This is a genomic window from Amycolatopsis sp. NPDC051061 (assembly GCF_040682935.1).
GTDB lineage: Bacteria > Actinomycetota > Actinomycetes > Mycobacteriales > Pseudonocardiaceae > Amycolatopsis.
The window spans coordinates 255,991-311,870 of the sequence record NZ_JBFBBZ010000005.1 but is presented as its reverse complement, the minus strand read 5'-3'; the positions used below and the strand labels follow the sequence as shown (position 1 = coordinate 311,870).

Annotated in this window: 55 protein-coding genes and 1 pseudogene (1 of these 56 running past the window's edge); 22 read left to right on the top strand and 34 right to left on the bottom strand. The window is 70.4% G+C overall.

Going from position 1 to position 55,880, the window contains the following annotated elements; translation table 11 throughout:
- The 3 genes in view from AB0N03_RS09645 to AB0N03_RS09635 are tightly spaced (at most 59 nt apart) and all read right to left on the bottom strand, a layout consistent with a single transcriptional unit that may run on beyond the window.
- Nucleotides 1-380 carry the 5' portion of a VOC family protein gene (locus tag AB0N03_RS09645; RefSeq protein ID WP_364368024.1) on the bottom strand. Its footprint begins 76 nt before the window's first position, so only the first 380 of its 456 coding nucleotides appear in the window; the start codon lies at nt 378-380; its stop codon lies off the left edge, out of view.
- A 5-nt stretch (nt 381-385) separates the two neighbouring features.
- Nucleotides 386-1,585 carry a cytochrome P450 gene (locus AB0N03_RS09640; protein ID WP_364368021.1) on the bottom strand — a complete coding sequence of 400 codons (1,200 nt, stop codon included), beginning with the start codon at nt 1,583-1,585 and terminating at the stop codon, nt 386-388.
- 59 nt (nt 1,586-1,644) lie between these two features.
- Nucleotides 1,645-2,409 (bottom strand): crotonase/enoyl-CoA hydratase family protein, encoded by a 765-nt coding sequence (locus AB0N03_RS09635; protein ID WP_364368018.1) that lies wholly within the window; start codon nt 2,407-2,409, stop codon nt 1,645-1,647.
- Nucleotides 2,410-2,523: 114 nt separating this feature from the next.
- Here AB0N03_RS09635 and AB0N03_RS09630 point away from each other — a divergent pair, with 114 nt between their 5' ends.
- Genes AB0N03_RS09630 through AB0N03_RS09620 form a run of 3 tightly spaced genes read left to right on the top strand, consistent with a single transcriptional unit; the run spans nt 2,524 to nt 5,599 of the window.
- A complete protein-coding gene (locus AB0N03_RS09630) occupies nt 2,524-3,534 on the top strand; it encodes a phosphotransferase family protein (protein WP_364368015.1) in 1,011 nt (336 codons plus the stop codon).
- Between the two features lie 8 nt (nt 3,535-3,542).
- Entirely contained in the window at nt 3,543-4,862 is a 1,320-nt protein-coding gene (locus AB0N03_RS09625; protein ID WP_364368012.1) for an acyl-CoA dehydrogenase family protein, read from the top strand.
- Nucleotides 4,859-5,599: a glucose 1-dehydrogenase gene (locus AB0N03_RS09620; protein ID WP_364368009.1), complete on the top strand. Its 741-nt coding sequence runs from the start codon at nt 4,859-4,861 to the stop codon at nt 5,597-5,599. The genes AB0N03_RS09625 and AB0N03_RS09620 overlap by 4 nt, the downstream gene beginning before the upstream one ends.
- 270 nt (nt 5,600-5,869) lie before the next feature.
- Here the strand turns inward: AB0N03_RS09620 and AB0N03_RS09615 are convergent, their stop codons facing one another.
- Entirely contained in the window at nt 5,870-6,202 is a 333-nt protein-coding gene (locus tag AB0N03_RS09615; RefSeq protein ID WP_364368005.1) for a hypothetical protein, read from the bottom strand.
- Nucleotides 6,203-6,268: 66 nt separating this feature from the next.
- Here AB0N03_RS09615 and AB0N03_RS09610 point away from each other — a divergent pair.
- Nucleotides 6,269-6,664: pseudogene (locus AB0N03_RS09610) on the top strand (pentapeptide repeat-containing protein); the annotation flags it as partial.
- A 23-nt stretch (nt 6,665-6,687) separates the two neighbouring features.
- Here AB0N03_RS09610 and AB0N03_RS09605 read toward each other — a convergent pair.
- The 6 genes from AB0N03_RS09605 to AB0N03_RS09580 are packed head-to-tail and all read right to left on the bottom strand — an operon-like array spanning nt 6,688 to nt 11,114.
- Entirely contained in the window at nt 6,688-7,920 is a 1,233-nt protein-coding gene (locus AB0N03_RS09605; RefSeq protein WP_364368002.1) for a CoA transferase, read from the bottom strand.
- Between the two features lie 11 nt (nt 7,921-7,931).
- On the bottom strand, nt 7,932-8,120 hold the full coding sequence (locus tag AB0N03_RS09600; protein WP_364367999.1) for a ferredoxin: 189 nt from the start codon (nt 8,118-8,120) through the stop codon (nt 7,932-7,934).
- Nucleotides 8,117-8,929 carry an NAD(P)-binding domain-containing protein gene (locus AB0N03_RS09595; protein ID WP_364367996.1) on the bottom strand — a complete coding sequence of 271 codons (813 nt, stop codon included), beginning with the start codon at nt 8,927-8,929 and terminating at the stop codon, nt 8,117-8,119. The genes AB0N03_RS09600 and AB0N03_RS09595 overlap by 4 nt, the downstream gene beginning before the upstream one ends.
- Nucleotides 8,930-8,956: 27 nt before the next feature.
- Nucleotides 8,957-9,775, bottom strand: coding sequence for a mycofactocin-coupled SDR family oxidoreductase (locus tag AB0N03_RS09590; protein ID WP_364367993.1), 819 nt, complete (start codon nt 9,773-9,775; stop codon nt 8,957-8,959).
- Nucleotides 9,772-9,972, bottom strand: coding sequence for a hypothetical protein (locus AB0N03_RS09585; protein WP_364367990.1), 201 nt, complete (start codon nt 9,970-9,972; stop codon nt 9,772-9,774). Before AB0N03_RS09585 ends, AB0N03_RS09590 begins: the two co-directional genes overlap by 4 nt.
- Complete coding sequence (locus AB0N03_RS09580; protein ID WP_364367987.1) at nt 9,969-11,114, bottom strand: amidohydrolase family protein; 1,146 nt, start codon at nt 11,112-11,114, stop codon at nt 9,969-9,971. The genes AB0N03_RS09585 and AB0N03_RS09580 overlap by 4 nt, the downstream gene beginning before the upstream one ends.
- A 179-nt stretch (nt 11,115-11,293) precedes the next feature.
- Here AB0N03_RS09580 and AB0N03_RS09575 point away from each other — a divergent pair, with 179 nt between their 5' ends.
- Nucleotides 11,294-12,934, top strand: coding sequence for an OB-fold domain-containing protein (locus AB0N03_RS09575; protein WP_364367984.1), 1,641 nt, complete (start codon nt 11,294-11,296; stop codon nt 12,932-12,934).
- A gap of 64 nt (nt 12,935-12,998) precedes the next feature.
- Here AB0N03_RS09575 and AB0N03_RS09570 read toward each other — a convergent pair whose 3' ends face one another.
- Both AB0N03_RS09570 and AB0N03_RS09565 read right to left on the bottom strand, forming a co-directional pair.
- On the bottom strand, nt 12,999-13,733 hold the full coding sequence (locus AB0N03_RS09570; protein ID WP_364367981.1) for a hypothetical protein: 735 nt from the start codon (nt 13,731-13,733) through the stop codon (nt 12,999-13,001).
- A gap of 31 nt (nt 13,734-13,764) precedes the next feature.
- A complete protein-coding gene (locus tag AB0N03_RS09565) occupies nt 13,765-15,369 on the bottom strand; it encodes an FAD-dependent oxidoreductase (protein ID WP_364367978.1) in 1,605 nt (534 codons plus the stop codon).
- A gap of 260 nt (nt 15,370-15,629) precedes the next feature.
- Between AB0N03_RS09565 and AB0N03_RS09560 the strand changes: the two genes are divergently transcribed.
- From AB0N03_RS09560 to AB0N03_RS09535, 6 genes are all read left to right on the top strand, one after another.
- Nucleotides 15,630-16,388, top strand: coding sequence for an IclR family transcriptional regulator (locus AB0N03_RS09560; RefSeq protein ID WP_364367975.1), 759 nt, complete (start codon nt 15,630-15,632; stop codon nt 16,386-16,388).
- Between the two features lie 85 nt (nt 16,389-16,473).
- Nucleotides 16,474-17,469, top strand: a complete 996-nt coding sequence (locus tag AB0N03_RS09555) for a VOC family protein (protein ID WP_364367972.1) — start codon at nt 16,474-16,476, stop codon at nt 17,467-17,469.
- Nucleotides 17,466-18,362: an alpha/beta fold hydrolase gene (locus AB0N03_RS09550; protein ID WP_364367969.1), complete on the top strand. Its 897-nt coding sequence runs from the start codon at nt 17,466-17,468 to the stop codon at nt 18,360-18,362. The genes AB0N03_RS09555 and AB0N03_RS09550 overlap by 4 nt, the downstream gene beginning before the upstream one ends.
- On the top strand, nt 18,352-19,533 hold the full coding sequence (locus tag AB0N03_RS09545; RefSeq protein WP_364367967.1) for a hydroxylase: 1,182 nt from the start codon (nt 18,352-18,354) through the stop codon (nt 19,531-19,533). The genes AB0N03_RS09550 and AB0N03_RS09545 overlap by 11 nt, the downstream gene beginning before the upstream one ends.
- Nucleotides 19,534-19,546: 13 nt before the next feature.
- Nucleotides 19,547-20,065 carry a flavin reductase family protein gene (locus tag AB0N03_RS09540; RefSeq protein ID WP_364367964.1) on the top strand — a complete coding sequence of 173 codons (519 nt, stop codon included), beginning with the start codon at nt 19,547-19,549 and terminating at the stop codon, nt 20,063-20,065.
- Between the two features lie 20 nt (nt 20,066-20,085).
- Entirely contained in the window at nt 20,086-20,943 is an 858-nt protein-coding gene (locus AB0N03_RS09535) for a mycofactocin-coupled SDR family oxidoreductase (protein WP_364367961.1), read from the top strand.
- A gap of 87 nt (nt 20,944-21,030) precedes the next feature.
- Here the strand turns inward: AB0N03_RS09535 and AB0N03_RS09530 are convergent, their stop codons facing one another.
- The 3 genes from AB0N03_RS09530 to AB0N03_RS09520 are packed head-to-tail and all read right to left on the bottom strand — an operon-like array spanning nt 21,031 to nt 24,104.
- Entirely contained in the window at nt 21,031-22,176 is a 1,146-nt protein-coding gene (locus AB0N03_RS09530) for an acetyl-CoA C-acyltransferase (protein WP_364367958.1), read from the bottom strand.
- Entirely contained in the window at nt 22,173-23,288 is a 1,116-nt protein-coding gene (locus AB0N03_RS09525) for a CaiB/BaiF CoA-transferase family protein (protein WP_364367955.1), read from the bottom strand. The genes AB0N03_RS09530 and AB0N03_RS09525 overlap by 4 nt, the downstream gene beginning before the upstream one ends.
- A 51-nt stretch (nt 23,289-23,339) precedes the next feature.
- Entirely contained in the window at nt 23,340-24,104 is a 765-nt protein-coding gene (locus AB0N03_RS09520) for a crotonase/enoyl-CoA hydratase family protein (RefSeq protein ID WP_364367952.1), read from the bottom strand.
- Nucleotides 24,105-24,175: 71 nt separating this feature from the next.
- Between AB0N03_RS09520 and AB0N03_RS09515 the strand changes: the two genes are divergently transcribed.
- From AB0N03_RS09515 to AB0N03_RS09495, 5 genes are all read left to right on the top strand, one after another.
- A complete protein-coding gene (locus tag AB0N03_RS09515) occupies nt 24,176-25,324 on the top strand; it encodes an acyl-CoA dehydrogenase family protein (protein WP_364367949.1) in 1,149 nt (382 codons plus the stop codon).
- A gap of 10 nt (nt 25,325-25,334) precedes the next feature.
- Nucleotides 25,335-26,096: an SDR family NAD(P)-dependent oxidoreductase gene (locus tag AB0N03_RS09510; RefSeq protein ID WP_364367946.1), complete on the top strand. Its 762-nt coding sequence runs from the start codon at nt 25,335-25,337 to the stop codon at nt 26,094-26,096.
- Entirely contained in the window at nt 26,096-26,764 is a 669-nt protein-coding gene (locus tag AB0N03_RS09505; RefSeq protein WP_364367943.1) for a TetR/AcrR family transcriptional regulator, read from the top strand. Before AB0N03_RS09510 ends, AB0N03_RS09505 begins: the two co-directional genes overlap by 1 nt.
- Nucleotides 26,765-26,976: 212 nt before the next feature.
- Nucleotides 26,977-28,434, top strand: coding sequence for an alpha/beta hydrolase domain-containing protein (locus AB0N03_RS09500; RefSeq protein ID WP_364367941.1), 1,458 nt, complete (start codon nt 26,977-26,979; stop codon nt 28,432-28,434).
- 53 nt (nt 28,435-28,487) lie between these two features.
- Nucleotides 28,488-30,116 carry a GMC oxidoreductase gene (locus AB0N03_RS09495; RefSeq protein ID WP_364367938.1) on the top strand — a complete coding sequence of 543 codons (1,629 nt, stop codon included), beginning with the start codon at nt 28,488-28,490 and terminating at the stop codon, nt 30,114-30,116.
- A gap of 27 nt (nt 30,117-30,143) precedes the next feature.
- Here AB0N03_RS09495 and AB0N03_RS09490 read toward each other — a convergent pair whose 3' ends face one another.
- The 6 genes from AB0N03_RS09490 to AB0N03_RS09465 all read right to left on the bottom strand — a co-directional run bounded on the left by AB0N03_RS09490 (nt 30,144) and on the right by AB0N03_RS09465 (nt 36,103).
- Nucleotides 30,144-31,655 carry an AMP-binding protein gene (locus AB0N03_RS09490; RefSeq protein WP_364367935.1) on the bottom strand — a complete coding sequence of 504 codons (1,512 nt, stop codon included), beginning with the start codon at nt 31,653-31,655 and terminating at the stop codon, nt 30,144-30,146.
- Nucleotides 31,656-31,719: 64 nt separating this feature from the next.
- Nucleotides 31,720-33,213, bottom strand: a complete 1,494-nt coding sequence (locus tag AB0N03_RS09485) for a fatty acid--CoA ligase family protein (RefSeq protein ID WP_364367932.1) — start codon at nt 33,211-33,213, stop codon at nt 31,720-31,722.
- Nucleotides 33,214-33,217: 4 nt separating this feature from the next.
- The gene (locus AB0N03_RS09480; protein WP_364367929.1) at nt 33,218-33,529 is read right to left on the bottom strand and encodes a hypothetical protein; all 312 of its coding nucleotides are present in this window, start codon (nt 33,527-33,529) and stop codon (nt 33,218-33,220) included.
- Nucleotides 33,530-33,625: 96 nt separating this feature from the next.
- A complete protein-coding gene (locus AB0N03_RS09475) occupies nt 33,626-34,123 on the bottom strand; it encodes a DoxX family protein (protein ID WP_364367926.1) in 498 nt (165 codons plus the stop codon).
- 31 nt (nt 34,124-34,154) lie between these two features.
- Nucleotides 34,155-34,934 (bottom strand): enoyl-CoA hydratase-related protein, encoded by a 780-nt coding sequence (locus AB0N03_RS09470; RefSeq protein WP_364367923.1) that lies wholly within the window; start codon nt 34,932-34,934, stop codon nt 34,155-34,157.
- A complete protein-coding gene (locus tag AB0N03_RS09465) occupies nt 34,931-36,103 on the bottom strand; it encodes a thiolase family protein (protein WP_364367920.1) in 1,173 nt (390 codons plus the stop codon). The genes AB0N03_RS09470 and AB0N03_RS09465 overlap by 4 nt, the downstream gene beginning before the upstream one ends.
- A 46-nt stretch (nt 36,104-36,149) precedes the next feature.
- Between AB0N03_RS09465 and AB0N03_RS09460 the strand changes: the two genes are divergently transcribed.
- Both AB0N03_RS09460 and AB0N03_RS09455 read left to right on the top strand, forming a co-directional pair.
- Nucleotides 36,150-36,917 carry an enoyl-CoA hydratase/isomerase family protein gene (locus AB0N03_RS09460; RefSeq protein ID WP_364367917.1) on the top strand — a complete coding sequence of 256 codons (768 nt, stop codon included), beginning with the start codon at nt 36,150-36,152 and terminating at the stop codon, nt 36,915-36,917.
- Between the two features lie 41 nt (nt 36,918-36,958).
- The gene (locus AB0N03_RS09455; RefSeq protein ID WP_364367914.1) at nt 36,959-37,954 is read left to right on the top strand and encodes an LLM class flavin-dependent oxidoreductase; all 996 of its coding nucleotides are present in this window, start codon (nt 36,959-36,961) and stop codon (nt 37,952-37,954) included.
- Here AB0N03_RS09455 and AB0N03_RS09450 read toward each other — a convergent pair.
- Both AB0N03_RS09450 and AB0N03_RS09445 read right to left on the bottom strand, forming a co-directional pair.
- Complete coding sequence (locus AB0N03_RS09450) at nt 37,903-39,312, bottom strand: amidohydrolase family protein (RefSeq protein ID WP_364367911.1); 1,410 nt, start codon at nt 39,310-39,312, stop codon at nt 37,903-37,905. The genes AB0N03_RS09455 and AB0N03_RS09450 overlap by 52 nt on opposite strands.
- Entirely contained in the window at nt 39,309-40,475 is a 1,167-nt protein-coding gene (locus AB0N03_RS09445) for a CoA transferase (RefSeq protein ID WP_364367908.1), read from the bottom strand. The genes AB0N03_RS09450 and AB0N03_RS09445 overlap by 4 nt, the downstream gene beginning before the upstream one ends.
- Before the next feature lie 27 nt (nt 40,476-40,502).
- Here AB0N03_RS09445 and AB0N03_RS09440 point away from each other — a divergent pair, with 27 nt between their 5' ends.
- Complete coding sequence (locus AB0N03_RS09440) at nt 40,503-41,591, top strand: enoyl-CoA hydratase/isomerase family protein (RefSeq protein ID WP_364367905.1); 1,089 nt, start codon at nt 40,503-40,505, stop codon at nt 41,589-41,591.
- On the opposite strand, the gene AB0N03_RS09435 is transcribed toward AB0N03_RS09440, so the two are convergent.
- The 3 genes from AB0N03_RS09435 to AB0N03_RS09425 are packed head-to-tail and all read right to left on the bottom strand — an operon-like array spanning nt 41,534 to nt 44,370.
- Nucleotides 41,534-42,205 (bottom strand): hypothetical protein, encoded by a 672-nt coding sequence (locus tag AB0N03_RS09435; RefSeq protein ID WP_364367903.1) that lies wholly within the window; start codon nt 42,203-42,205, stop codon nt 41,534-41,536. The two genes, AB0N03_RS09440 and AB0N03_RS09435, sit on opposite strands and share 58 nt — an antisense overlap.
- Nucleotides 42,202-43,038, bottom strand: a complete 837-nt coding sequence (gene folP, locus AB0N03_RS09430) for a dihydropteroate synthase (RefSeq protein WP_364368118.1) — start codon at nt 43,036-43,038, stop codon at nt 42,202-42,204. Before folP ends, AB0N03_RS09435 begins: the two co-directional genes overlap by 4 nt.
- Nucleotides 43,039-43,095: 57 nt before the next feature.
- Nucleotides 43,096-44,370 carry an amidohydrolase family protein gene (locus tag AB0N03_RS09425; RefSeq protein ID WP_364367900.1) on the bottom strand — a complete coding sequence of 425 codons (1,275 nt, stop codon included), beginning with the start codon at nt 44,368-44,370 and terminating at the stop codon, nt 43,096-43,098.
- Nucleotides 44,371-44,558: 188 nt separating this feature from the next.
- Here AB0N03_RS09425 and AB0N03_RS09420 point away from each other — a divergent pair, with 188 nt between their 5' ends.
- Nucleotides 44,559-46,037 (top strand): aldehyde dehydrogenase family protein, encoded by a 1,479-nt coding sequence (locus tag AB0N03_RS09420; RefSeq protein ID WP_364367897.1) that lies wholly within the window; start codon nt 44,559-44,561, stop codon nt 46,035-46,037.
- Here the strand turns inward: AB0N03_RS09420 and AB0N03_RS09415 are convergent.
- The 6 genes from AB0N03_RS09415 to AB0N03_RS09390 form a co-directional block, all read right to left on the bottom strand.
- On the bottom strand, nt 46,018-47,649 hold the full coding sequence (locus AB0N03_RS09415) for a CocE/NonD family hydrolase (protein ID WP_364367894.1): 1,632 nt from the start codon (nt 47,647-47,649) through the stop codon (nt 46,018-46,020). The genes AB0N03_RS09420 and AB0N03_RS09415 overlap by 20 nt on opposite strands.
- A gap of 180 nt (nt 47,650-47,829) precedes the next feature.
- Nucleotides 47,830-49,050 (bottom strand): cytochrome P450, encoded by a 1,221-nt coding sequence (locus tag AB0N03_RS09410; RefSeq protein WP_364367891.1) that lies wholly within the window; start codon nt 49,048-49,050, stop codon nt 47,830-47,832.
- 32 nt (nt 49,051-49,082) lie between these two features.
- Nucleotides 49,083-49,277, bottom strand: coding sequence for a ferredoxin (locus AB0N03_RS09405; RefSeq protein WP_364367888.1), 195 nt, complete (start codon nt 49,275-49,277; stop codon nt 49,083-49,085).
- Nucleotides 49,278-49,294: 17 nt separating this feature from the next.
- Nucleotides 49,295-50,470 carry an FAD-dependent oxidoreductase gene (locus tag AB0N03_RS09400; protein ID WP_364367885.1) on the bottom strand — a complete coding sequence of 392 codons (1,176 nt, stop codon included), beginning with the start codon at nt 50,468-50,470 and terminating at the stop codon, nt 49,295-49,297.
- A gap of 100 nt (nt 50,471-50,570) precedes the next feature.
- A complete protein-coding gene (locus tag AB0N03_RS09395) occupies nt 50,571-51,311 on the bottom strand; it encodes an SDR family NAD(P)-dependent oxidoreductase (protein ID WP_364367882.1) in 741 nt (246 codons plus the stop codon).
- A 99-nt stretch (nt 51,312-51,410) separates the two neighbouring features.
- Nucleotides 51,411-51,815 (bottom strand): carboxymuconolactone decarboxylase family protein, encoded by a 405-nt coding sequence (locus AB0N03_RS09390; RefSeq protein WP_364367879.1) that lies wholly within the window; start codon nt 51,813-51,815, stop codon nt 51,411-51,413.
- Between the two features lie 180 nt (nt 51,816-51,995).
- Between AB0N03_RS09390 and AB0N03_RS09385 the strand changes: the two genes are divergently transcribed.
- On the top strand, nt 51,996-53,627 hold the full coding sequence (locus tag AB0N03_RS09385; protein ID WP_364367876.1) for an NAD(P)/FAD-dependent oxidoreductase: 1,632 nt from the start codon (nt 51,996-51,998) through the stop codon (nt 53,625-53,627).
- A gap of 45 nt (nt 53,628-53,672) precedes the next feature.
- On the opposite strand, the gene AB0N03_RS09380 is transcribed toward AB0N03_RS09385, so the two are convergent.
- Complete coding sequence (locus tag AB0N03_RS09380) at nt 53,673-54,071, bottom strand: nuclear transport factor 2 family protein (RefSeq protein WP_364367874.1); 399 nt, start codon at nt 54,069-54,071, stop codon at nt 53,673-53,675.
- 10 nt (nt 54,072-54,081) lie between these two features.
- Nucleotides 54,082-54,480, bottom strand: coding sequence for a nuclear transport factor 2 family protein (locus tag AB0N03_RS09375; RefSeq protein ID WP_364367871.1), 399 nt, complete (start codon nt 54,478-54,480; stop codon nt 54,082-54,084).
- Nucleotides 54,481-54,703: 223 nt separating this feature from the next.
- Here AB0N03_RS09375 and AB0N03_RS09370 point away from each other — a divergent pair, with 223 nt between their 5' ends.
- Nucleotides 54,704-55,750, top strand: a complete 1,047-nt coding sequence (locus AB0N03_RS09370) for a cyclase family protein (RefSeq protein WP_364367868.1) — start codon at nt 54,704-54,706, stop codon at nt 55,748-55,750.
- The last annotated feature ends 130 nt before the right edge of the window (nt 55,751-55,880 follow it).

Here is a 55,880-nt window from a genome sequence, read left to right as displayed (position 1 = left end):
CCCGACGGGTCCAGATGGTAGGCGAACAGGGCCGGCGTGCCGTCGAGCACCGCACCGGCTTCGAACGCGAAACCCGCCTCCTCCAGCAGTTTCGACGTCGCCGGGACGTCGTCACAGAAGTAGCCGAGGTGGTGCGCTGCGGCTGTCCATGGCGTGCCGGGGACCTCCTGCACGAGTTCGAGGTGCGGTGCGTCGAGTGAGTAGGCGTACCGCAGCGGCAGCACCTGCTCGCCGTCCGCAAGCCGGATCGTCAGCTCGGCGGCCTGGATCGTCGTCCACCGGTAACCGGCGACCTCACCCAGCCGCGCCATCGACGCTTCGAGGTCCGGCACCACGATCCCGGTGTGGTAGAAGTCCGCGGTGCGCAGCGGCGGTGTCACGGGCTTCACCATTCGAGCCGGAGCGACTTCAGGCCGTACATGTTGCCGGTCTCCTCGATGTCCTGACCGTCGGTGATCCGGTACTCGGGGATCCGCTTGTGCCACTCCTCGATCGCCACGTTCAGCTCGAGGCGAGCGAGGTGCGAACCCAGGCAGCGGTGCGGCCCCGAGCCGAACGCGATGTGGTTGCTGGTCTTGCGGTCCAGGTCGACTTCCAGAGGGTTCTCGTACCGCGCGGGGTCCCGGTTGGTGACCGCGAGCGGCAGCATCACCATCTCCCCGGACTTGACCGGGCAGCCGCCGATCTCGACGTCCTTCGTCGCCTTGCGGGCTGGAATGACGAACGAGTAGACGCGGAGGATCTCCTCCACACTCGTCGAGATGAGCGACGGGTCGGCGACGATCGCCGCGCGCTGTTCGGGATGACCGGCGAAGTGGTACAGCGCCCAGCCGACCGAGATCGGGACCGTGTCCAGCCCGGCCTGGAACATCAGGACGCAGAAGGCGTGCATGTCCCGGTCGGTGATCGGTGCGCCGTCGATCTCCCAGGTCATCGCCCGCGACAGCAGGTCGTCTCGCGGTACCTCCCGCCGGAGGGCGATCTGCTCGTCGAAGTAGGCCGACGCCGCGGTGATCGCCGCGAGCTGCCGGCTGCGGTCCGGGTCCTGCTCGTAGGACAGATGCAGCATGTTGTGCACCCAGTCGAGGAACTTCTCCAGGTCTTCTTCGGGCAAGCCCATCAGGCGCATGAAGATCAGGGTCGGGAACCGGCGGGCGAACTCGTCGAGCACGTCGGCGCCCCCGGTGCCGGTCAGCCGATCGATCATCTCCGCCGCGACACGCCGGATCTCCGGTTCACGCGCGGCGACCGCGTTGGGCGAGAATTCGCGGCCCAGCAGGCGCCGCCACTGCGTGTGCACCGGCGGGTCCAGCATTTCCGGGATCCACAGGAACTTCGGGTCCGGGTCGAGCGCCGTCACGGACTTGCTCGAGAACGTCCGCCAGTCCTGCAAGGCTTCCTGCACGGCCGTGCCGTCCGTGACGACCCAGTACCCGCGCGCGATGCTGCTGCGGAAGCCGGAGTGCGTCGCGGCGATCTCGTCCCACCGCCGGTGGTGGCTCAGGACCGGGCCGCCCGCGGTGTTGTCGTAGTGGTACGCGGGCACCCCTTCGTAGGTTCCCTCGGGCTCGAGTGTGGTGTTCATGACGGTCCTCTCGTCGAACGCTGCTGCACTGGGGTCGGTCGCGAGGTGCTTCCGCGCGGTCAGCGACCCCGCCAGACCGGCGCCCGCTTCTCGGCGAACGCGGTCGCGCCTTCCTTGGCGTCGTCCGACGCGAACACCGGCCGGACGATCTCGGCCTGCTCGGCCCAGCCCTCTTCCAGCGTCCAGTCGGCACTCGACCGGGCGACCTGCTTGGTCGCGGCGACGGCGAGCGGGCCGTTGGCGGCGATGGTCCGGGCGAGCTGCAACGCGCCTTCGAGCGCGCCGCCCTCGTCGGTGAGCCGGTTCACCAGCCCGGCCGCGGCCGCGCGCTCGGCGTCGAACGGCTCACCCGTCAGCAGGAGCTCCAGCGCGAGCGCGAAGGGCACTCGCCGCGGCAGCAGCAACGCCGCCCCGCCGCCCGCCACCAGGGACCGCTTCACCTCGGGCACCCCGAACCGCGCCGTCCGCGCCGCGACGACGAGGTCGCACGCGAGCAGCAGCTCGAAACCGCCGGCCAGCGCCCAGCCCTCCACCGCGCCGATGAGCGGTTTGCGCGGCGGCGTCATCGTGATCCCGCACAGCCCGCGCCCCTCGATCGCGGGGCTTTCCCCGCGCAGGAACGCTTTCAGGTCCATCCCGGCGGAGAACGTCCCGCCCGCACCGGTGAGCACACCGACCCGCAGGTCGTCCGACTCGTCCAGTTCGTCGGCGGCCGCCGCGACCCCGGCCGCCACGGCCGCGTCGAGGGCGTTCTTCACCCTGGGACGGTTGATCGTGATGACCTGGACCGCACCCTGGCGCTCGACGACAACCTCGTCCGGCACTTTTCCTCCTCCATGCGACGCTGCGACAGAAGAGTACCCTTAACTCCCCAGTCCGAGCTAGTCTCGCGCAGTATCTGCCCATTTACGTATACTCATCTCGACGAACGGAGGCGCATGGCCGACGGATCACCAACGGCGCGGACGAAGGTCGGCATCGCCGATCCCACCGACGTCGTCCGGCGGGCGACGAAGGCCTCGGGACAGCCACTGCGAGACCTCTCGCAGCTGCACGGCGGAGCCTCCAGCCTCACCTACTCCGCCGTGACGGACTCCGGCGTCCGCGTTGTCGTGAAGGTCGCCCCGCCAGGGCTCGAGCCGGTCCGCAACCGGGACGTCCTGCGCCAGGCCCGGGTGCTGACCGCGCTGTCCGAGGTGCCCGATGTGGCCGTTCCGGAGGTCCTGGGGACCGATCCTGGTGCCCCGCCGGACGTTCCGCCGCTGTTCGTCATGTCCTACGCGGACGGTGAGGGTTACGAACCCCGGCACATCGCGCGCGAGCAGCGTCCACCCGCAGCCGACGTGCGAGGCCGAGCCACGGCTGCGGCCCGCATGCTGGCGGCCCTGCACACCGCCGACCCGGCGAAGCTGGGGATCACGGAGGAAGCCGTGGCGCTGGAAACCGAGGTCGAGCGGTGGCGGAAAGCACTGGCCACGTGCGAACTCGAGCCGGCCGCCGTCCGCACCGAACTCGAGTGCCGCGATCAGCTCACCGCGGCTGTCCCCGCGCCCTTGCGGCCCGCGGTGCTGCACGGCGACTGGCGGCTGGGCAACATGCAGTGCGCCGGCGACGAGATCCGGGCGGTGATCGACTGGGAGATCTGGTCGGTCGGCGACCCGCGGCTGGACCTCGCGTGGCTGCGGCTGATGTCCGATCCCGCGCACCCGACCGCCGTCGCGCCCGAGGCGCCCACGCTGGAACCCGACGAGCTGCTGGCCGCCTACGGCTCTCCGGTGCCAGACCTTTCCTGGTTCGACGCCCTCGTCCGCTACAAGCAAGCCGCCGCATCCGCGCTGCTGGTGAAGAACGCCGAGCGCCGCGGCCAGGTCACCGACCGGATCGAACGGATGCGTGGCGGGATCCCGATGTTGCTCGCCGCCGCGCTCACCCACCTCACTCGCCGCTAGGAGGACCGATGCTGGACTTCTCGATCGAGCCGGAGTTCCAGGCCAAGCTCGACTGGGCGGCCGCCTTCGTCCGGACGGAGGTCGAACCGCTCGACCTCCTGTTCCCGCACGGCGGCGACCCGTACGACACGCGCAACGAGAAGGCGCGCGCGATCGTCAAGCCGTTGCAGGAGCAGGTCCGGGCCCACGGACTGTGGGCGTGTCATCTCGGGCCCGAGCTGGGCGGGCCGGGCTACGGGCAGGTCAAGCTCGCCTACCTCAACGAGATCCTCGGCCGCTCCTACTGGGCGCCGACGGTCTTCGGCACCGCCGCCCCCGACACCGGCAATGCCGAGATCCTGGCGATGTTCGGCACACCGGCGCAGAAGGCTCGTTACTTGCAGCCGCTGCTGGACGGCGACATCGTCTCCACGTTCTCGATGACCGAGCCGCAAGCCGGGGCCGACCCGAAGGAGTTCGTGTGCCGCGCCTGGCGCGAGGGTGACGAGTGGGTGATCGACGGCGAGAAGTGGTTCTCCTCCAACGCCCGGTACGCGGAGTTCCTCATCGTCATGGCCGTCACCGACCCGGACGCGCCGCCGCACCGGCGGATGTCGATGTTCGTCGTGCCGGCCGAGACGCCCGGCATCGAGATCAAGCGCAACGTCGGCACCATGGACGAACGCGAGTCGCTCGACGAAGGCATCCACGGTTACCTCCACTACCACCAGGTGCGGGTCCCGCTCGACGCCATGCTCGGCGGCCCTGGTGAAGGCTTCAAGGTCGCCCAAGCCCGTCTCGGTGGCGGCCGGGTGCACCACGCGATGCGCTCGGTCGGCAAGTGCGCCCGAGCGTTCGATATGATGTGCGAGCGCGCGCTTTCACGCCGTACACAAGGAACTCCGCTCGCCGAGAAGCAAGCCGTGCAGCAGTTCGTCGCGGACTCGTGGATCGAGCTGCAGCAGTTCCGGCTGCTCGTGCTGAACACCGCGTGGATCATCGACACCCAGCCGCACGGCGCCGCCCGCACGCAGATCGCGATGTGCAAGGTCGCCATGGCCAAGGTCCTGCACGACGTCATCCAGCGGGCCCTGCACCTGCACGGCTCGCTCGGCACCACCGGCGAGCTGCCGCTCGCGCACTGGTGGATGGCCGTGCCGAACCTCGCCCTCGCCGACGGCCCGACCGAGGTGCACCGCACCACGATCGCCAAGCAGGTGCTGAAGAACCACCGGCCGGCCGAGGGACTGTTCCCCAGCGAGCACATCCCGCCGCGGCTCGAGGCCGCCCGCAAGCGGTACGCGCACATCATCAACGACTCGGGACTGACCGGCCGGGTGAACGCATGACGCTGTTTGATCTGTCCGGCAAGGTCGCGCTCGTCACCGGTGGCAGCCGGGGTCTGGGGCTGGAGATGGTGTGTGCCTTCGCCACCGCGGGCGCGGACGTGGTGATCACCAGCCGCAAGCTTGACGCGTGCGAAGCGGCCGCCGCATCGGTTCGTGCTCTCGGCCGGCGTGCCCTGCCGATCGCGGCCCACGTCGGGCACTGGGACGACCTCGGCCGGCTCACCGACGCCGCGTACGAAGAGTTCGGGAAGGTCGACATCCTGGTCAACAACGCCGGCATGTCACCGCTGGCGCCGTCGTCGGCGGAGACCAGCGAGGAGCTCTTCGACAAGGTGATCGGGGTCAACTTCAAGGGCCCGTTCCGGCTCGCGTCGCTGGTGGGGCAACGCATGGCAGCCGGCGACGGAGGCTCGATCATCAACGTCTCCTCCTCAGGAGCGCTGATGCCGCAACCTCGGTTCGGTCCGTACTCGGGCGCCAAGGCCGCCCTAAACGCGTTGACGACGGTTTTTGCGTTGGAGTACGGCCCGAAGGTGCGGGTGAACACCATCTCTGCCGGCCCGTTCCTCACCGACATCTCGAAGGCGTGGTCGCCGGAGAAGCGGGAGAGCGCCCGGAGCGCGCTCGGCCGGCCCGGGCGTCCGGAGGAGATCGTCAGCACGGCGCTGTACCTGGCCAGTGACGCGTCCAGCTACACCACCGGCGCCCTGATCCGGGTGGACGGCGGGCTCTACTGAGGCCCGTCTACCGAGAACTCCCGTAGCCGCCCGCGGTAGCCTAGGTCAATGAGCAGGGCCGAGCGGAACCAGCCGCCTCGAAGTTCGAACCCAGTCGGGCTCAGATCAAACTTCCTTGTAGTCGCCATGATACTGACCGGCGTCACATCGCTGTGCGCGATCACCATTTGGCTGCCGACTTCGATCGTTACGACCACACAGACACGTGCAGGCGGAACCGGTCAGCTCTCGGTCACTGAATTGATCAACGCCGAGAACAGTGTCCGCACATCACTGATTCAAGCATTTGGTGGAATAATCCTGCTGATCGGGATAGTCCTGACAACACGACAACTCCGCATCAACCGGGACCAAGTGGCAGCAAACTGGGCGCAGTTGGAATTGAGCAGACGGACCAGCTTCGAAAGTTTTGAAGCCACCAGACAGGTTCAACAGAGAGAGACATTCTCTCGGGCCGTGGACCAGCTTGGCAGCGATAGCACAACTACCCGGCTCGGCGGAGTAGCCTCCCTGGAGGACCTTGCCCGAGAAGACGATTCGCTTCAAGATGTCGCCATCGAAATATTGTGCGCCTTCATTCGCAATGGATCCCCACTTGCCCACACAAGCAATGCGAATGCAGACCAAGAGTCACCGGCCTGGAGGGGGCAACCGTCACAGCGGCCACCGGTGGACATCCAGTTGGCCCTGACAGCGCTCGGCAGAGTCTGGCACGAAGAACCTGTCCTGGAAGAGCTCCTCCGCAGAACCGACCGCAACCTGATCGACCTTTCTTCGACATCCCTTCGTGGCGCCAATCTTACACTGGCACATTTTGAAGGAGCACTGTTTCGTGGATCGAATCTGCAAGAGGTCAACTTCTCGGGAAGCTTCTGCGAGTCCGCGAATTTCTCAGCTTCGGATTGTCGTCGCGCAAATTTCGCCGGAAATCAGATACCCGGCTCATCCTTTTTGGAAGCGTCCCTTATCGAGGCAGACTTCCACAGCGCCGACCTGCTCATGGCGGATCTCAGTGGCGCAGACCTCAGAGGAGCCCAGTTTACCCAGGCAGATCTGACGGGATCAAACCTGACCGATATCCTTGCCTGTCAGGTCGCCGCGCCGTCGATCTTCAGCTGGATCAGCTCCTCCTCGGACAGGCCCAGTTCGCGCAGGACCTCGTCGGTGTGCTCGGCAAACAGCGGCGCGCGCGTAAGCGTCGCCGGGGTTTCCTCGAACTGGACCGGGTTCGCCACCAGTTCCCGCTCCTTGCCCTCGGCGTCCACGACCTGGGCGATCAAGCCGTTCGCGCGCAGCGACGGGTCCTGCGCGACCTCCCACGAATTCTGGACGGCCGCCCACTGCCCTTCGCCCTGCGACAGGATCTCCGTCCACTCCGCGAACGTCCGCTGCCCGATGATCTCCGCGACGAGTTCTGCGGCCGCGCCGGCATTGGCCATGATCTGCGAGACGTCGGCGAAGCGCGGGTCCGCCGCGAGGTCTTCCCGGCCGGCCAGCCGGCAGAACTCCGGCCAGTACCGGCCCGGCTGCAGCATCGCGAACTCAAGCCACCGGCCGTCGGCCGTGCGATAGGCGCCGATCAGCGGGTTGGTCGCCGACCCGTGCCTCGGCTGCTCGCGCGGCGGCAGCGGACCGCCCGTCATCAGCGCCTGGTTCACCGAGTACTGGGTGGCCCACGCGCCGACGCCGAGCAGGGAAACGTCCACAACGGACGGCTCGCCGGTGACCTGACGCGAGTAAAGCGCCGCGGCGATCCCGCCGGCGATCGTCATCCCGCCCATCGAGTCGCCGTAGGCACCGGCCGGCATCCGCGGCATCCGCTCGGCCTCGGGCGGCGTCAGCCCGGCCGCGCTGCCGCCGCGGGCCCAGAATGCGGTGCTGTCGTAGCCACCTTTGTTGCTTTCCCCGCCTCGGACACCGAACCCGCTCCCCCGCACGTAGATGATGTCCGGGTTGATCGCCCGGACGTCCTCGACGGCGATCTTCAGCTTCGCCCGCGCGCCGGGCAGGAAGTTCGTGAGGAACACGTCGCTGGAGCGGACCAGCTCCTCGAACACGGCGCGCGCGGACGGCTTTTCCAGCGCCAGACCGACGCTGCGTTTGCCCCGGTTCGGGCCCTCCATGATCGGGAAGAACGACGAGCCCTCGCTCGCCGTCGCCACCCCGAGCACCCGGGACAAGCCGCGCTGACCGTCCCCGCGTTCGGCGTGCTCGATCTTGATGACGTCGGCACCCCAGTCGGCGAGCACGGCGCCCGCCGCGGGCACGAACGTGAACTGCGCAACCTCCAGGATCCGCACGCCTTCCATCGGACGGTGCATTCCGGGCCTCCTCACTGAGCGGTGATCGCTCGCTCCGGGCACGCGAACGCACCCTCGCGGGCTTTCTCTTCGACGCCCGCCGGGACCTCGCCGTCAAAAGGCAGCGCGTAGCCGTTGTCGTCGAGTTCGAACACCTCCGGGGCCGTGGCGGCGCACCGCGCGTGCCCGGAGCACGTACTCGTGTCGATGGTGATCTTCACCGGATCACTCCGTTCTCGAAGTTGTCGAGGTTCATCGGCCCGTCGCAGGCCGCAGCCAGCAGTTTCGCCAGGTCGGTCCCCAGTTCGGCCGCGGTCTCCCGGCAGGCCGCCAGGTCCTTGCGCAGGAACGGCGTGACCGCGGCGACGTAGCGCTCCGACCCACCGCGAGCGGTGATGTACCGCCCCGCGCTGCTCCCGCCGCTGCCGACCGCGAGGGCGTCGAGCAAGGCGCTCTCCTCGATGCCCATCGCGCGACCGGCTTTCAGCCCCCGCAACGTCACTTGCGAGATCGCGGCGAAGAGCAGGTTGTTGAGCAGCTTCACCCGCAGCGCCGAACCACGGGCGCCGGTCATGACAACCGGATCGGCGTACGCGCTGACGACCTCGCGCGCCGTCTCGACGGGCTCGGGCTCGCCGCCGAGGTAGACCGTGAGCCGGCCGGCGCGGACCGCCTCCGCCGTCCCACTGAAGGCCGCATCCACGATCGCGGCCTTCCCCATCGGCGCGAGCCGGGTCAGCGTCTCCGGACGGCCGGTCGTGTGCGACACCAGCACCGTGCTGGCTTTCATCTCCCGGACGACCTCGGGCAGTACGTCGAGCACCTGGGCGTCGTCGTACAGGCAACTCACGACGACCTCGCACGCGGCGACGTAACGCACCCGGTCGACGAGGTCCGCTCCGGCTGCTCGCAGCCGATCCCGGACTTCGGCCCGCCGGGCGTACACGCGCACGGCGTGACCGGCCGCCAGCAGCCGCTCCACCATCGGCTCGCCGATGTTCCCGGCGCCGACGAACCCGATCGTTCCCACAGTTTCCTCAGCATTCCTCCGAGGCGGCTACGGCTTGTTCGTCCCGCCCGCGTCGACGGTGAATTGCAGGCCGGTGACGTACCGCGCTTCGTTCGAGGCCAGGAACAGCACGGCGTTCGACACGTCCCGCGGCTCGACGAATGGAGCGAGCGGATTCGTCGCCCCCATGCCGAACAGCGGTTCGCGCGCCGCGAGCTCCTCGATCGGCACGCCGACAGTGATCCCCGTGTCGCTGACCCCGGTGGGGTGCACGGTGTTCACGCGGATCTCGTGCCGGGCCAGCTCGTTGGAAAGCGCCTTCATCAGGCCGACGACGCCGTGCTTGCTCGCGACGTAGTGGGCGTACGGCACATGGCCCCGGATCCCGGCCGCCGAGCTGATCATGACGATCGACCCGCCCACCCCGGCCTCGATCATCCCGGGGATCGCCGCGCGCGCGGTGTTCCAGACGCCCTTGAGGTTGACGTCCATCACGACGTCCCATTCCTCTTCGGACAGTTCCCACGCGCGTCCCATGCTCATCACGCCGGCGTTCGCCACGACGATGTCGAGCCGGCCGAACTCGGCCGTCGTCGCGTCGACGGCCGCCCGGACGTCGGTGATCGACCGGACGTCAGCCTGGACGGCGACGCACTGCCGTCCCGTCGCCTTGACGAGCGCGACCGTCTCTTCGAGTTGTTCCTTCGAGGCCAGCGAGTAGGGCAGCGCGTCGCTGATGTCGTGACAGACATCGGTGACGACGACGTCCGCCCCCTCCTCCGCCAGGCGCACCGCGTGCGAGCGGCCCTGACCTCGGGCCGCGCCGGTGACGAAGGCAACCTTGCCCGCCACGCGTCCCGCGGTCACGAGGCGGCCAGTTCGTCGACGGCCTCGCGCAGGGCACGCAACCGCGTCTCGAGCAGTTCGCGCTCGGCGGGGTCGGCATCGCCGAGACGTGGCTCGATGTCGGCGATCTCCGCTTGGAGCCGGCCGGCCGCTTCCTCACGGGTAAGCAGGTCCAGGTCGGTCCAGTCGGACCGCTCGGACTCCGGACGGCGGGTCATGCGGGGAAGTTGTAGAGCCGGCGGGTGGTCAGTTCCACGATCTTGTGCACCTCTTCGTCCGGGACGTCGGCGAGCATGTCCGCCGCGTAGGCACGGCTCTTCGGCCAGTACGAATCGGAGTGCGGGTAGTCGCACTCCCAGGTGATGCGGTCGACGCCGATCTCGTGGCGGACCTGCACCCCGAACCGGTCGTCGATGAAGCACCCGTGCATGTGCTTGAAGAACAACTCCGACGGCCGCACGTCCTGGTTGACGTTCTGGTAGAAGCGGTGCCGCTCCCAGGTGCCGTCGATCCGCTCCAGCAAGTACGGCATCCAGCCGATCCCGCCCTCGGACAACCCGACTTTGAGCTTCGGATGGCGGTGGAACACGGGGGAAAAAAGCAGATCGGCGGTCGCGTACATCGAGTTGGTCCCGAACAGCGCGATCGTCACCGCGAACGGCGCTTCCGGGGCGGTCTTCGGCGCGGCGCCGGAGGTCCCGAAGTGCAGGCACAGCGGCATATCGGTCTCCTCGGCCGCCGAGAAGACCGGATCCCAGTGGTCGGTGTGGAACGACGGCAGCCCCAGCGGAACCGGGTTCTCCGGGAACGAGATCGCCTTTGCACCCTTGGCCGCGGTCCGCTGGATCTCGGCCACGCAGGCCGGCACATCCCACAGCGGCAGGATGATCAGGGGGATGAGCCGGTCCGGCGCCGTCGCGCACCACTCGTCCAGGACGAAGTCGTTCCACGCCTGGACGCACAGCCGGGCGAGCTCGCGGTCCTCCCCCGCGATGAACACCGTGCCGGCGAAGCGCGGGAACGACGGGAAGGACAACGCCCCCCACACCCCGTCCAGGTCCATGTCCCGCAACCGGGCCTTCGGGTCGTAACAGCCGGGGATCATCTCGTCGTAGCGCGTCGGCTCCATGCCGAACTCCTCGGGCTTCTTGCCCGCCACGGCGTTCAACCCGATGTACGGGTAGATCCGGCCTTCGTAGGTCCACACCTCGGCGGGACTGACGCCCTCGCCGCGCGACTGCTCCACGATCCGGGGGCCGGCTTCGCGGTGCTTCGCCGGCAGCCGATCCGACCACAACCGCGGCGGTTCGATCAGGTGGTCGTCGGTCGACAGCAACTTCATCCATGACTGCAACGGCATCGTCGCGCTCCTCGCCATCCGTCCCGAGACTACATCCGGCCGCAGATTGTGTATACCTGATCATGCGCGGCTTCCAGGCCGCACCGGCACTTACCCTGGCTTCAAAGGGTCATCTTTTCAGAGTGGACGCACAAGGTCTAGTATTAAGTATCCTTATTTGCGCATCGAAGGGAACCGAGATGGCCGCGCGTCCCCTCCCGCAGCCGACGCTCGCGAGTTCCGGGTTCTGGCGATCGGGCGCCGACGGTGTCCTCCGGATCTCCCGGTGTGACGGCTGCGGGCGGTGCTTCCACCCGCCCGGCCCGGTGTGCCCCGGCTGCCGAGGTCGCGCGGTGACGCTTTCCCCCACCTCGGGGAAGGCGGTGGTCGTCGGGTTCAGCGTCAACCACCAGACCTGGCTGCCCGCGTTCCCGCCGCCGTACGTGGTGGCCGTGGTCGCGCTCGCCGAGGACGACCGCGCGCGGCTGACGACGAACATCGTCGGCTGTGAACCGGACGAAGTGCACGTCGGGATGCGCGTCCGGGTGCGTTTCGAGCAGCAGGAGGACGTGTACCTCCCGCTATTCGAACCGGACCCCGAAGCCGAGGGACCCGGCCCGCTGCCCGAGCCCCGCGACGTCCGCGCCGCGTTGCGTCCCATGGCTTCTCCCCGGAAGTACGAGGACAGGGTCGCGCTGACCGGCGTCGGCCAGTCGCGCGTCGGCCGTCGACTCATGGTCGACCCGATCTCGCTGACCGTCGACGCCTGCCTGGCCGCGGTGGCGGACGCGGGCCTCGACCTGGACGAGATCGACGGGCTGTCCACCTACCCCGCGGTGAGCCCGACCGGCATGAGCGAAGGCGGGATCACCGCGCTGTCCGAGGCGCTGCAACTGCGTCCCACCTGGGTCAACGGCGGGAGCGAGGTGCCCGGGCAGATCGGCTCGATCACCGCCGGCATGCTCGCCGTCGCCGCCGGGCTGTGCCGGCACGTGCTGTGCTTTCGCACGGTCTGGGAATCTTCGCACGCGGCGCTGGTGCGGTCCGGTGAGTGGACGGCGAGCGGTGGGCGCGCCACCGGGATGCTGGAGTGGCGGGCCCCGTTCGGCGCCGTGTCGGCCGCGCAGTGGATCGGCTGCCACGCATCGCACTACATGCACCGCTACGGCGTCGGCCGCGAAGCACTCGGCGCCATCGCCGTCACCGCGCGGGCTGGCGCGGCGCGGAACCCCGAAGCGCTCTACCGGGACCCGCTGACGATCGACGACTACTTCGGCGCCCGCCTGATCACCACGCCGTTCGGGCTGTACGACTGCGACGTGCCCTGCGACGGCGCGGTGGCCGTCGTCGTCTCGGCGATCGAGACCGCCGCCGACCGCCCCAAGCCGCCCGTGCTGGTCGAAGCCGCCGGTACCGCGATCCTCGAACGGCTCAGCTGGGACCAGGACACCCTCACCCACCTGCCGCAGTCCCAAGGCCCCTCCGCGCACGTGTGGACCCGCACCGGGCTGACCCCGACCGACGTCGACGTGGCTCTGCTCTACGACGGGTTCACGTTCAACGTCGTGTCCTGGCTGGAGGGACTCGGCTTCTGCGGGCCGGGTGAAGCGACCGGGTTCATCGCCGGCGGAAAGACGATCGCCCTCGACGGCGAACTCCCCCTCAACCCACACGGCGGGCAGCTCTCCGCCGGCCGGCTCCACGGCTACGGCTTCGTCCGCGAAGCCATGCTGCAACTGCGCGGCGAAGCCCACGGCCGTCAGGTCGACGGCGCGCAGACGGCGGTCGTCACGTCGGGCGGCGGTGTGCCCTCCGGCGTGATGCTGCTACGCAAGGCATAGCGCTGGGTCGTGAGTGGCAAGCCGGGTCCAACCCGGCTTGCCGCTCACGACCCGCACCTGGAAGTCAGGCCGTTGCTGGAACGACCTTGGTCGCCAGGAACTCTCGCTCCTCCGACTTGACCGCTCGCAGCAGCACGTAGATCATCGCGATCTTCCAGATGATGAACGCGATCGACGGGATGATGTTCGTGAACAGCCCGTCCCAGGCGAACGGCCCGTCCGTGGCGACGTAGACGAACACGCCGGGGAGCAGGAGAAGCCCCAGGATGAAGTTCAGGTACCCGAACCAGCGCGGGAACACCGGCGAGGACCGGCGGTCGACGAGCGCCGCCACCCCGATCGATGCGAGGTTGAAGACGAAGATGACGGCGATACCCACGTAGGTCAGCCAGAACTGGTCACTCAGCAGCAGCACCAGCTGCGGGTCGCGGCCCGGCCGGTACGCGGCGGTGGCGAGCACCGCCAGCGGGTAGACCCAGCCGGTCGGCGCGACGACGGCGGTGGTCAGCTGCACCATCGACAGCAGGCCCCAGCCGCCTTCGATGCGCCGTATCTGCAGGCTCGTGATGACGGCGAAAGCGTAGAAGAACGGGACGAACAGGCCCATGATCACGGTGGCCCAGAGGATGCCCGACCGGTTCTCGGTCAGGAAGGTCGCGATCTCCCCCGCACTGGCCGTCGGGGACGGGGGCGGAGTCAGCTTGCCCACGACGGAGAACGCGACGGTGGCCGCGATCAGGACCAGCACGCCGCACCAGACCGACATCCGGTAAAGCCGGAACTTCACTTTTTCGTCCACGGGATCTCCTTTGATCGGTCGTGTGGGGGAGTCAGGTCGCGGCGCCGGCGATGTCGAGCACCGCCCGGTAGGCGAAGGCGAGGCTCGAGCCGATCGGCGTACCCGCTCCCGGATACACGTGACCGGACATCGCGGCCGCGGTGTTGCCCGCCGCGTAGAGCCCGTCGATCGCCACACCGTCCGGCCGCAGCACCCGCGCGTGCTCGTCGGTCTTCAGGCCGCCCTTGGTGCCGATGTCGGACAGGACGATCGTCGCGACGTAGAACGGCGGGGTGTCCAGCGGCAGCAGGATCGGGTTTGGCCACTCCGGCGAGGGCTTCGCGAGGTAGTTCAGCTCGGGCAGGAACGGGAACGGGATGACGTGGTGGAACATTTGGTCCCACGGCGTCTCGCCGCGGTGGAACTGCTCGTCCACCCCGGCCCGCGCGAAGCCGTTGAACTTCTCGACCGCCCGGCTTAACGCCCCGAACGGGACGTCGATCAGCTTCGCCAGTTCCTCGAGGGTGTCGGCCTTCCGCAGCGCCCCCGAAGAGAACCATTCCGGGCGGATCGGCTGGTCCGGCGGGCCGCCGAAGCTGTCCCGGTCGACCTGCCGCTGGTCGAAGATCCAGTGCGCGGGTATGTGCGAGACGCCGGTCTCCACGTGCAGGCGGGCGATCTCGTGCCCGGCCTGGTCGTACGGACGCGCCTCGTTCATGAACCGTTCGCCCGCGCTGTTCACCCAGATCCCGCCCCGCATGCCGCTCTGAAAGACCGGGAGGCCATCCGGCTGCACCAGCCCGGGCACGTACCAGGACTCGTCGAGCAGGTCGGTGTCCGCACCGGCGGCGATGCCCGCCAAGAGCGCGTCGCCGGTGTTGCCCGGGGCGCCGTTGGACCACTCACCGGTCAGCGGAATCGGCTGGTACTTCGCGCGCAGCTCGGCATTGCGTTCGAAGCCACCGGCCGCGAGGAGGACCCCGCGGGTGGCGCGGAACCGGACCGGCTCGCCGTCGCTCACCGCGTCCACGCCGACGACCCGGCCGTTCTCGACCACGAGGCTGTCCAACGCGGTATCGACGCGAAGGGAACCGTTGCCGGTCTCCAAGAACGCCGCCAGCGCGCGGCCGATCAACGCGCGTCCGCCGTTGAGCACCGGGCCCTGATCGACACCCCAACGCTCGGATGGGATGGGGCCGCGGACGAGCCGGGCGTGGTCGCCGAGCTCGGCGGCGGGGACCTCCGGCGGGAAGATGGTCCGCCCCGCGACGGAGGCGCCGGGCCGCCCGGCGAAGTAGTCCGGTACGGGGGCGTGCACGAAGGACCGGAACCACGGGTTCTTCTCGAGTTCGTCGATCAGCTGCGCACCAGCCTCCAGGTAGGCGTCCTGGAGCCGTTCCCGCGAGCTGTCGCCGACGACGTCGCGCAGGTACGTCCGGGCGCTCTCCACGTCGTCCTCGACGCCGGCCCGCACGATCGGGGCCGAGCCGGGAAACCACAGTCCGGCACCGGAATAGGCGGTCGTGCCGCCGACCAGGCCGGTCTTCTCGATCACGAGGGTGCGCAGGCCGCGCGACGCGGCAACGTACGCCCCGACCAGGCCCCCTCCCCCGGAACCGACGACGACGATGTCGTAGGTCTCCTCGTTGGTGGTCATCCCTACCTCCAGATCCGTTCACCGGGTTTCGCGCGAACCATGCCGACCAGACCCGACTGAGTAACCTCATCTCGGTGACAGACCCGGGACGTTCGACTGCAACAGGTGCCGCCCGGGCGCTGATCAGCGGTAAATAGCGCCGTCAACCCATCGCGTACGGGGATGGTGCGCTGTCACGGCGACGGTGTCAATCCTCAGTTAGGGATACTCTTCTCGGCGAAGGCCACTCATAATGGAGCCGGCGCACGAGGAGGTCGCAGATGGCCGATGGCCCGTCGAGCATGGTCGACCGGGTGGTCCTGATCCTGGGGGTCTTCGAGCGCTCCGGCGGGCGGCTGACCCTCGGGCAGATCAGTTCGCGCAGCGGCCTGCCCCGCACCTCCGTGCACCGGATCCTGCAGCAGCTGGTCACCGCTCGCTGGCTCCAGCGCTGCGACAACGAGTACACGCTCGGCCTCCGCATGTTCGAGATCGGCAGCATGGTCGTGCGCCGGACGCGGATCAGCGATGTCGCCCGGCCGTTCATGCAGGAGCTCTGCGCGACCACCGGTCAAGTCGTCCACCTCGCGCTGCTGGACGAACGGGACGTCGTCTACCTGGAGAAGATCGGCGGGGCGTTCGCCAGCACCCTGCCGTCGCGGGTGGGCGGCCGCCTTCCCGCGCACTGCACCGGCGTGGGGAAGGTGCTCCTCGCCTACTCCCCCCGGGCCGTCGTCGACCGGTACCTCGAAGACGGCCTGTGCCCGCGGACGCGCGCGAGCATCGGCACGACCGACGCGCTCGAAGCCGCGATGGTCAGGATCCGCAACTGCGGCTATTCGACCGAGAGCGGCGAGGCTTCCCCCGGCGTCGCGTGCGTCGCGGCGCCGATCCTCGAGTTCGACAGCGCCGTCGCGGCGATCTCGGTGTGCGGGCCGCAGGAGCGGATCCGCGTCGACGAGCTCAAGTACCGGGTCATGTGGACCGCCGCGGAGATCTCGCGGCGCCTCACCGCGACGGCCCATCCCCTCCCCGCGTGATCACCGTCCCGCTCAGCGGACGCACCGCGTCCGGCGGCCCGCCCGAACAGCGACGATGCCCGAAAGCCAGGAAAGGAAGCTTCACATGACTCAGCCGGACTACGACCCGGGACCGCAGATCGCGTACGCCGGCAGCATCAGCCTCGGCACCCCGGATCTGGAGAAGTCGCTCGGGTTCTTCCGCGACCTGCTCGGCATGGAGGTCGTCGAGCAGGTCGACGGCGTCGCTTACCTGCGCGGGTACCAGGAACACGTGCACCACTCCCTCGTCCTGACCCAGCAGGACGAAGCAGTGGTCAACTCCTACGGCTTCCGCGTCAAGCGCCGACAGGACGTCGAACTCTTCCACAAGCAGTTCGAGAACCAGGGGCTGCAGACGGTCGACGCCTCGGGTCGCGAGCGCGGCCGCGGTGAGGCGATCCGCTTCCTCGTACCCGGCAGCGAGCACCCCTTCGAGTTCTACTACGACATCGAACGGCCGGTCGCCGAGGAGTCCCTCCGTTCGAAGAACCTCAGCAACAGCTCGCGCCGCCGCGGGCTCGGTGTGCGCCGCCTCGACCACATCAACCTGCAGACCAGCGTGAGCACGGTCAACCAGGCCGAAGGCTGGTTGCGCGAGGAGCTGGGGTTCAAGCGCCGCGAGTTCGCCCGGATCCCGCAGGCGCCGGACGTCATCATGGCATCCTGGCTTTCGGTGACGTCGCAGGTGCACGACATCGCCATCGGGGTGGCCGCCGAAGACCAGCCCGGCCAGTTCCACCACGTGGCGTTCAACGTCGAGAACTTCCACGACATCCTCACCGCGGCGGACCAGATCCGCGACCTCGACATCGCCTACGGCGCCGGCCCGGGCAAGCACGGCATCGGCCAGGCGATGTACCTCTACATCCACGACCCCGGCTCCGGGCACCGGATCGAGCTCTACTCCGGCGGCTACCACATCTACGACCCCGACTGGGACGCGCTCGAGTGGAAGCTGCCCGAGCTGGCACTCGGGCAGACGTGGTACGGCGACGTCCTCGACGTCGGCCCGGGCGGCTCGTTCCTGTCCACGACACCGTCGGCGGGTCTCGTCCCGTGAGTTCGACCTACGAATCGACGCGGGTGACGAAGGACGTCGACGGACTCACCTTCGCCTATCACGAGGCGGGCGAGGGCGAGCCGCTGCTCATGCTCCACGGATCGGGACCGGGGGTCAGCGCCTGGTCGAACTTCCGGGACAACCTGCCGGTGTTCGCCGAGCGGTTCCGGACGATCATGCCCGACCTGCCGGGGTTCGGCGGGACCGCGCTCCCTGAGCTCGACGAGGTCTACCCGCGAGCCGCGGCCCGGTGGATCGCCCGGCTGATGGACGACCTGGGCATCGAGTCGGCGGTGTTCGTCGGCAACTCCATGGGCGGCGCGGTCGCCGCGGAACTGGCGGCGCTGCACCCCGAACGCGTGCGGCGGATGGCCCTCATGGGGTCCGGCGGGCTGTCCGTCGGGATCTTCCAGGCCGAGCCGAGCGAAGGCTTCCAGCGGCTCTTCGAGTTCCTCGGAGACCCCACCCGGGACCGCATGATCGCCTGGGTCAAGACGATGGTCCACGACCCGCGGCGGATCACGGACGAACTCGTCGACGAACGCCTGCGCAACGCCACGGCGGAGGGTGTGATCGAACGGATGAAGGCGATCTTCGGGTCCATGTTCGATCCCCGCCGTCAGGCTCAGTACACGCCACTGTGGACGAAGGCGGCGAACATCACCACCCCGACCCTGCTGCTCTGGGGCCGAGACGACCGGATGCTCCCCTACGACCAGGCCCATTTCGCGAACCGGTGGCTGCCCGACGTCGAGCTGCACACGTTCTCCCGCTGCGGGCACTGGATCCAGGTCGAGCGCAAGGCCGACTTCGAGCGGGTCGTGATCGAGTTCCTGACCCGCAAGGCGTCCGATCTCACCGAGGAAGCAGGAGGTACCCGGCATGGCTCATGAGGTGGTCGACCGCATCGAGGAAATCGGGCCCAAGCTGGCGGCGCTCGCCGACGAGAACGAGAGCTTGGGCAAGCTGAGCGACGAGACCGTCGGTCTCCTCCGCTCGGCGGGCGTGGTGCGACTGCTGCAGCCCGCCAAGTTCGGTGGCCACGCCGCGCACCCCCGTGACTTCGCGGAAGCGGTGATGGCCGTCGCGCGGCACGACGGCGCGGCGGGCTGGGTGTGCGGCGTCGTCGGGGTCCACCCGTGGGAGGCCGCGCAGCTGGACCCGCGGATCGCGCAGGACATCTGGGGCACGGACCCGGACACCTGGATCGCCTCGCCCTACATGCCCAACGGGATCGCCGAACCCGTCGAGGGCGGCTACGTCCTCAATGGACGGTGGCCGTTCTCCTCGGGCGCCGATCACTGCCAGTGGGACTTCCTCGGCGCGCTGGTCGGCGACGGCAAGGGGAAGCCCGCGACGCCGCCGGCCGTGCTGCACGTGATCCTCCCCCGCTCGGACTACGAGATCATCGACGGCACCTGGGACGTGATCGGGCTGTCGGGCACCGGCAGCAAGGACGTCGTCGTCAAGGACGCGTTCATCCCCGAGCACCGGACGATCAACCAGGGGGACGTGCAGGAAGGCCAGGCCGCGCAACGCAACGGCGTCACCGACACGCTGTACAAACTGCCGTTCGCAGCGATGTTCCCGCTCGGGATCACCGCGGCGGTCATCGGCATCTGCGAGGGCGCCCTGGCCGCGCACGTGGGCCAGCAGCGTGACCGGGTCGCCGTGACCGGCGTCCAGGTCCGTGACGACCCGTACGTGCTCTACGCGACCGGAGAAGCGTCCGCGGAGATCGAAGCGGCCCGGATCCAGCTGATCGACGGCATCAGCCGGCTCTACGACAAGATCGACGCCGGGCAGCCGGTGAGCATCGAAGACCGGTCCAATGTCCGGCGCAACCAGGTCCGCTGCGCGTGGCGGGCCGTGTCGGCCCTGGACCAGATCTTCGCGCGGTCCGGCGGGAACGTGATCCGGCGCAACAACCCCCTGCAGCGGTACTGGCGCGACGCGCACGTCGGGCTCCAGCACATGATCCACGTTCCCGGCGTGGCGTACCACGCGAACGCCCTGGCTCAGATGGGCCTGGAGCTGCCGCCGCAGATGCGCATCCTGATCTGAAAGGGGACGGCGGATGGGCGGCTCGGACGGACGGCACTTCCGCGACGTGCTCGGGAACGTTCCCACGAGCGTCGTCGCGATCACGGCGGCGGGCGCACCCGGCCGGCCCGAAGGGATGATCGTCGGCTCCTTCACGTCGGTCTCCCTCGACCCGCCGCTCGTGTCGTTCCTGGCCGACCGCTCCTCCCGGACGCTGGCGAAGATCCGCGCCGCCGGGTGCTACTGCGCCAACGCGCTCGCGGCGGACCAGGAGCATCTGTCCCGGAAGCTGGCGACCCGGGGAACCGGCAAGTTCGACGGCGTGGCGTGGGAGCCGTCGCCGCTCGGCAACCCGGTGCTCGACGGGGTCGTCGCCTGGATCGACTGCGAGGTCGACAAGGTCGTCGAACTCGGTGATCACTTCCTCGTCGTCGGCGCGGTCCGCACCCTGCGCGCCGAGTCGGCGAAGACGCCGCTGCTGTTCTTCCGGGGCGGGTACGGCGACTACTTCTCCACCACATCGCTCCTGCTGGACCGACTCGTCGGCTGGTAGTTCTCAGAGAGGAGACCCGGATGGGACGGGTACAGGACAAGGTCGTCTTCATCACCGGCGCCGCCCGGGGCCAGGGCCGCGCCCACGCCCTCCGGCTCGCCGAGGAGGGGGCGGACATCATCGCGGTCGACATCTGCGCGCAGATCGACAGTGTCCGCTACCCCCTGGCGAGCCGGGACGACCTGGACGAAACCGCGCGTCAGGTGGAAAAGCTGGATCGCCGGATCGTCGCGCTGACGGCGGACGTCCGCGACCCCGCCGCGCTCCAGGCAGCCGTCGCCCATGGGGTGGCGGAGCTGGGCCGGCTCGACGCCGTGGTCGCGCAGGCCGGAATCGCTCCGATCGGGCGCCCCGAGGCGCAGGCCTTCCTCGACGCCGTCACCGTCGACTTCAACGGGGTCGTCAACGCGGTCGAAGCGGCGCTGCCGTACCTGCCCGACGGGAGCTCGATCGTCGCGACCGGCTCGACGGCCGCGCTGATGCCGTCCACCCACAACGGCACGCCGGACTCCGGGAAGCTCGGCTACTCGTTCGCCAAACGCACGGTGGCGGCCTTCGTGAACGACCTGGCCATCGTGCTCGCCCCCCGGCGGATCCGGGCGAACGCGGTGCACCCGACGAACACGAACACTCCCATGCTGAACAGCGAACCGATGTACCGGGAGTTCCGCCCGGACCTGGACAATCCGACGCGGGAGGACGCACTGCCCGCGTTTCACGTCATGACGGCGATGGGCCTGCCGTATGTCGAACCGCGCGACATCGCCGACGCGGTGCTGTTCCTGGTGTCCGACGAATCTCGTTACGTCACGGGGGTGCAGCTGCGAGTCGACGCCGGCGCGATCGTCAACCGTCGCATGCAGCAGCCGCAGTTCTGACCGGAGCTGCCGCCACGTGGTCTGCCACGGCTTGTCGTGAGTGAGAAACAGTGTTCTAACTGTTTCTCACTCACGACCGGTAGCGCGTCAGCGCAGCAGCTCGATGATGGTGGCGTTCGCCGTGCCGCCGCCTTCGCACATCGTCTGCAGCCCGTAACGCAGGTTCTGCCGCCGCATCCGCGCGAGCAGTCGCGTCATCAGGATCGCTCCCGAGCCGCCCAGGGGGTGCCCGACCGCGATCGCCCCGCCCAGCGGGTTGAGCCGATCGGGGTCGGCACCGGTTTCGGCGAGCCAGGCCAGCGGAACAGGCGCGAACGCTTCGTTGACCTCGAACACGCCGATGTCCTCAATGGACAATCCGGTCCGGCGGAGCACCTTCTCCGTGGCCGGGATCGGGCCGGTGAGCATCGTAATCGGGTCCGCGCCGCTGACCGCACCGGCGTGGTAGCGCGCGATCGAGGCCAGGCCCAGCTCGCGGGCGCGTTCCGTGGTCGTGATGAGCAGCGCGGCCGCGCCGTCGGAGATCTGCGAGGCGTTCCCGGCGTGGATCACGCCGTCGGGCTTGAACGACGGCTTCAGGCCGGCCAGCGTCTCGGCCGACGTCCCGCGCCGCAACCCCTCGTCCACAGCGAACTTCGTCCCGTCGATGTCGATCGGCACGACGTGGTCGTCGAACACCCCTTCGTCGATCGCCGCCGCGGCCTTGGCGTGCGAATCGGCGGCGAATTCGTCGAGCTGCCGCCGGTCGAGGCCCCACCGCTCGGCGATGAGCTCGGCGCCGATGCCCTGGTTGAACTCGAACCCGTCGTAGCGGGCCAGCACGCCGGGCCCGTAAGGCATACCCGTGGTCCGGTGCGAGCCGAGCGGGACCCGGCTCATCGTCTCCACACCCCCGGCGACCACGAGGTCGTACTGCCCCGCCATCACCGCGTGCGCGGCGGAGTCCACCGCCTGCTGGCTCGAGCCGCACGCCCGGTTGATCGTCACCCCGGGCACGTGCTCGGGCCACCCGGCCGCGAGCACGGCGAACCGGCCGATGTTGCTCGACTGGTCACCGATCTGGGTCACGCACCCCCAGACGACGTCGTCGACGGTGCCGGGATCGATCCCGGTGCGGCCCACCAGCGCGGTGAGCACCTGCGCGGACAGGTCGGCGGCGTGGATCCCGGCCAGCGAGCCGTTGCGCTTGCCGATCGGCGTGCGCACGGCGTCGACGATGACGGCGTCTCTCATGGGTTGATCCTTTCGTCGATGCCCCAGTCGCTCAACACGGCCCGGGTGTCGGCACCGACCGCCGGTGCGGCGACGCCGGGAATCGTCGGCGTCTCCGAGAATCGCGGCGCGGCGGCCGGCTGGACGACGCCGTCCCGAGCCACCACGCTCCCGCGGGCGGCGAGGTGCGGATGACCGGCCGCCTCGGTGAGGCCCAGGACGGGTGCCACGCAGGCGTCGGTGCCCTCGAACAGCGCCGCCCATTCATCCCGCGTGCGCTCGGCGAACCGCTTTTCCAGCAGCTGCCGCAGTTCCGGCCAGCCCGCTCGGTCGTGCTGGCGGTCCGGGTCCACGTCCAGTTCGAGCAGTTCGACGAGCCGCCGGTAGAACTTCGGCTCCAGCGCGCCGACCGCCACGTGCCGGCCGTCCTTGGTCTCGTAGACGGCGTAGAACGGCCAGCCGCCGTCCAGCTGGTTCGTCCCGCGCTCGTCGGTCCACGCGCCGCGGGCGAGCTTGGCGAAGGTGCTGGCAAGCAGGTGCGCGGTGCCGTCGACGATCGCCGCGTCGACAACCTGGCCGCGTCCGCTCAGCTTCGCGGCGTGCAGCGCCGCCAGCACTCCGATGACGAGGTAGCACCCGCCGCCCCCGAAGTCGCCGACGAGGTTGAGCGGGATCTGCGGCGGCCCGCCCGCGGCGCCCATCGCGCCGAGTGCCCCGGTGAGCGCGATGTAGGTGAGGTCGTGCCCGGCCGTGGCGGAGAGGGGCCCGTCCTGGCCCCAGCCGGTCATCCGGCCGTAGACCAGCCGGGGGTTGCGTGCCAGGCACTCGCGCGGGCCGATGCCCAGCCGTTCGGTGACGCCGGGCCGGAACCCTTCGATCAGGACGTCGGCGCGATCGGCCAGGGCGAGAAGTGCGGCGACGCCGTCCGCGTGCTTCAGATCGAGCACGACCGAACGCTTGCCCCGGTTGAGCACGTCCGCCGGGCCGCCCCGGCCCACTTCGCCGACGCCCGACGGCCGATCCACGCGGACGACCTCCGCCCCGAGGTCGGCAAGGAGCATCCCGGCAAACGGGCCCGGGCCGATGCCCCCGAGTTCGACCACCCGGCACCCCGCAAGCGGTCCCGCAGCCATCATCGATCTCCTGAGCTCGTGGCAGATCAGAGTATCCTCTTTATAACAAGGTCAGCGCCCTCGCCAGACCGGACGACGCTTCTCGGCGAACGCGGCGGCACCCTCGCGGGCGTCCTGCGAGGAGAACACGGGCGCCGTGACCGTGGCCTGCTTCTCCCAGATTTCGCCGAGCGCCCAGTCAGCGCCGTCGCGGGCGATCCGTTTGGTCGCCGCGACCGCGAGCGGGCCGTTCGCGGCGATCGTCTCGGCGAGTTCGAGCGCGCCTTCCAAGGCGCCGCCTTCCTCGGTGAGCCGGTTGACCAGGCCGATTTCGGCGGCCCGCTCGGCACCGATCGGCTCGCCGGTGAGCAGCAGCTCCAGCGCGATCGCGTATGGAACCCGACGCGGCAGCAGCAAGGCCGCTCCCGCTCGGGCGACCAGCGCCCGCTTGACCTCGGGCACCCCCATCCTCGCCGTGTGGGCCGCGACGACGAGGTCACAGGCGAGCAGGAGCTCGAACCCCCCGGCGAGGGCCCACCCTTCCACGGCGCCGATCAGCGGTTTTCGCGGCGGCGTCATGGTGATCCCGCACAACCCGCGACCTTCGATCGACGGACTTTCCCCGCGCAGAAACGCCTTCAGGTCCATCCCCGCGGAGAACGTCCCGCCGGCACCGGTGAGCACGCCGGCCCGCAGGTCGTCCGACTCGTCGAGTTCGTCGACCGCGGCGGCCACCGCATCGGCCACCGCGGCGGTCAGCGCGTTCTTCACCGCCGGTCGGTCGATCGTGATCACCTGGACAGCGCCGCGACGCTCGACGAGGACCTCGTCCGGCACATGGCCTCCTTCGCCGGGACTCCGATCGATTCAGCATACTGCTCGACGCCGCTAATGCGTATACTGAATTGATGCGTCGCACGCTGTTCACGCAAGATCACGAAGACTTCCGCCTCTTGGTCCGCGACTTCCTCGTCCGCGAGGTCGTCCCGGTGTACGAACAGTGGCGGCACGCCGGGCTCGTCCCCCGCGAGCTGTTCACGTCGCTGGGCAAGCTCGGCATCATCGGCACCACCGTCCCGGAGGAGTACGGCGGCGGTGGCCAGGACGACTACCGCTACAACGTGGTGATCCAGGAAGAGTGTGCCCGCGCGACCGTGACGCTGGGCGGCCTGCGCACCCACCTGGACGTCGTCGTCCCGTACTTCCTGGGGCTGGCGGACACCGGGCAGCGAGCCCGCTGGTTCCCCGGCCTGGCCTCCGGAGAGCTGTACACCGCGATCGCGATGAGCGAACCGGGGGCAGGCTCGGACCTGGCCGGCATCGCGACGACCGCGGTCCGCGACGGCGACCACTACGTCCTCGACGGCGCCAAGACGTTCATCACCGGTGGCTACCACGCCGACCTGGTGATCGTCGTCGCCCGCACCTCGACGGACCCGGGCAACCGGCGCGCCGGCCTGACGCTGTTCGTGGTGGAGAAGGGCATGCCCGGCTTCACCGTGGGACGCAAGCTGGACAAGCTCGGGCTGACCGTCCAGGACACCGTCGAGCTGTCCTTCGCCGACGTCCGCGTCCCTGCCGCCAACCGCCTCGGTGAAGAGGGCAAGGCGTTCTCCTACCTGGGCCGCAACCTCGCGCAGGAGCGGCTGGCCATCACGGTCGGCGCGGTCGCCCAGTCCCGGGCCGCCATCGACCTGACCATCGCCTACGTGCGTGACCGGAAGGTCTTCGGGCAGCCGGTCGCGCACTTCCAGAACACGAAGTTCGAGCTCGCGGCGATGGCCGCCGAACTCGAAGCCGCCCAAGCCCTGCTCGACGCGGCGGTCACGGCCCACGTCGCCGGCGACCTGAGCGCCGTGGACGCGGCCAAGGCCAAGCTGTTCTGCACCGAGGTGCAGGGCCGGGTGGTCGACCGCTGCCTCCAGCTCCACGGCGGCTACGGCTACATCCTCGAATACCCGATCGCCCGGCTGTACGCCGACGCACGGGTGAGCCGCATCTACGGCGGCACCAGCGAGGTCATGAAAACCATCATCAGCAAGTCACTGGGCCTGTGAAGGGGTTGGCATGCACATCGACGGTTCCACGGCGCTGGTCACTGGCGGCGCGTCCGGGCTCGGCCTGGCCACCGCGCGCCGGATCATCGGCCTCGGCGGGCGGGCGGTCATCGCCGACATCTCCGAGGAACTGGGCGCCAAGGCCGTCGCCGACCTCGGCGAGGCCGCCCGGTTCGTGCGCGCGGACGTCACCGACGAGGCGTCGATCGAAGCCGCCGTCGACGCCGCGAGCCCGCTCCGGTTCGTCGTCCACTGCGCCGGCCGCGGCGGTGACCGCGCCCGGATCCTCGGCAAGGACGGCAGCCCCGGCGACCTCGCGACGTTCGCCGAGGTAGTGCGGGTCAACCTGATCGGCACCTACAACGTGCTGTGCCTGGCCGCGTCCCGCATCGCGGAGAACGACACCCTCGACGACGGCGACCGCGGCGCCATCGTGCTGACCGCCTCCGTCGCCGCGTTCGACGGCCAGATCGGGCAGACCTCTTACAGCGCGTCCAAGGCCGCCGTGCACGGCATGACCCTCGTCGCGGCCCGTGACCTGGCGAGCCGGCAGATCCGGGTGAACACCATCGCCCCGGGTGTGATGGACACCCCGATGCTCGGCCGGCTGCGCACCGACATCCGCGAGGGTCTCGCCGCGGCCGTGCCCCATCCCAAGCGGCTCGGTGACCCGGACGACTATGCCCGCCTCGCCGTCGCGATGCTCGAGAATCCGTATCTCAACGGCCAGACCGTCCGGCTCGACGGGGCCATCCGCATGGGCCCGCGCTGATGCCCGGCGAGAGACTTCGCGCGGCGCGGGAACACAAGACCCGGGAACTGCTCTTGACGGCGGCGGAGCGGATGTTCGCCGAGCACGGGGTACGGGCCGTCTCCAACCGGCAAATCAGCGAGGCCGCCGGCCAGGGGAACAACGCGGCCGTCAGTTACCACTTCGGCGCCAAAGAAGACCTGCTGCGGGCCATCACCCGCAGGCACTCCGCCCCGATCGAGGAGTTGCGCCAGGACATGCTGGCCGGGATCGGCGACGACGCGGACCTGCGAAACTGGATCGAATGCCTGGTGCGCCCCATCACCGTGCACCTCGCCGCAGCCGGTGGTCCGACGTGGTTCGCCCGGTTCGGCGCGCAGATGATGACGGACCCGTCGTTGCGCCCGATCATGGTCGAGGAGTCACTGTCGTCGCCGGCACTGGTGAAGACCACGGACGGGGTGAACCGGTGCTCGGTCGGCATGCCGGCCGAAGTGCGCCTCGAGCGCAGCGACATGACCCGCCAGCTGCTGGTGCACGTCATCGCCGACCACGAACGCAGCCTTTCCGGTGGCTCTCTCGCTCCCCGTGACAGCTGGCAGAAAGCGGCGGACGGACTGATCGACGCACTCAGCGGACTGTGGTCCGCGTCAATTTCAGTGCCCTCTTTATCCTTGACTGAAGACTAAGGCAGGTCGCTGCGAGTAACTCGCAAGCCTTTTTTGCTTACAGTTCGGCCAGTCTGTCGCTCATAGCGTAAGTGGATCTTCGGTTCGTGAACTGCACGTGCAGGTGCATGACTACAATTGCTTATCCTTTTTATCGCTGTTACCGTCCCGTGGCGGCCTGAAATCCGGCTCGGGTCCTACCTCCCGGGCCCCGTCTGGCGGAGGTACCGGTCATGGGCGTGCAGCGCAGGTGGAGACGAACCCGGCTGGGCCTGGCGGCGGCGGTCGCCGCCACCGCACCACTCCTGCTCGGGTCCGCCGCGGCGGACCCGGCGGTCAGCGGGCCGGTGACCGGGGGCAACGGGCGTGTCCTGCTGCAGGCGACAACTTTCCCCCTGGACAGCGTGGGATACACCCAATCGGAGTTCTTCGTGTCCGGCACGGCTTCGTCCTTCGCGCCGGTGACGGACCTCGGCACCGACGGGCGCTGGCAGGTCTCCCCCGCGACCACCGCGCCGTTCACGACGCGGATCGTCGTGAACCGGCCGGCCGATTCCGCCCGCTTCAACGGCACCGTCGTCGTCGAGTGGCTGAACGTCAGTGCCGGCCTGGACGTCGCTCCGGACTGGATCTACTCCCACAACGAACTGATCCGGGAGGGCTTCGCCTGGGTCGGCGTCTCCGCCCAGGCAGCCGGGGTATCGGCCGACAAGGCCGGCGACCCGGCCCGCTATGCCACCCTCTCCCACCCCGGTGACAGTTACTCCTACGACATCTTTTCCCAAGCCGGCCGAGCGGTGCGGAGCTCCGCCGCCACCGTTCTCGGCGGATTGCGTCCGCGTGCCGTGCTGGCCGAAGGGGAGTCGCAGTCCGCGTTCCGGCTCACCACCTACCTGAACGCCGTCCAGCCCCTCGCGCACGAGTACGACGGATTCCTCGTGCACAGCCGGGGAGGCGACAGCGCACCGCTCTCGCAGGCGCCCCAGGTGGACGTCCCGACCCCCCAGGTCGTCCGCTTCCGCACCGACCTGGACGTCCCGGTGCTGGCGGTGCAGACGGAAACCGACCTGATGCTGCTGGGCTACCTGGCGGCCCGGCAGGACGACTCACCGCGCGTGCGGATCTGGGAGGTGGCGGGCACGGCGCACGCCGACGCCTACATCGCCACCCTCGGCGCCGGGGACGACGGCGGCGGCGAGACGGGTGTCCGGGAACTGGCCGCCATGCTCGATCCGCCGGTGGGTACCCCCGGATTCACCTGTGACAAGCCGATCAACACCGGCCAGGGACACTACGTCGTCGACGCCGCACAGTACGCCCTGAACCGCTGGGTGACCGCCGGGGTGCCGCCCGCGCGGGCGGCCCGCCTGCAGGTCGACACCTCGGGTCCCGCACCGGTGTTCGTCCTCGACACCCACGGCAACGCCAAGGGCGGCGTCCGCACGCCGGCCGTCGACGTGCCGGTGGCGACGCTGTCCGGTCTCGGCCAGGCCGGCTCTTCCTTCTGCTTCCTGTTCGGCACGACCACTCCCTTCGGCACCACGACGCTGACCGCGCTGTACCCCACCCACGCGCACTTCGTCGCCCGCTGGACCGCCGGCACCACATCCGCGGTCGCGGCGGGATTCCTGCGTCCGGCCGACGGCATCGAGCTCGTCCGGGCCGCAGTCGCAACCGGCGTCGGCGGCTGACCCACCCCCGATTCGCCGCGCCGCACACCACGACCGACGACATCGGAGTCATCATGCCCGAAAACCCTTACCCCACCGAAGAACCCGCATCCGGCCTCAGCCGCCGGAAAGTACTGGGCGCCGCTGCGCTGGGCGCGACCGCGCTGGCCGGGCTCGCGGCCGGCCCCGGCCGAGCACACGCTTCGGCCCGCCCGGCGGCGGTTCCCGTGACCCGGCTGCGCGAACGGGCCGTCGTCGTCGGCAGCGGCTTCGGCGGCGGAGTGACCGCGCTGCGGCTGGCCAGGGTCGGAGTCTCGGCGCTCGTCCTGGAACGCGGCCTGCGGTGGCCGACCGGTCCCAACGCGACGACCTTCTCCCGCTACGCCGACATGGACAACAGATCCGCCTGGCTGAGCGACCACAGCGTCATCCCCAGCGTCCCCAAGACGTGGACCCCCTTCACCGGCGTGCTCGAAGCGGTGGTGGGCAACGGGATGACGATGAACTGCGGCGCCGCGGTCGGCGGCGGGTCGATCATGTACCACGGCATGACCCTCCAGCCGACAAAAGCGAACTTCGCCGCCTCCATGCCGGTGGTGGCGGACCTCTACGACGAGCTGAACCTGTGGGCCTACCCCACCGTCGCCCGGATGCTGGGAATCGCCACCATCCCCGCCGACGTGCTGGCCACGGATCCGTACAAGTCGTCCCGGCTGTTCCTCGACGTCGCTCCCCAGGCGGGCCTCACGACGTTCCGCGTGCCCCTGCCCGTCGACTGGAACTTCGTCCGCGGCGAGCTGGCCGGCCGGTACCAGCCCACCTACACCACCAGCGACATCGCCTTCGGGGTCAACAACGGTGGAAAGCACTCGATCGACGTCACCTACCTGGCCGCGGCGGAAGCCACCGGCCTGGTCCGGGTGCAGGCCCTGCACGTCGTCCGCGACCTCGCGCTGGACGCGAACAAGCGCTGGGTGCTGACCGTCGACCGCATCAACACCGCGGGAGTGGTCCAGGAGAAGAAGATCATCACCGCGGACGCGGTGTTCCTCAACGCCGGCACCGCCGGGACGACCCGGCTGCTGGTCAAGTCGCGCGCCAAGGGGCTCGTGCCCGGCCTGCCCGACGCCGTCGGCACCCGGTGGGGCAACAACGGCGACCGCATCTACGCCTGGGCCGGGATGACCGGCGACCCCGGAACCGTGCAGGGCGGCCCGGCCTGTGTCGGCGGCTCCGATCCCCGGAGCCCGATCCCGTTCACCGTTGTGCACGCGGGTTCGCCCGCGCTGCCTCCCGGCGGCAAGCTGATGACGGTCGTCGGCTTCGGGATCGTCGACCCCGTCGGCACCTGGACCTACGACGCCGGCAAGGACGACGCCGTGCTGAGCTGGTCGGCCACCGGTGACGCCGCGCTCCAGTCGCTGATCGCCGCCCGCGTGCAGCAGATCGCCGCGGCCGGCGGCGGAGTCATGATCGACACGAACAACGGCGCACCGTCGACGTGGCACGGCCTGGGTGGCGTGCCGATGGGCTCGGCGGTGGACCGCTACGGCCGCGTCCTGGGTCACGACGGCCTCTACGTGCTGGACGGCGCACGGATCCCCGGGTCCACCGGCGCCTGCAACCCGTCGATGACGATCGCGGCGCTGGCCGAGCACAGCATGGCCACCATCGTGCGCCAGGACGTCGGCCGCGTCTTCTGAGCCGGGGAGCCGCGCCAGCGCCGGAGTTCAGTCCTGGCGAACCGGCGCGAACAGCGCCTGGACGTCCGGACGGCTGACCTTCATCGACGGGGTGCGCGGCAGTTCCCCGACTATCTTGATCTCGGTCGGCAGGTGGTAGCGGGCCAGCCGCTCGGCGAGCCACCGCCGCAGCTCGGCGGCGGTGGCTCCCCCAGCGCCCTCGCGAATCGTCACGGCGGCGACCGGGACCTCGCCGAGGCGCTCGTCGGGGACGCCCACCGCGGACGCGTCACGCACCGCCGGGTGCGCCCGCAGGGCGTCCTCGATCACGCTAGGCACGATCTTGAAGCCGCCCCTGTTGATCGCGTCGTCGGACCGGCCGTGGATGAAGAGGAACCCGTCGTCGTCCAGGGTCGCGAGGTCGGTGGTGCGGACCCAGCCGTCGTCCGGCAGCTGCGGGCCCTTCGCCTCGAGCACGCCCACGGCGCCGACCGGCACCGGCTCGCCGGTCGCCCGGTCGACCACGCGCAACGCTATGCCGCGGAAGGCCCGGCCGACGCTGCCCCGCTTCGCCGTCCACCATTCCTGGTGCAGCGGGAGGTCCCAGCCCGCGATCGCGCCGGCGAACTCCGTCGCGCCGTAGACCGACAGCACCGGGACACCGAAGCGCGCGGTGAACCGGTCGGCGTCATCGGGGGGCAGTGCGGCCGTGCCGGACGACACCTGCTCGACCCCGTCGAACGCATCATCAGGCAGGTCCGACTGCAGCACCATGCGGAGCGCGGTGGGCGCCAGCCGGACGCGCCGCGGCCGGGTCCGGTGCACGAGCGCGGCCCACTTCCGGACATCGAACCGCTCCAGCAACGCGGTCGGCAGTCCGGCCGCCACGTTGGCGATCGCGAAGTACAGCCCGCCGATGTGCACGAGCGACGTCCAAAGGATGGACGGGTGCGTGCGCAGCCGTACCTCGTTCGAGGCGACCGGCGTGCCCGACGCTTCGAACGCGGCGGTGAGCTTGCGGTAGGTCAGCTCCACCCGTTTCGGCCGCCCGGTCGTGCCGCTGGTCTGCATGAGCACCGCGACGTCACCGCGCTCGGTCGCGCCCGGCGCGACCGTCCAGTCCGACGGGCGGGCCCGCAGCGGTCGATCCTCTTCGCCCGTTTCGAGAGCGAGGGCCGCCAGCCCGGCCACCGCGGCGGCCACTCCAGGCCGGGCCCAGTCCGCTGCGCCCGCCACGACGACCTGCGGCGCGAGCGTCGTGATGTCCTCGGCCAGCGCCACGTCCCCGTGGAACGGGCTCAGCGTCACCACCTGGCGGCCGGTGGCGATCACCGCGAGCAGCACGGCCAGGTGCCCCGGCCGGTTCCGCAGGATGATCCCGATCCGGTGCGCCTCCGGGACACCCGCTTCGGCAAGCAGCCGGTCGAGGTCGTCGACCCCGCGTTGCAGGAACGACCACGGATAGCTGCGGTCCTCGAAGGTCACCGCCGTCGCTCCCGGCTCGGCGCAGAGCACCCGGCGCAGCCGGGCCGGGAGCGGTCGGTCGTCAGGGATCGGCACTGGCTTTCCTTCGGTCGGTCCGGTGGGCGTGGACGAGCTGATGGACGGATCTGACGCGTCGCGGTCAGGCGCCGGCGGCCAGTCCGGCCACGATGTCGCGGCGCACGAGCTTGCCGGTCGAGGTCCGGGGCAGCTCGGGCCAGCAGACGATCCGCTCCGGCGTCTTCGATCCGCGCAGGGTGGCGCGGATCGTCGCGCGCAGTCCTTCGAGGTCGAGGTTCGTCCCGGCGCGGGGCACGACCACGGCTTCGATCCGCTGGCCCCACTCCTCGTCCGGGACGCCGACGACGACGGCGTCGAGCACGTCCGGGTGCCGCAGCAGGACGTCTTCGATCTCCGCGGGCGCGATGTTCTCCGCGCCGCGGATGATGGTGTCGTCGATCCGGCCCTCGACGTAGAGGTAGCCGCCGGCGTCGAAGCGGCCCTGGTCGCGAGTGGGGAAGAAGCCCCGTTCGTCGACCGCGGTCCCCTGCCCCGCGTACTCACCCGAAACCTGATCGCCGCGCACCCAGATCTGCCCGGGCTCCCCCGGCGCGACGACCGCACCGGTCTCGTCGCGGACTTCCAGCTCGATCGACGGCACGGGCCGTCCGGCGGAGCCGAGCCGCGCCCGTACCGCGGGATCATCGCTCGCGACGGCCGCGCGGTGTTCGTCCGGACCCAAGACCGAGATGGTGGACGAGGTTTCGGTCAGGCCGTAGGCGTTTACGAAGTCCACGTGCGGCCATTCCTTCAGCGCGGTCTCGATCACCCGCACCGGCATCTTGGCCCCGCCGTAGGCGAGTGCCCGCAGCGAAGGCACCGAGCGGTCCAGTTCCTCCGTGTCCAGGATGCGGGCGAGCATGGTCGGCACCACCATCGCGTTCGTGACGCGCTGCTCCCGCACCAGGTCGAGCCAGCCGCCCGGGGTGAACTGCTCGAGGGTAAGCACCCGCCGCCCCGCGTACAGGTTCGTCAAGACGTTCGAAACGGCGGCGATGTGGTAGGGCGGCACGCTCATCAAGGCGGCCTCATCGGCGCCGGCTCCGGCGAACTCGACGGTGCCGAGCACGTACGAGACGAGGTTGTGGTGGCGCAGGACCACACCTTTCGGGGCCGACGTCGTTCCGCTCGTGTAGATCACCACCGCGGGGGCGTCCGGTTCGGGCCCGGTCTCGTCCGCCTCGCCGGCTTCGCTTTCGGCAGCGGCCAGCCAGCCGGCCGGGCTCCACACCGGCAACCCGGCGCGGCCCAGCGCCCCGGCCTGCGCCGGATCGGCGATGCCCAGCGCGCGGGGATGCTTGGCCAGCAACGCATCCAGCTGTTCGCCGCCCAGCCGGTAGTTCACCGGCACCAGCGGTACCCCGGCGCGGGCGGCGGCGAAGAGCGCGAGCGGGAAGGCCGGCCCGTTGACCGCCAGGTAGACGAGCGCATCGGCCCCGGCAGCGCGGACCTTTCGCGCCGCGCCCACGGACAGCTCGCGCAACCTCGCGGCCGTCACGCCGTCTTTCACGCGTCCGGCCACGACCCGATCGCCGAACCCGTCGGCCGCCATGTCCAGCAGCGTCGCGATGTTCATCGGCTCAGTCCGAAGCCGGCAGTGGCTTGGCGCCCTTGATCGGCAGCGGAACGCCGTTCACCGCCAGCGTGCCGGGCCCCGCCTTCGTGCAGAGCAGCTCCAAGCCGTATTCGTCGGCGGCATAACGCTTGCCGAGCTGCGCACCGCCCTGCTGGGCCGGATCGGCGGTGCCGGTGGTCCCCGCCTCCGGGCCGCGTGGGTCGACCATGGTCGCGCCGCCGCAGGTGATGTCCAGATCGTCGTCCGGGCAGCGGACCACGATCACCGTCGCCGCGTCCACCGTGCTGGCGAGCGTCTGTCCCACGCGCGGCTTCATGCAGCGTCCTCCGCGTATCTAAGAAGAGTATCCGATTAAGCTAGATATCAGCATTATGAAGCGCCTGGATGGCTTCAGACAAGCATTTCAGTGCACTTAATTTGAGTCGTCCGGGCGCCGCCAGAAGACCGCGAGCTGCGCGGCCGCCGCGGCGAGCCCCAGCCCGGCCGCGAGCGCGGCCCGCTGGGCACCGCTCAGCCGGCCGTCCAGCCCGAGCGCCCGGTCGACGCTGAACCGGCCCGGCCCGAGTGCGGCCAGTGCCACGGACGCCGCTCCGAGGTTGAGCACGAACTCGTACCCCTCGTTCAGCACGAAGAACCCGTTGGGCAGGTGCACGGTGCGCGCGGCGACGCCCATCGTCCCGACGACCGCCGACGCCGCCAGCGGGGTCGCCGCGCCGGCGACCAGGGCGGCACCCGCCCCGACCTCGACGACCGCGCTGGCCACCGCCTGCAGCCGGGGCTCCCGGAACCCGATGGAGGAGAACCAGCCGGCCGTCCCGTCGAGCGTCCGGGCGTGGCGCACCCCGTGCGCGATCATCGTGCCGCCGATCACCGCGCGCAGCACCCACCGCGCGACGTCTGTGCCTCTCATCGGTCCTCCGTTCGCCGCGCACCGGAGTGCGTCAGTCCTTTGTGTTCACGTCGTGGACAGTGCGGGCCGCGAACCGGCGAGCCACCTCCGCCAGGTCGATCCGGCGGCGCAGCTTCGCCGTCGCCTCCAGGGCGAGTGCGTGCGCCAGGGGCACGCCCTCGCCGTCGGCGAGCAGTTTCAGCGTGGCGCCGGCGGCTTCCGGTGCGGCGGCGAGGATCGCGGCCACGACCTGACGGACCCGCTCCGCCAGCCCCTCGTGGGGCACGACCTCGTTGACCAGCCCGGCGCGCAACGCTTGCTCGGCGTCGATGGGCTCACCGGTCAGCATCATCTGCCGCGCCAGCCGCACGCCGACCGCCCGGGGCAGCAACGCGCTCATCCCCCAGCCCGCCTCCAGGCCCACCGCGGCGTGCGTATCGGCGAACCGCGCGCGGTCCGAAGCGATGAGGAAGGCGCACGACAGCGCGAGCTCCAGCGCTCCTGTGTAGCACCAGCCGTTGATCACCCCGAGCACCGGCGTGCGAGCCGCCCGCACCACCTCCGCCGGGTCGGTCCGGGCGCCACGCGGCGAGCCGCCGCCGTCGCCGAGCGACTCCTTGAGGTCGACGCCCGCGGAGAAGGCCGGATCGGTGCCGGTGAGCACGATCAGCCGCGTCCCGGGGTCGGCGTCCGCCGCGCGGATCGCCGTGATCAGACCGCGCCGCATCGCGATCGTCAAGGCGTTTCGCGCCTCCGGGCGGTCCAGGGTCAGCCAAAGCACCTCGTCCTCCGAGCGGAAGCCGAGCCCCTCGACGCTCGGATCCTCGATCACGCCGTCAGGACGAGCGCGGAGCCCATGCCGCCCCCGGCGCACATCGCCGCGACCGCCGTCCCGCCGCCGCGGCGGCGCAGTTCGTGGGCGAGCGTGGTGACCATCCGCGCCCCGGTCGTGGCGATGGGGTGCCCGAGGCTGCAGCCGCTGCCGAACGGGTTGACCCGCTCCGGGTCGAGCCCCAGCTCGCGAGTGGTGGCCACGGCAACCGACGCGAACGCTTCGTTGACCTCGAACAGGTCGACCTCACCGACCTCGATCCCGGCACGGCCGAGAGCCTTGCGGATGGCGGCGATCGGGGCGAGGCCGGTCTCCACCGGGTCGACGCCGACGCTGGCCCACGAGCGGACCGTCGCGAGCGGGGTGAGGCCGTGTTCGGCCGCGAGCGCGGCATCGGCGACGACGACCGCCGCCGCACCGTCGTTCACCCCGCTGGAATTGCCCGCGGTGATGGAGAAACCTTCGATCTCGGGGTGCAGCACCTTCAACGCCGCCAGCTTCTGCAGGCTGGTGCCCCGCCGCGGGTGTTCGTCCACGTCGAAGACCGACACCGCACCGCCGGAATCGGTGACCTTGACCGCGACGATCTCCTCGGAGAACCGCCCTTCGTCGATGGCCCGGATCGCGCGCTCGTGCGAGCGCAGCGCCCAGGCGTCCATCTCCGCGCGGGAGATACGGGCCAGCCAGGCGGTGTTCCAGCCGACGAGGATCGACATGTCCCGGTTGGGCGCATCGGGAGTCGCCACGTGCGACGGAGAGCCCCAGGGGTCGACCCACTCGTCGGTGCCCGGGATCCGCCACCGCGACACCGGCGCTGTGGACGACGAATGAGTGCCGCCGCCGATCACCGCGCGGTCCATTCCCGCCCGGACGCTCGCCGCGGCGGTCGCGACGCTCGCCAGCCCGGACGCGCAGTGCCGGTTCTGCGCCAGGCCGGGGACGTGGGTCAGCCCGGCTTCCAGTGCCGCGTAACGGGCGATGTCCCCGCCCCCGGCCATGGACTCGCCGAGCACGACGTCGTCGAAGGCTTCCGGTGGCAGACCCGAGCGTTGCGCGGCTTCGCGGACGACGGTCGTGGCGAGATCGAACGCGCTCACCTCGCGCAGCGCGCCCTTGCGAGCGGTGCCGATGGCGGTGCGGCAGGCTGACAGCAGGACAGCGTCGGTCATAAATTCGTTATACTCTATTCTGGCACCGGCGGAAAGAGAGGTGCCCATGGAAACCGCTCTGTTCGACGTGATCGATCACGTCGCGACGATCACCCTGAACCGGCCCGAGGCCATGAACAGCTTCAACCAGCAGATGCTCGACGACTTCGCCTTCATCTGGCGGAAAGTCAAAGCCGACGACGACATCCACGTCGTGGTGCTGCGCGCCGCGGGCGAGCGCGCGTTCAGCACCGGCATGGATGTCAAGGAGGGCATCGACCGCCACCCCAACGTGTGGAGCCAGGGCGATCCCGGTGAGCAGTTGTCACCCAAGCTCAACCAGGTGTGGAAACCCCTGGTCTGCGCGGTGCACGGGATGGCCGCCGGCGGCGCGTTCTACTGGCTCAACGAAGCCGACATCGTCATCTGCTCCGACGACGCCACGTTCTTCGACCCGCACGTCAGCTACGGGCTCACCGCGGCCCTCGAGCCGATCGGCCTCGCCCGGCGCATCCCGCTCGGCGAAGCCCTGCGCATCGCGCTGCTCGGCCTCGACGAGCGCCTGTCTCCCGAGCGCGCCCTGCAGATCGGCCTGGTCAGCGAGGTGCTGCCGCGTGCGGAGCTGTGGGGCCGCGCCGACGAGATCGCCCGCGTCATCGCCGCGAAGCCACCCGCCGCGATCCAGGGCACCGTCCGCGCGATCTGGGAGTCGCTCGACGCCACCCGCACCCAGGCACTGCGCACCGGACTGTCCTACACCCAGCTCGGCAATCCGATCGGGAAGGCCGAGGTGGACCGCGCCGCGGTACCCCGGGCGAAGTGGACGCTGCGCTAACGTAGTCCGGCAATAGAGTGTCCTTTTTATCGGGAGGTTGAATGCGGTTCGGCATGCCGTGGCCCGGCGTCGACGTGGCGCGCGAGGCCGAGCAAGCGGGCGTCAGCGCGTTCTGCACAGGAGACTTCGCCGACCACGACGCGTACACCACGCTCGCGGAGATCGTCGCGAACACCGAGCGGGCGCTGGTCGGCCCGGCCATCGCGTACGCGTTCGCCCGGACCCCGTACGCCCACGCCACCGCGATGCGCCAGCTGCACGCGAAGGCGCCGGGCCGGCTGTTCCTCGGGCTGGGCACGGCGGCGTTCCGGATCAACCGTGACTGGTTCGGCGTCCCCGCGGACCGGCCGGTCGAGCGGGTCGCCGAGACGGTCGAAGCGGTCCGCGCTTGGCTGCACGCCGAGAACGGCGAGACGGTCCGCTACTCCGGCGAGTTCCACTCGATCGACGCCGACGTCCGCGCCCCGGTGCTCGGCCGCCTCGAGGTCCCGGTCCTGCTGGCGGCGTTCAACAAGCGCATGGCCGTGACGGCGGGCCGGGTCGCCGACGGCGTGATCGGGCACGGGCTGTTCACCCGCTCCTGGTGGACCGACGTCGTGCGGCCGGCGGTGACGAAGGGGGCGGCAGCCGGGCCCCGCTCCGAGCACGGCTGGATCATCACGGCCGTCGACGACGCCGCCCCCGAACGCGCGATCGCCGACGCCCGGCGCATGATCGCCTTTTACCTGACAGTGAAGACGTACGACCCGTTCGTGGCCCACCACGGCTGGGAGGTTCCGGTCACCCGGCTGCGCGAGGCGTTCCGGACCGGCGACACGGACGGAATGGCCGCCGCCGTCACCGACGAGATGCTCACCGAGATCGCGGTCTGCGGGACGACCACCAATGCGAAGGACATGCTCGGCCGCCGCGTCGGCGCACTCCCCCGCGACGTCGGCTACTTCGCTCCCCCGAGCTTCCTGGTGGGCCACAAGCGCCGCGCCGCCTACGCCCGGTCCGCCCTCGGGTTGCTCGGGAGCGTGCCGGCCGAGGTCTGAACCCCGCCGATCAGGGTCTCGCGCACGAGATCCGCCGACGGGTGCCGCAGTGCCTCGGCCAGCGGGCCGTGCAGCAGGAGCAGGTCCGCGACCACCCCCCGGCGGATGCGGCGGGGCGGGCCGCCGGGGTCGTCCGGAGCGCTGAGGTAGCCTGCGAGCGCCTTGCGCACGCCGATCCGCTCCGCCGCGCCGACGATCCGGCCGGACGCGGTCCTGCGCTCCGCCGCAGCACGGAGAACGGCCCAGGGATCCAGCGGCCCGTAGGGAGCGTCACTCGACGAGGTGCACCGGATGCCGGCCTCGACGAGGGATCGCAAGCGGTAGAGGTCGGGGTGGTCGGCGGCCGGGAGATCACGCAAGTAGTCGTCGCCGCGGTCGGCGAGGAACGCCGGCTGCGTGACGATCCGCAGACCCAGTTCGGCGATCCGGGGCAGCAGTTCCGCCGGGACCAAGGCCGCGTGCTCGATCCGGTCACCGGGCCGGGTGCCGGTTTCCTCGAGTGCGGCGAGCAGGAGCACGAGCGCCTCGCGGGTCACGCAGTGCACCGCCACCGCCCGGTTTTCGCCATGAGCGGCGCGGATCCGATCGATCAGCGCGTCGAAATCCGGTAGCCCCGAGTCGGCGAGGACGATCTTGTACGGGCCGGCGACGCGCCCGTCTCCGAGGGGTGCCCCGAGCACCAGCACGCGCTGGGGCAGCGCGCCCGCGGTGAGCGCGTCGATCGCCACCGGGTCGAGGTCGGGGGTCGCTTCCGTGACGGCCGTGATGCCGAGGCGGGCCAGCCTCTCGCCGGTCTCCGAGAGATCCGGCGGACGGGACCGGGGCAAGCGACCGCGCAGCCAGTCGTCCGCGCGCCAGAGCCGGCCGGTAGGGCGTCCGCCGGTATCTCGTTCGATCCCGGGGTGGTCACCGGCGGCGAGTCCGAGTGCCGCGGCGGCGACGCCGTTGACCACCCACAGCGCGCCGCTCCGATGTTGGATCCGCACCGGACTCGCGGCGTACAGGCGGTCGAGGATTTCCGCGTCGAGAAGCCCCACCACGGATTCGTGGTAGCCGACCCCGCGGATCCAGCCGTGCTCGTCGGCACGCGCACCGGAAAGCGCGGTACCGAGCGCGGCGACCGTGGTCACCTCGGGCGGCCCGCACGGCACCGAGCGGGCGTGGGCAGCCAGGGCGTGCAGGTGCAGGTGGTGGTCGCAGAGGCCGGGCAGCAGTGCCCCGCCCCGCGCCTCGAGCACGGCCTCCCCCGGCCGCCGATCCAGTGCCGGGGCGATTTCGGTGACCACGGCGCCGTCGATCCGGACGTCCGCACGCCGGATGCCGTCGAGTTCGGCGTCGCGCACCAAGAAGCCGGTCACGGGAGCGGGATGCCCAGTTCGCGAAGGACTTCCCCGGTGTGCGCGCCACTCTCCGCCGCCGTTCCGGTGACGCTCCGGCGACGCGGCAAGGCAATCGGCACCCCAGCAGGTAGGGGACCACTCTGCGAATCGGCATCGAGAGTCGACGCCACGACGTCGGCCATCGCCAGGTCGAACAGCGCGCCGCGGCCGTTCTCCGGGGCGGAAAGGGCCAGCTCGGTCGCGACCAGCCCGGTGAGCGGGTCCGCTATGGCGTCGCCGCAGAAGTACGGCGTGCCGTTCTCGCCGAAGGCGACCAGACCGTTCGCCGCGGCGACGTCGTCGCCGAAGCCGATGCGGTCCGAACGTCTGCCGTACGCGGTGAGGGACATCCAGATCGTGCCACCGCGGGCGGCGGCTTCGGCGTCGAGGCCGAACCTCACCAGCGCACGCGGGCGAGATGCCTCGATGACGATGTCCGCCGCGTCGACGAGGGCAGCCAGCGCCCGGCGTCCGCCGGTGGTGTCCGGGTCGAGCACCACCGACCGGTGGCCCGCGTGCAGCAGGCGGTAGAACTCCGCATTGCCGCCACGCGCGCCGTCCGGACGCTGAGGCGTCTCCACCTTGACGACGTCAGCCCCCAGGAGCCCGAGCAGGTGCGCGCACAGCGGTCCCGCCCACAACGCGCTGAAGTCCACCACCAGCAACCCTTCGACCGAGCGAACGCGGCCGGGCCGGGGCAGCCGCGGAGGCTGGTCCGGTGGCCGGATCGGGCCGGCCGCGACACCGAGCAGGGTGGCGCGGGTGACGAGGTCGTCCCCGGAGTGCGCCAGCAGCCACCGCGCCACCGCGGGCCACGGATCGGCGGGCAGCCTGGCCTCGACCAAGGCGCCGAGCAACAGTGGATCGTCCGGGCGAGCACACGAAACGGCCGCCCAGCCGTCGGCCGTCGGCAGGATCCGGCAACTGCCGCCCACCGAAACCGGGCCGCGGCGGCCGCGGCCGGTGAACGCAGCACGCTCGGACAGCAGCAGGGCCCCGTCGACCGGCAGCGAACACCGGGCGGCGACCGCCCGCGCGACCGTCGCCGCGCGCCCGGGCGGCGCCAGCGGTGGTACCGCCGCCGGGCCGGTCAGCGGCACCACGCCGCTGTGCACCCAGTCCGCGAAGGGTTCGCTCGACACCGCAACGATGTTACGCTGCATTCCGTTGTGGACGGTCCTCGTCGCGCGTTGTCCTGCGCCGAACTCGCCGGTGCCGCCCGGGCACCGTTGCTCGACGACCGCGGCCGCATCGTCGATCCCCTGCTCGTCGTCGACCTCGACACGCCCGTCGCAGACGGTCCCGTCCGATCGGATCGGGTGCTCGTCGGGATCACCACCGCGGACAGACTCGACGCGGGACACCGGAACCTGGCGGCGGCGCTCGACCTCACCTTCGGCCCGGCGACGCTCGCCGGCTCCGGCCGGATGTTCGCCGCCACCGACGATCCCGAGACCACCGCCACGGGCCTGTGTGAAGCGGCCGAGGCGAATCCGCAGGCCACCCTCGTGCTCGCGCAGGTGCTGCGCACCGCCGGGAACCTCTCCGGCCCGGCCGCGCTGGACGCCGAGTCCCTGGCGTACTCGACTTTGCTCGGCGGGGCCGAGTTCAAAGCCTGGCTCGCGCGACGCGGTCCGCGAGCGCTGCCTCCCGCGGCGGCCGACCCGGTGCTCGTCGCCCGGACCGGAAACGTCCTGCACCTCACGCTGAACCGTCCCGAGCGCCGCAACGCCTTCGGCCGTCAGCTCCGCGACGCCCTCGTCGACGCGCTGCGCATCGCCGAACTGGACGACACCGTGGAGCGGATCCTGCTCGATGGGGCGGGACCGTCCTTCTGCGCGGGCGGCGACCTCGCCGAGTTCGGCACCGCCCCCGACCTCGCGACCGCCCACTTCGTGCGCACCCGGGCCGGTGCGGCCCTGCCGCTGCACCGGCTCGCCGGACGCGTCGAGGCGCGTGTGCACGGCAGCTGCGTCGGCGCGGGGATCGAGCTGCCCGCGTTCGCCGGGCGGGTGATCGCTCATCCCGCGGCCACCTTCCGGCTGCCCGAGATCGGCATGGGTCTTCTCCCGGGCGCCGGGGGCACGGTGAGCATCCCGCGCCGGATCGGGCGCTGGCGCACGCTGCTCCTGGCGTTGACCGGCGAGCCGCTCGACGCGGCGACCGCGCTGGCCTGGGGTCTCGTGGACGAGCTGGATCCTCAGGCCGGCGTCCAGGTGAAGACCGGGTACCAGACGCCGAACGGGTCCGCGCTGTAGTGGCACTTCGCCCGCGTTGCCCGGCCTTCCCACGCTCCGGAGAGAACCTGCCACGCCGCCCGGCCGCCGACGAGCAGGTCGTCCGCCAGTTCCGGCTCGAGCTTGAGGAACGGTTCGGGATCGCCGGCGCGCAGGGCATCCTCGAGTACCCCGTCCAGGTCCAGCGCCCGCGGGTCTTCGTAGCCCGGCGCTTTCGGCCCGCGGCGCGCGCTGCCGTCGGCCATGATCAGCAGCCCGATCCGTTCGGGTCGTACGGCCAGCCGTCTCCCGTAGCCGCGGCAGTCCTCGACCGGCAGTGCCGCGTCCACGCCGTGGAGTTCGACCGGCACGGCCCCGAGCAGTTCCCTCGCCACGGCGAGACTGAGCGGCAGCACCTCACCCGGGGGTAGCGGCTCGGTTCCCGGCGCGAATAAGTGTCGCGGCGACAAGGCTTCCACCGGCCAGACCCGGGTACTCGGCGCACCTCCGACGGCCACGACGACGTCCGCACCGGCCAGGTCCTCGACCGCCGCCCGGCACGCCGTACGCAACTCCTCGACCTCCGGGACCGGTCCGCCGGTGACGCCGGGCAACAGCAGTGGCGGGTGCGGGCAGGTGACAGCGCGGACGATCACGCGAGCCCCCGGACGGCTCTGGCCGGTGCCTTCCGGCCGCTCACGACCGCGACCATGTCGAGCACGTCGCGCGTTTCGGCGATGTTGTGCGCCCGGAACACGGCGGCGCCTTCCCAGGCGCAGACCGCGGTCACCGCGAGGCTGCCGGCGACCCGATCCGGTACCGCCGCGTCCAGTGCCTCGCCGACGAAGTCCTTGTTCGACAGCGACGCGAGCACCGGCCACCCGGACTCGGTCAGCTGCGCGAACCGGCGGGTCAGCTCCAGCGAGTGCCAGGTGTTCTTGCCGAAGTCGTGTGTCGGGTCGATCAGGATCCCGGCCGCGGGCACGCCCGCACGGACGAGCGCGTCGGCCCGGCCGGTGACCTCGTCGACGACGTCGGCGACCACGTCGGCGAAGGCGCTTCGGTGCGGGCGCGTCCGCGGGACGGCGCCACCGGTGTGGGTGCAGACGTACCCGGCACCGAATTCGGCGGCTACGTCGGCGAGTTTCGGATCCGCGCCCGCCCAGGTGTCGTTGAGCAGGTCCGCGCCGGCTTCGCAGGCGAGCCGGCCGACCTCGTGGCGCCAGGTGTCGACGCTGATGGCCAGGTCCGGGAACCGGTCGCGGATCTCGGCGACGAACGGGATCACCCGGCGGATCTCCTCCGGCACGTCGACCGTGGCGCCCGGCCCGGCCTTGACTCCGCCGATGTCGACGATGTCCGCGCCGTCCGCGACGGCTCGTTCGACCGCCGCGAGGGCCTGGTCCCGGCCGAAGGTCGCACCGCGATCGTAGAAGGAGTCCGGGGTGCGGTTCACGATCGCCATGATCAGCGCCCGGTCCCGGCGCATCGCCCGCCCCCGGAACCGGATCTCCGGGGGCCTGCGGACTCGCATTCGGGTGCCTTCTCAGACGGTTTCGGCGGCCTTGGCCAGCTTCTTGCTCTTGTCGAAGTGCGCGACGTCGGCCAGCGTGCCGCCGAGGATGGCCGCGCGGTCCTCGTCGGAGACCCCTTCGAAGTTGAAGGCGACGCAGTCGGCGCTGCTGCGGAAGGTGCCCTCCGCGTGCGGGTAGTCGTTGCCCCACGTGATCGTCGACAGCCCGGTGATGTGGCGGGCCTTGACGGCGGTCGGGTCGTCGGCGAACTGCACGTGGATCTGCCGCTGGACGTACTCGGTCGGCTTGAGCGGGTAGGGCCACTTGTCGTTGATGGCGAACAGCCGTCCCATGGCGGGCTGGTCGTTCGCGGGGCGGCTGTCGTCCCAGAAGCCGAGCCACCAGTCCGGGTCCTGGCCGATGCCGGTCCGCCAGGACTTCTCCATCATGCCCATGTACGACACCAGCCAGCCGGCGCCGAACTCGGTCAGGTTGAAGTGCAGGTCGGGGAACCGTTCGCAGACCCCGCCGCCGACGAGGGCGGCGATGATGCCCTGCGGGCTGGCCGACGCGGTGTTCCCGCCGCCCATCGTCCGGCCCGACACCATGTCGTCGGTCAGCTGGCCCTTGCCCATGTTCATCGCCGTCATCAGGCCCTTGACCGTGGTCGCCGTCTCGGACACCTGCTCCTTGACGTGCACCCCGCCGGTGGCGACGTGGAAGAAGACCGGCAACCCGTTCGCCTGCGCGGCGGCCCACACCGGGTCGTACTCGCGCGACCAGTACGGCAGCGGCGGGATCTCCGGCAGCAGGATGGCGCCCAGCCCCGCGCGTTTGATCCGCTCGATCTCGGCGACCGCTTCGGGGATGTCGGTGAGCGGGATCGCCGCGGTCGGGCGCAGCCGCTGCTCGTACGGGAGGTACCGCTCGACCAGGTAGTCGTTCCACACGCGACAGTGCGCCATCGACAGCTCGTGGTCGTCGGTGAACAGGACGAACAGCGACAGGTTCGGGAACATCACCGAGGCGTCGACCCCGTCGAAGTCCATGTCCCGGATGATGTGGTCCGGCTCCCCGTCCGGGGTCTCCCCGCCGATCTGCCGGTACTTGGAGATCGTCCAGCCGTCGAACCCGATCGTGTGCAGCTTCTTGAACTCCGTGTGCCCGCCCTCGACGATCGGCTCGTCGAGGGTGAACTCCTCTTCCCAGAGGGCGCGTTCCCGGAGGTGTTTGGGCAGCCGGGCCTTGAACAGGTCGACCGGCTCGATGATGTGCGAGTCGCCCGACACGACGAATTCCTTGAACACAGGCCGTACCTCTCTTCGAACCTCGACGTCCGCTCCAGAACCGGTACCTGGCTGACTAGAGAATTTAGCTGTACCGACCGGTCGGGTCAACGCCCTTTCAGTGCATCCAATGTTCGGTTCGGCAACGATCTCCGGGCTGCAACAGGAGAAACACAGCCACAGCAGTCGCAAATGAGTATACTGAAAGCATGACGACGGCGTACTCGTTCTCTTCGCGGCTCTACATCGACGGACGCTGGACCGAAGGCAGTTCGGACGTGCGCGTCGCCGTGCGCAACCCGGCGACGGAGGAGACGATCGCGGACGTCCCCCAGGCCTCGCTCGCCGATGTGCGCCGAGCGATCACCGCGGCGCGAAGGGCCTTCGACGAAGGCCCTTGGCCACGGATGAAGCCCGCCGAACGTGCCGCGGTCCTGCTGCGCATGGCAGCGGACATGGAACGTCGTCTCCCCGAGCTCGTCGCCGTCAACATGGCCGAAGCGGGATCGGTCCGCTGGGTGGCGGAAAGCATCCAGACCAGCGTCCCGGTGGCACATCTGCGAGACATGGCCGAGCGGGTGATCCCCGCTTTCGCCTGGGAACGCCCCGTGGACCCCACGATCACGCCCGGGGCCGGCATCTCGCAGGGACAGCTGCGACGCGAGGCTTTCGGTGTGTGCGCGCTGATCCCCGCCTACAACTTCCCCTTCTTCCTCAGCATGATGAAGCTGATCCCGGCGCTGGCCTCGGGCTGCACAGCGGTCCTGAAACCAGCGCCCGCCACGCCACTGGAATCCTTGCTGATCGGAGACTTCGCCGACGCCGCCGGCTTGCCACCAGGGGTACTGAATGTCGTGACCGGTGACGCCGAAGCCGGGCACGAACTGACGACGAACCCGATGGTGGATCTCGTCAGCTTCACCGGATCGGACGCCGTCGGGCGCATGGTCTACACACAGGCCGCGGGGTCGATGAAGAAGGTCGTCCTCGAGCTCGGCGGGAAGTCCGCGAGCATCGTCCGCGCCGACGCCGACCTCGACGGCGCTGTCCGGTCCGCTCTGGCGGGCATCACGGTGCACGCCGGCCAGGGCTGCTCGCTGCTGACGCGCACGATCGTCCACGAGTCCCTCCACGACGAGCTGGTCGAGCGGATTCGCGCGGACCTGGCCCGGGTCACCGTCGGCGATCCCGCCCGCGAATCCACCACAATGGGCCCGCTGATCAGCGCGGCCCAGCGAGACAAGGTCGAGAAGCTCATCCGCACCGGCGAAGAGGAAGGGGCACAGCTCGTCAGCCGTGGTGGCCGTCCGGCCGGGCTCGACAAGGGCTACTTCCTGGAGCCGGCGCTCTTCACCGGGGTCGACAACTCGATGACGATCGCGCAGACGGAGTTCTTCGGCCCGGTCGGCGTCGTCATCCCGTTCCGCACCGACGACGAGGCGGTCCGGATCGCGAACGACAGCCCCTACGGCCTGTCGGGTGCGGTCTGGAGCGCCGACACCGCCTCGGCCTACGAGATCGCGACCCGGATCCGCACCGGCAGCGTCTCGATCAACGGCGGCGGTGGTGGGGTGAACCCGCGGATGGCGTTCGGCGGGTACAAGCAGAGCGGACTCGGCCGGGAATGGGGCGAGTTCGGGCTCGACGAGTACCTGCAGACCAAGAGCATCAGCTTGGCTGCCCGCTGAGACCCGTCTCGCGCACCGGCAGGATGATCGCCGACGGGTGGGCCGGATCGTGGAACGCCTCCTGGTCGGCGGCACGCAGCGTGCTCGCGGTGCCGTGCGGGTCACCCGTGCCGGTGTTGCGGGCGTACCGCGGGAACGCGCCGCTGGAGACCTGGACCCGGATGCGGTGCCCGCGCTCGAAGCGGTGCGCGGTGGCCCACAGCCGGACCTCGGCGCGGGTCAGCTCGTCGGCGCCGGTCAGGCTGACCAGTCCGTCGCACACGTTGTGCGAGCGCCCGCGGGGATCGACGTCGCACAGCCGGACGAAGACGTCCGCCCAGGCCAGGCTCGAGCGGAACCAGATCTCCGCGGCGACCTCACCGATCACCTCGACGTCCTCGTCGAGCACCTCCGTGGTGTAGGTCAGCACGTCCGGCCGCGCTTCCAGCCCGGCGTTGTCGACCCGGCCGCTGTCGCGGACCATGCGCACACCCCCGACCGCGGGAGTGGGGTCCGCCGGGTCGTAGCGGTACCGGTCGGGCGACGAGTCCCCGGGGACGTCGGTGGACAGCGCTCCGCCGGGCCGGAGGTGGAAACGCCGGGCCGGGTAGCCGCGCGGCGGCCAATGGTCGAAGTCCCGCCAGGCTTCCTCGCCCATCACGTACAGGCGTACCGGCGCCCGCTCCGGAGGTTGCTCGCCACGCGCGTGGGCGAGCCCGAACTCGAGCATCTCCCGCAGCGGCGTGCCGTCGGCGGCGAGGTGTGTCCAGGGCCCGACTGTCAGTCGCGCCGGACGCCCCGCCGCCTGCAGGATCTTGAAGTCTTCGGGCTGACCGGGCAGGAAGATGTCGTACCAGCCGGCGAGCGAGCTGACCGGCACGGTCACGTCGGCGACCCCGTCCCGGTGGTCGATCCCGGCCCAGCGCCCGGCATCCCGGTCGTGGGTCAGCAGGTCCTGGACGTAGTCGAGGCGCCGCCCCGCGGCCACGACGTCCGCCTGCCCCAACGGCAGCGTCAGCAGGGCCCGGCGCCTTCGCCTGCCCTGGGTGAAGAGGCTCCGCAGCAGCGCGCCGCGGCGCTCCTGGAGAGCGGTCATGACACCCCACTGGAAGGGCGTCTCCAGCGAAAGCCCGTCCTTGCGCAGGAACTCCAGCGTCAGCGCCGACTCCGTGAGCAGCGGGACCATCGCCTTGACCTCTGGCGGCAGGCGGTCGGCCACCGCCCATTGCGCGTACCCGAGGTAGCTTGCCCCGGCCAGCACGATGGAGCCACCGAACCACGCCTGCTCCACCACCCACGCCAACGTCGCCAAGCCGTCGTCACGCTCGCGCCTGAACGGCTCGAAGACGCCACCTGCACCGAAGGTGCCCCGGACGCTCTGCATCAGCACCTGGAACCCCCGCTCAGCCAGCGGCCTGGCCATGCCCGCCCCCCACAGGCCGCCCCGGCCGTACGGGCTGCGCAGTATCGCGACCGGCAGTCCGTCACCCCCGGCCCGGGGTGCCCACCGGTCCGCCAGGAGCACGGCGCCGTCGGGCATGGGGACGCGAAGATCGCGCTGCACGACCAGGTCCCGCGTCAGCGGCGGATCCAGCCGCAGCGCGCGCTGGAGAAGGTGACTGGTCGGATTCACCGGCGATCACCTCGGAGGTGCGGTTCGAGCACGGCCCCGGTCCGTCCACCCTGCGCCCGGCCGAGGCCGGGAGCCACGCTGATCGGGTGGGCCGCCTCGGCCGTCCTCGTCGGGGGTGGTCCCCCAGTCGTCGGCGGCGGGGGCGCGCTCGTTCCGAACCGGATCCGGACGCACACGGCGTTACCAGGTCACCGGCAGCTCGTACACGCCGTAGGCGAGCGAATCACCCTTGAACTCGAGCTCGTCGCGGTCGACCGCGAGCCGCAGGGTCGGCACACGCCGGTAGAGCGTGCTGTAGACGACCTGCAGCTCGATGCGCGCGAGCTGCTGACCGAGGCACTGGTGGGCGCCCCAGGCGAACGCGTGGTGGTGCCGCGCCGCGCGGGTCAGGTCGAGCCGTTCCGGCTCGGGGAACGCCTCCGGATCCCAGTTGCCCGCCGGCAGCGAGACGATGATGCCGTCCCCCGCCCGGATGGTTTCGCCCGCGATCTCGATGTCCTCCAGCGCGATCCGCCGTTGCCCGAGGTGCGGGATGGTCAGGTAGCGCAGCAGCTCCTCGACCGCGTTCGCGACGACCGCCGGGTCCTCCGTGGTCCGCAGGAGCTCCAGCTGGTCCGGGTTCTCCAGCAGCGCGGCGGTGCCCAGCGTGATCATGTTCGCGCTGGTTTCGTGCCCGGCGATCAGCAGCACCATGGCGAGCAGCGTCGCGTCGGGCAGCTCCAGCTCGCCCGCCTTCACGCGCGCCGCGAAGTCCGACAGCACGTCGTTGCCCGGCTCGGCCATCTTGGTCTGGAGGAGCTGCGTCAGGTAGCCGCCCAGTGCCTGCATGCCCGCGAGGCTTTCCTCGGCGGTGGCGTCGCGCTTGACGGCCACCGTGGCGTGCTCCTGGAAGAAGCCGTGGTCGGCGTACGGCACGCCGAGCAGCTCGCAGATCATCAGCGACGGCAGCGGCAACGACAGCGCCGTCGTCAGGTCCGCCGGGTTCGGTCCGGCCAGCATCCGGTCGATCAGCTCGTCGGTGAACTCCTGGATGGCGGGCCGCAGCTTCTCCATCCGGTTGCGGGTGAACGGGGCCGTCATCATCCGCCGGATCCGCACGTGGTCGGCGCCGTCGGCGTTGAAGATCGTCAACGGCCGGTGGTCGACCGTCTCGGCCATCGCCTGGGTCGGGTACGGGAAGCCGGGCAGCTTCTCGTTCACGCTCACCCGGGGGTCCGACAGGATCTCGCGCTGCGCGGCGTGGCCGGTGACGATCCACGGCGTGCTGCCGTCCCAGATCCGCGCCTGGAACAGCGGTTTCCCCTGTTCCAGCAGCTCGGCCGGCGGCGCGAACGGGCACTGGCCGTCCCTGACCCCCGGGTACTCGGGAACCCGCGTTTCGGCGGTTTCTGTCTCGGCCATCGTCTTTCCTCCGAACTCGGGTGGGAACGCGGTCAGTCCTCGATGCTGATCGCCAGGGCCGGGCACACCGCCGCCGCCTGGCGGACGTCGCCGGCCAGCCGCGGTGGTGGGTTCTCGTTCAGCAGCACGACGATGCCGTCCTCATCACGCTGGTCGAACACATCCATCGCGGCGACCACGCACTGCCCGGCCGCAACGCACTTCTCCTCGTCGACGACGATCTTCATGGCTGTCTCCTGCTCGTTCAAAGAAGGGCGGGTGCGTCGACGATCTCCGCGCTACGCAGGCGCGCCTGCTTCGGCATGTTCCAGCCGAGGACGCCGGTGATCACACCGCCGCTGCGATACCGCGCGACGAACCGGCGGGCCGAAACGTCCCCCTCGACGACCTCGACGTCGGCATCAACCGGCAGAAAGCCGTGCACCTGGAGCTTCGCGTCGAACTGGTCGGTCCAGAAGTACGGCACCGGCACGTACGGCTCGTCCGCACCGAGGATCACCCCGGCGACCGCCGCGGCCTGCATCGTGACGTTCGTCCGGTTTTCCAGGCGGACCAGCCGCCCGAGCCCCTCGTGGTGCCACCGGGCCACGTCGCCGACCGCGTAGACCCCCTCCGCCGCGCGGCAGCGGGAATCGCACACGACGCCGTTGTCGAGGCGCAGGCCGCTGCCGGCCAGCCATTCCGTCGCCGGGGACGCGCCGATCGCGACGACCACCACGTCGGCGGGCAGCACCTCGCCCGCGCCCAGCCGCACGCCGGTGACCCGCGTGCCTTCGGCAGCCAGCCCCACGACGCCGTCGCCCAGCCGGAGCCGCACCCCGCGTTCGTGGTGCAGCTCCGCCAGGGCCGCCGACACCAGCGGGCCCACCTGGAGCGCCATCGGCGCCGGCTGCGGGCCGGTCATGGTCACGTCCAGGCCGAGCATCCGCACGGTCGCTGTGATCTCGGCCCCGAGAACGCCTTCGCCGACGACCACGACCCGTGCGCCCGCCGACAGAGCCCGCCGCAGCACCAGCGCGTCGTCGAGAGTGCGCAGCACATGCACACCGGTAAGGCCCTCCTGCTCGGGCAAGGTTCGCGGCCGCAGACCCGTGGCGATGACGATCGCGTCGGCCTGCACCTCACGACCGGACGCGGTCCACACCGTCTGCGTCACCGGATCCAGCGCGACCGCCGGGTCACCGAGCACGATGTCCGCTTCCAGCGCGGACATCGCCTCCTGCGTCCGCAACGCGGTCCGCGTCGGCTCCCACGCACCCGAGAGCACCTGCTTGGACAGCGGCGGCCGGTCGTACGGTGCGTGCGGCTCACCGCCGAGCACGACGACCTCGCCCGCGTACCCCTTGCGCCGCAGAGATTCCACTGTGGACAATCCGGACGCGGACGCGCCCACCACCAGTACCCGGGCCGGGGCCGTCATGCGAACGCCCGCAAACTCATCCCTGACTCCTCCAGCAGCCGGTGGAACACGCCGTCACGAAAAGTAGACCACCCGGTCGAAACAATCAAACGCGGGTCTCTCAGACGAGGTAGCGCCCGCCGTTCACGCTGAGGGTCTGGCCGGTCACGTAGCCGGCCTCCTCGGAGACGAGGTACGCAACCGCGTAGGCGATGTCCTCCGGCCGGCCGGCCCGCTTCATCGGCATTGTGGCCGCGGCCGCCTCGACGTCGATGGGGCCTTCGCGGATCAGGGGCGTGTCGATGAACCCGGGAGGCACGTTGTTGACCGTGATCCCCTTGTCGGCGTACTCCATGGCGAGCGCCTTCGTGAGACCGATGACCCCGCCTTTGGACGCCGCGTAGTGGGCCATGGCGGGCGCCCCGGTCTGCGCGGACGACGAGGAGATGTTGACGATTCGTCCCCAGCCCGCCGCGAGCATGTCGGGCACCAGCTCGCGCGTGACCAGGAACGGACCCCGGAGGTTGACTCCGATCAGCCGGTCCCACGATGCCTCGGTGATGCTCGTGAACGGCTCGTAGGCGGTGATGCCGGCGTTGTTGACCAGGATCGAGACGGGGCCGAGCTCGTCGCGGGTCCGGGTCGCCGCCGCGGTCACCGCGGTGGCTTCGGCCGCATCTCCCGCCACCGCGATCGCCGTGCCGCCCGCTTCGCGGATCCCGGCGACGGTCTTCTCGGCCCCCGCGCCGTCCAGGTCCCAAACCGCGACGGCGGCCCCCTGGGCCGCGAGCACGGTGGCGATCGCTTCACCGATCCCGCGGCCGCCACCGGTGACGACCGCGACCTTTCCTTCGAGTGACATGTTCGCTCCTTGTGTTTCGGCGTCGTGGTTTTGAACGTCGCGACGTCGTCGTGCGGCCGCCTCGCGACCCGGCTCACCGCCCGGCCGCGAGGCGGCTCGCTATTCGGCCAAGGCTTCGCGAGCCGCGGTGCGGGCCGCGGTGGCCCGGGGGAAGCCGGCATAGCCACTGGCGTGGTAGATGACCTCGGCGAGCTCGTCCTTCGTCAGCCCGTTCGTCACCGCGATCCGGAAGTGGGTCCGCAGTTCCGACTCGGCGCCGAGCGCGATCAGGATGCCCAGCGTGAGCAGGCTGCGGTCACGGCGACCGAGTCCTTCACGGGCCCACAACGCCGCCCAGACACTGGTCAGCCCGATCTCCACGAGGTCCTCGCCGAGCAGGCCGTCGCGTAGGTCGATGTCCCCGTCGGGGAACACGCCAGGCAGCACCTGGCGCATGGTTTCGAGCCCCACGGCCCGGAGGTCGGGCTCGGCGACAGCGGTTCCCTCGGCGTCCTCGGTCGTCATGCATGACTCCTGTCGCATCCGGTCGCGTACTGGTCGTAGGCAAAATTAGAACAGTCGGTCGGTAGAATCAACGCTTCGTCGCAACTTGCCTGAAACCCTTCGTTGAACTGACCCGCCGCCTCACCTACCCTGACGGCTATATATTCGACCGACCGGTCGAAAATATCAACAGGAGGGCCGATGAGCGAACCGTCGAAGATGCCGGGCACAGCCGATCAGGTCGACGTTCTGGTCGTAGGAGGCGGTGTCACCGGGATCTACCAGCTGTACCGGGCCCGCGAAGCCGGGTTCTCGGTGAAACTGCTCGAAGCGGGCGACGGGGTGGGCGGCACCTGGTTCTGGAACCGCTACCCCGAGGCACGCTTCGACTCGGAGAGCTACACCTACGGCTACCTGTTCTCGAAGGAGCTGTGGGAAGAGTGGGAGTGGTCCGAGCGGTTCGCCGGCCAGCCCGAGATCGAGCGCTACTTCAACCACGTCGTGGACCGGTTCGACCTGCGCCGCGACATCCGGTTCGGCGCCAAGGTGGTCTCCGCCGTCTGGGACGAGGCGGCCGGGGTCTGGACCGTTCGGACGAGTGACGGCGCCGGGTTCCGGGCGCGCTACCTCGTCGCGGCGACCGGCATCCTCTCGGTGCCACACATCCCGGACGTCCCCGGCCGCGAGGACTTCCGCGGCGAACAGCACCACACCGGGCTCTGGCCGAAGACACCCGTCGACTTCGCCGGCAAGCGCGTCGCCCTCGTCGGCACCGGGTCCAGCGGCGTGCAGCTCGTCCCCGCCCTCGCCGACGAGGTGGCCTCGCTGACGATCTTCCAGCGCTCCCCCGACTGGTGCACCCCGCTCAACAACGGCCCCCTCCCGCCCGAAGAGCAGGCGCAGCTCAAGGCGGACTACGAGCGGATCCGCGACACCCTGAACACGTCGCCGAGCGGCTTCCTGCACACGATCAACATGCGCAAGGCCGACGAGGACTCCGCCGAGCAGCGCCAGGAATTCTACGAGAAGATGTGGAACGGGCCCGGCTTCACGAAGCTGACCGAGAACTACATCGACATGCTGACCGACCCCGCCGTGAACGCCGAGTGGTGCGAGTTCATGAAGCGGAAGATCCGCGGCATCGTCGCCGATCCCGAGACGGCCGAGAAGCTGATCCCGGCCGACCACTACGCCGGCCGGCGGCCCCCGTTCGGGACCGGCTACTACGAGGCGTACAACAAGCCGACTGTCTCGCTCGTCTCCCTGAAGGACACCCCGATCGTCCGGGTCACCGAAACGGGGATCGAGACGGCCGAAGGCGCCCAGGACTTCGACATCATCATCTGGGCGACCGGTTACGACTTCGGCACCGGCGCCCTCAACCGCCTGGGCGTCCGCGGCCGGGACGGGCTCGCGCTCGAGGACCACTGGGCGGACGGCCCGCGCACCTTCCTCGGGATCGTGGCCGCCGGCTTCCCGAACTTCTTCTTCCCCGGCGGCCCGCACGGCGCACTGGGCAACAACCCGCGCTACTCCGGCGACCAAGTGGACTTCGTCGTCGACGCACTCGTCCACACCCGCGACCACGGCCACGACGTGGTCGAGGTGACCGCCGCGGCCGAACAGCAGTGGACGGACATGATGAACGACAACGACTCCCGGTCGTCGTTCCTGAAGAGCAGCTACTTCTACGGGGCCAACATCCCCGGCAAGCCGGTCCGGCAGCTGCTGAACCCGACCGGACGCTGGACGCTCCAGCAGATGATCGCCGAGGTCGCCGAGAACGGCTACGCGGCGTTCAGCTTCGCGAAGATCTCCGAAGACGCCGCGTGACCACCCGGCCGGATGGGCGCTGAGCCCATCCGGCCGGGCGAGGTTCTAAGGCAGGAAGGTCGTGACCCGCCGCTGGAACTTCCACACGTTCTTGCGCCGGTGCAGCGTGTCGTCGTAGCGCCCGACCAGCTGGACCGCCCAGCCCGCCTCACCACGCTGGAAGAACGCCAGGTTGCTGATCGCCGTCGCTTCGTATTCGGTCCACGAGGTGAGGACCGTGTTGGCCACGAGGTGCAGCTGCGGCTGCGCCGGGACGAAGGCGGAGTAGCCCTCGCGGATCGCGTCGTGCCCTTCGAAGACCCCCATTCCGGCGATTTCGGCGACGCCGTCCGGCCAGAAGAGCTCGACGATCTCGTCGGTCCGGCCGGCGTCCAGCGCGTGCGCGTAGGCGGCGATGGCGGCCTGCACGCCCGCCGCGACCGACTCTTCGGTGATGGTGCTCATCCGATCTCTCCTAAACCTGGTAGGTGGTCTTGCGGCGCTGCAGCCGCCACTCACCGCTGTGCCGCCGCAACGCGTCGTCGTAGCGCCCCACGACCTGGACCGCCCAGCCCGCTTCGCCGCGCTGGAGGAAGGCCACGTCGCTCACCGCCGTCACTTCTTCGTCGGTCCACGAGGTGAGCACGGTGTTGGTCACGAGGTGCAGCTGCGGCTGCGTCGGCGCCCAGCCCTTGAACGCTTCCCGGAGCGCGTCATGACCTTCGATCGGATCGGCGCCCGGCAGCTCGAGCACCCCGTCCGGCGTGTAGAGGGCGACGACGTCGTCGGTGCGTCCGGCGTCCTGCGCCTGGGTGTGCGCTCCGAGCACGGCGCGCACGCCCACCGCGACCCACGCCTGTGTGGCTTCGCTCATGGTCTCTCCGAAGTCGAAGGGGGTCCTGCGGTCGGCTTCGCAACACCCCGTGGTGAGTGTAGAGTTTGTTTAGACCGATCGGTCGATTATTGAGACACCAGGGTAGGCGACGAGAACACTCCCGGGCAACCCGTCGCGCAGTGTTTCGTTGACCGATCAGTACACAGTTCGTAGCATGCCGGTGCGGCCGTCATCGAGGACCGCCCGCCAAGGAGGAGTTACCGTGACGAAGCGTTGGAAGCAGCGTCCGCCGGGATCGACCTGGGGCGACTGGGGCGAGGACGACGAGCTCGGCCGCATCAACCTGCTCACCCCGCAGAAGATTCTCGAAGGCGTTCGCGAGGTCGAGCACGGGATCGCCTTCAGCCTGAGCCTGCCGCTGGACTACCCCGGCGGGACGGCCCTGAACCAGCGGCGGTACCCGCCGATCACCCGGCCCACCGAGGACCTCGAGCACAAGCAGGACGTCTTCTACAACGTCGTCGCCCGCGACTCGATCGCGCCCGTCCTCACGGACGTGTGGTCCGACGACATGGTGACCCTCTGGCTCCAGTACTCGACGCAGTGGGACGCCCTCGCCCACCAGGGCGCCGAGTTCGACGCCGACGGCGACGGGGTCGACGAACCGGTCTACTACAACGGCTACCGCCCCGGCGTCGACATCGTCGGGCCGCAGGAGGACGCCAAGGGGGACGGCAGCGGCAGCCTCAGCTTCGCGCGTCACCTCGGTCTCGAACACATGGCGGCGCACGGGGTCCAGGGCCGGGGCGTGCTCGTCGACCTGGCCCACCACCTCGGCACGAACTGGCAGCCGGTGAACCTGAAGACGCTGCAGGAGATCATGGCGGCCGACAAGGTCGTCGTCGAGCCCGGTGACATCCTCCTGCTGCACACCGGCTTCGCCACCCAGATCCTCGCCTGGGAAAAGAACCCGGACCCGGTGGCGATCCACGCCACGGCGTCCTACCTCGACGCGCACGACCCGGCGCTGCTGGACTGGATCGCCGATTCGCAGATCTCGGCGCTGGTCGCGGACAACTACGCGGTCGAGGGCCTGGTGCCCGACCAGAACCCGGAGCGGCACACGCTGCTCCCGATCCACAACCTCTGCCTCTTCAAGCTCGGTGTCCCCCTCGGCGAGCTGTGGTACCTGCACGACCTCGCGGCGTGGCTGCGGGAGCACCAGCGCAGCCGCTTCCTGCTGACCGCTCCCCCGCTGCGGCTGCCCGGTGTCCAGGGCAGTCCGCTGACGCCGGTCGCCACCGTCTGAGGCGGCACAGCCGGGGGGGGGGGGGGGGGGGGCCCCCCCCCCCCCCGGGGGGGGGGGGCGCGGCGGTGACGGCTGGAGATGGGGGGGTGAAAAACAACCACCCCAAAACCCCACCCAACACCAACACGAC

Excerpts from the sequence above, each read along its gene's own strand:
- AB0N03_RS09540 (WP_364367964.1), top strand. The coding sequence starts at position 19,547 with ATGGGCGGCTCGGACGGACGGCACTTCCGCGACGTGCTCGGGAACGTT.
- AB0N03_RS09560 (WP_364367975.1), top strand. The coding sequence starts at position 15,630 with ATGGCCGATGGCCCGTCGAGCATGGTCGACCGGGTGGTCCTGATCCTG.
- AB0N03_RS09390 (WP_364367879.1), bottom strand. The coding sequence starts at position 51,815 with ATGACGACCGAGGACGCCGAGGGAACCGCTGTCGCCGAGCCCGACCTC.
- AB0N03_RS09630 (WP_364368015.1), top strand. The coding sequence starts at position 2,524 with ATGGCCGACGGATCACCAACGGCGCGGACGAAGGTCGGCATCGCCGAT.
- AB0N03_RS09555 (WP_364367972.1), top strand. The coding sequence starts at position 16,474 with ATGACTCAGCCGGACTACGACCCGGGACCGCAGATCGCGTACGCCGGC.
- AB0N03_RS09395 (WP_364367882.1), bottom strand. The coding sequence starts at position 51,311 with ATGTCACTCGAAGGAAAGGTCGCGGTCGTCACCGGTGGCGGCCGCGGG.
- AB0N03_RS09420 (WP_364367897.1), top strand. The coding sequence starts at position 44,559 with ATGACGACGGCGTACTCGTTCTCTTCGCGGCTCTACATCGACGGACGC.
- AB0N03_RS09500 (WP_364367941.1), top strand. The coding sequence starts at position 26,977 with ATGGGCGTGCAGCGCAGGTGGAGACGAACCCGGCTGGGCCTGGCGGCG.
- AB0N03_RS09455 (WP_364367914.1), top strand. The coding sequence starts at position 36,959 with ATGCGGTTCGGCATGCCGTGGCCCGGCGTCGACGTGGCGCGCGAGGCC.
- AB0N03_RS09375 (WP_364367871.1), bottom strand. The coding sequence starts at position 54,480 with ATGAGCGAAGCCACACAGGCGTGGGTCGCGGTGGGCGTGCGCGCCGTG.
- AB0N03_RS09605 (WP_364368002.1), bottom strand. The coding sequence starts at position 7,920 with ATGCACCGTCCGATGGAAGGCGTGCGGATCCTGGAGGTTGCGCAGTTC.
- AB0N03_RS09580 (WP_364367987.1), bottom strand. The coding sequence starts at position 11,114 with ATGCCGTTGCAGTCATGGATGAAGTTGCTGTCGACCGACGACCACCTG.
- AB0N03_RS09530 (WP_364367958.1), bottom strand. The coding sequence starts at position 22,176 with ATGAGAGACGCCGTCATCGTCGACGCCGTGCGCACGCCGATCGGCAAG.
- AB0N03_RS09460 (WP_364367917.1), top strand. The coding sequence starts at position 36,150 with ATGGAAACCGCTCTGTTCGACGTGATCGATCACGTCGCGACGATCACC.
- AB0N03_RS09640 (WP_364368021.1), bottom strand. The coding sequence starts at position 1,585 with ATGAACACCACACTCGAGCCCGAGGGAACCTACGAAGGGGTGCCCGCG.
- folP (WP_364368118.1), bottom strand. The coding sequence starts at position 43,038 with ATGCGCCGGGACCGGGCGCTGATCATGGCGATCGTGAACCGCACCCCG.
- AB0N03_RS09465 (WP_364367920.1), bottom strand. The coding sequence starts at position 36,103 with ATGACCGACGCTGTCCTGCTGTCAGCCTGCCGCACCGCCATCGGCACC.
- AB0N03_RS09410 (WP_364367891.1), bottom strand. The coding sequence starts at position 49,050 with ATGGCCGAGACAGAAACCGCCGAAACGCGGGTTCCCGAGTACCCGGGG.
- AB0N03_RS09380 (WP_364367874.1), bottom strand. The coding sequence starts at position 54,071 with ATGAGCACCATCACCGAAGAGTCGGTCGCGGCGGGCGTGCAGGCCGCC.
- AB0N03_RS09575 (WP_364367984.1), top strand. The coding sequence starts at position 11,294 with ATGGCCGCGCGTCCCCTCCCGCAGCCGACGCTCGCGAGTTCCGGGTTC.
- AB0N03_RS09510 (WP_364367946.1), top strand. The coding sequence starts at position 25,335 with ATGCACATCGACGGTTCCACGGCGCTGGTCACTGGCGGCGCGTCCGGG.
- AB0N03_RS09625 (WP_364368012.1), top strand. The coding sequence starts at position 3,543 with ATGCTGGACTTCTCGATCGAGCCGGAGTTCCAGGCCAAGCTCGACTGG.
- AB0N03_RS09480 (WP_364367929.1), bottom strand. The coding sequence starts at position 33,529 with ATGAAGCCGCGCGTGGGACAGACGCTCGCCAGCACGGTGGACGCGGCG.
- AB0N03_RS09565 (WP_364367978.1), bottom strand. The coding sequence starts at position 15,369 with ATGACCACCAACGAGGAGACCTACGACATCGTCGTCGTCGGTTCCGGG.
- AB0N03_RS09515 (WP_364367949.1), top strand. The coding sequence starts at position 24,176 with ATGCGTCGCACGCTGTTCACGCAAGATCACGAAGACTTCCGCCTCTTG.
- AB0N03_RS09525 (WP_364367955.1), bottom strand. The coding sequence starts at position 23,288 with ATGGCTGCGGGACCGCTTGCGGGGTGCCGGGTGGTCGAACTCGGGGGC.
- AB0N03_RS09495 (WP_364367938.1), top strand. The coding sequence starts at position 28,488 with ATGCCCGAAAACCCTTACCCCACCGAAGAACCCGCATCCGGCCTCAGC.
- AB0N03_RS09535 (WP_364367961.1), top strand. The coding sequence starts at position 20,086 with ATGGGACGGGTACAGGACAAGGTCGTCTTCATCACCGGCGCCGCCCGG.
- AB0N03_RS09485 (WP_364367932.1), bottom strand. The coding sequence starts at position 33,213 with ATGAACATCGCGACGCTGCTGGACATGGCGGCCGACGGGTTCGGCGAT.
- AB0N03_RS09405 (WP_364367888.1), bottom strand. The coding sequence starts at position 49,277 with ATGAAGATCGTCGTCGACGAGGAGAAGTGCGTTGCGGCCGGGCAGTGC.
- AB0N03_RS09385 (WP_364367876.1), top strand. The coding sequence starts at position 51,996 with ATGAGCGAACCGTCGAAGATGCCGGGCACAGCCGATCAGGTCGACGTT.
- AB0N03_RS09400 (WP_364367885.1), bottom strand. The coding sequence starts at position 50,470 with ATGACGGCCCCGGCCCGGGTACTGGTGGTGGGCGCGTCCGCGTCCGGA.
- AB0N03_RS09505 (WP_364367943.1), top strand. The coding sequence starts at position 26,096 with ATGCCCGGCGAGAGACTTCGCGCGGCGCGGGAACACAAGACCCGGGAA.
- AB0N03_RS09475 (WP_364367926.1), bottom strand. The coding sequence starts at position 34,123 with ATGAGAGGCACAGACGTCGCGCGGTGGGTGCTGCGCGCGGTGATCGGC.
- AB0N03_RS09545 (WP_364367967.1), top strand. The coding sequence starts at position 18,352 with ATGGCTCATGAGGTGGTCGACCGCATCGAGGAAATCGGGCCCAAGCTG.
- AB0N03_RS09620 (WP_364368009.1), top strand. The coding sequence starts at position 4,859 with ATGACGCTGTTTGATCTGTCCGGCAAGGTCGCGCTCGTCACCGGTGGC.
- AB0N03_RS09585 (WP_364367990.1), bottom strand. The coding sequence starts at position 9,972 with ATGACCCGCCGTCCGGAGTCCGAGCGGTCCGACTGGACCGACCTGGAC.